The sequence below is a fragment of the Mesorhizobium sp. B2-4-14 genome (assembly GCF_006442155.1).
Lineage (GTDB): Bacteria > Pseudomonadota > Alphaproteobacteria > Rhizobiales > Rhizobiaceae > Mesorhizobium.
In genome coordinates, this window is record NZ_VFVA01000002.1 from 115,344 (window position 1) to 173,014 (window position 57,671).

A 57,671-nucleotide genomic window follows, 5' to 3' on the forward strand; every position below is an offset into this window, starting at 1 on the left:
TCCGGGCTGCCGATAGTTCTCGCCCGAAGCCTCCTTGTGGCTGAAGGGTTGGGAGGACTTGGCCATCAGGTCGGCGCCGGGCTTCTCGAAATCATAATCCGTATGAGCGTAGGCGCCCGGACGCACCGCACTGCCTGGAATCCATTCGGTGATGTATTCGACATCGCGTCGCGAGCCATGGCCCTCGAAATTGTAAAGCACCTTCTCGTAGCCTGGCGCTGGCTTCAGCTTGTTCATCGCGTCGCACAGCACGAGCGTGTGCTTGCCCTCATCATGCTCGAAGAAATAGAAAATGCCTTCGTGTTCGAACAATCGCTGCACGAAATCGAGGTCGCTCTCGTCATATTGGACACAGTATTCGCGCGACGGATAGAAACCCTGCAGTCGCTTCTCGAATTTTGCGATGCCGTATTTCGCAAAGATCTTTTCGACGATCTCGACAGCGGTCATGTTCTGGAAAATGCGGCAGTCGGTGGTGTTGCCGAGGAACCAGAGCCATGGCCTGACGCTGGCCTCGTAATAGGCCAACCGATCCTCTATGCGCGTTAGCTTGAAATCCGACACCAGCCCGCTGAACCAGCGCTTTGGATCGGATTCACCTTCGACGGAAACGACGCCGCCCAGCATCTTGAGCGGATCGACATCTCGGCTCTTGCTGACGAACCCGACGGTATAGGCGAAACATCGGCTGATCTCGTCACGACCGACGAGATGAGTAAAGGTCAGCACGTCGGCGCCAACCGGCGTCTGTACAACCGTGGCACGTTCGTTCGGCATGGGTCGTGCCCCTCCTCGACGCGGCCAGTGTGATGGATTGAAGCCCCGCCCTCACGTTCGGAAGGTTTTCGAATTCACCGCATCGGATCGCTGCAAGCGTAGCATATGTTTGATGAAGGCCAAATAAGAGCAAGGGCTAAACCATGGCGTGCGTTCATATGAAACGCACCTGTCCCACTGCGCTGGCAAGCTGCTAGAATGTCTAGGATTCAGGATTGCCAGTGGTTTCGAATGTTCATTTCGCTCCAGATCAGCAATGTTGACAGGCTGCCGCCAGGCATCGCGAAGAGCTACGGCGCCCGCGACCGCAGCTTCGAAATCGGGCGTGAAAATTGCGACTGGACGCTGTCCGACCCCGACAAGTTCATCTCGGGCCGGCATTGCGAAGTCCGCTACCAGGCGGGCTCGTTCTGGCTTTTTGACGTCTCGCGCAACGGCACTTTCGTCAACGGCTCCAGCCAGCGCATGAATGCGCCGCACCGGCTAACCCAAGGCGACCGGCTGCTGATCGGCCGTTATGTCATCGTCGTTGCCATTGACGAAGAGAGCGTTGCCACCGGTCGTCCGCAAGCCAGGACCGGTTCGACGCAGCATGAGTTGCCACCGTCGACGGGAAGGCAGCTTGAACCCGGCGGTGTGCAATTCCCCAATCCGGCGCAGCAGCGCCCCGTCGAGGCAGCGCCGCTGTCGACGTCTCCGGCACTGCAGCCCAGCCCGGCTGTCGCTGCCATGCAGCCAGTGGAAGCGGACGGGATACTTCGCGATATCGCCAAGGCAGCCGGCTTATCGCCGGAGTTATTGCAGTCGCGTAACCCGCATGACGTCGCCGCCGAGATCGGCGCGGTGTTGAGAACCACCGTCGAGCAACTGTCCTTGCTGCTCAAGGCGCGCGCGGCGGCCAAGGTGCTCGCCAAAAGCGCGAACCGCACGATGATCGGCGCCGAGGACAACAACCCGCTGAAATTCGTTCCGGGCACCGACGACATATTGGAGATCATGTTTGCCAAGCGCCGGGCTGGCTATCTCGATGCCAGGCATAGCATCGAGGACGCGTTCCGCGACCTGAAGACCCACGAAATCGCGACCTACGCCGCCATGCAGGCCGCGCTCTCGAGATTGCTCGACGACCTGTCGCCGGAGGCGACCGCCAAAAGAATCCCGCCGGCGTCCTTTTCATCCAGGAAAAGCCAAGCCTGGGATGCGCTCGTCGCAACGTGGCGGACGATGGAGGACAAGCACGAAAACGGCATGCTGGATGTCTTCCTTGCCTATTTCGCCGACGCCTACGCCAAGGCTGGCAAGCAGAAATAGCCATGCTCGGCAAAAGTCGCGAACACGGCTCTTACAGGCTGTGCGACCGGCCTCGTGGGAAATCCGCTTCTTTGGTCATCCTGCTTTCCGATTTCAATCGGCTTGCTGTGCGACTAGGATAGCACGTGGGAGCTTGCCTGGCTGGCAAAGCAGCGTGGCTTGGAGCGTGTGCAGGAATGTCATGTTTCGGCAAGATCGGTCTTTCCGTGCGGCTCGTTGTTGATACTCAGTCCGGTGCGCAGCTTTCATCGGGCCTGAAAGAAGCTCGTTGGACCTCGACGATGGTGCGCCGATGAGCTCGAAGGACGACCCCTCCGAGCCGCCGGACAAAACCGTCATCCGCGCGCCGCGGCCAAGGCAAAAGCCGCTCGTGGCTCCCGGTAGTTCCGGTCCGCGAAGTGTGCGACCTCGTCCATCGCCCGCCAGGGAATCGACCGTATTCGACCCCGGCGTCGGCCGGCAGGTGCCGCCCGGCTGGTCGTCCGGAACCGTGGTCGTCCAGGAGGCCAAGCACGGAATGATGCCCGCAGCGACACCGGCATTGCAGCAGGATGTCTTGCTCGACGCCACTGCTGGCGTGGAGTATGCCGCCGCAAATCCTCTCCTTGCCGCTGCGGGCCCTTTGCTTCTGCTGTTCGGTCAATTGCGGCTGATCCCGGTCGAACGGCAAGCGGCGGCCTTGGCGGAGCATATAGCAGACGCCATCGAGACCTTCGACCGTACCGTCGCCAAAGCCGGCATCGTGGAAGAAGATGCGCGGATCGCGAAATTCGCACTTTGCGAAACCGCCGACGATCTCGTCGGCAACCTGCCCTGGCCGAACAAGGAAACCTGGCTTCAGCACAGTCTGGTGGTGCAGTTCTTCCACATGCAACCGACAGGCGCCAGCTTCTACGAAGCGCTGAACAATATCCTCGCCAAGCATGAAGCGCATTACGACCTGCTCGAATTGATGCATGCCTGCCTGTCGCTGGGATTCCAAGGCCAGTACCGGGGATTGCCTGGCGGGCCGAACATGCTCGAACGCGTCCGGCGCGACGTCTACGACACCCTACGCTATTTCAGGCCGCGCCCCCCCGAGGACATTTCTCCGCGGTGGCAAGGCATGGCTGCGGCGATGGCCAAGCCAAGGAGGAGGCTGCCGCTCTGGGCGATTGCGGCTGCCGCGACGGCTCTGGTGACTGCCGCCTTCTTCGGTCTACGGATATTGATCACCGATGAAGGCGATGCAACCGCCGGCGAGTTGCTGGCGCTCAATCCTTCTACCCCGGTTACCATTGAACGCGCCAGTGTGGCGGCACCCGCTGAACCGGTGCAAGCCAACCCGCCGCCGCCAGTTCCTCCAAGCACCACGCAGATCGACCGCATCCGCGCTACACTCGCCAAGGAGATCGCCGCTGGCGGACTGAGCGTCGGCACGAAGGGCGACTTTATCGTTGTCGAGATCAGCAACCAGCTTTTGTTCGCATCCGGCCAGGCTGAGTTGAAGGCACAGTTCCAGCCCATCGCGGCGGATATCGCCACGGCGCTCGACGCCGAACCCGGACCGATCAGGATCGTCGGCCACACCGACAATGTAAAGCCGAAGAAGTCGAGCACGTTCAAATCGAATTTCGATCTCTCCGTCGCGCGCGCGAAAGCGGTGCAGGCCATGATGGCCAAGCAATTGAAGGATCCATCGCGTCTGAGCGTCGACGGCAAGGGCGAAGACGAGCCCATTGCCGACAATGCGACGGCGGATGGCCGCGCCAGGAACCGCCGCGTCGACGTGATGATCCCAAAGGACGAGACGTTGTGAGCGGGCGCGGCGAGGAGCGGCTGATCCGCTGGGCGCTGCGGATATTCAGTATGCTTGCCTTGGCCGGCTACTCGGCCGCCGTCTGGTATGCCGGACCGCTGATCCGCTTCGCCGATACCCACCCGCTTGGATCCATCTGGCTCAGGGCAGTGATCATCGGCGTCACCATTGCGGTGCTGGCGCTGTTCTATGGCATTCGCTTCTGGCAAAGGCGCAAGGCGCAAAAGGCGCTCGAAACGGCCATTGTGCGCGGAGACGAGCGGAACGACGATTCACAGGCGCTCGAAGCGCGCATGAGCGAAGCCATCGCGACGCTGAAGCGGACGAGCGGCAAGCGCAACTTCCTCTATGATATTCCCTGGTACATCATCATCGGCCCGCCAGGCGCCGGCAAGACAACGGCCCTGGTCAATTCCGGGCTGAAATTTCCGCTTGCGGGCTCCGGCAATGCCCAGCCGGTGGCCGGCGTCGGCGGCACGCGGTCATGCGATTGGTGGTTTACCGATGAGGCGGTGCTGATCGACACGGCCGGCCGCTACACGACGCAGGAATCGGACCGCGAGCGCGACAAGGCAAGCTGGCTTGCTTTCCTCGGATTGCTCAAGAAGAACCGCACCAGGCAACCGATCAACGGCGTGATCCTCGCCATCAGCCTCGCTGATCTCATTGGTCTCGACGACCAGCAAATCGAGGCGCATGTCGCCGAGATAAGAAACCGCCTGCGCGAATTGCACGAGGTGCTGAATATCCAGTTTCCCGTCTATCTGCTTTTCACCAAAGCCGATCTCGTCTCCGGCTTCATGGATTATTTCGGTGAATTCGACGAGGCGCGCAGGCGCAAGGTGTGGGGCGCGACGTTCCAGACCGCTGATCGCACAAGGAACATGGCCGGCGAGGCACCGGCCGAATTCGACGGGCTGGCGAAGCGCTTGGCAGAAGAAGTTGTCGATCGCCTGCAGGAAGAGGCCGACCCTGTGGCGCGCATAGCCATATTCGGCTTCCCGGCGCAGTTTGGCGCACTCAGGAACCGGATAACGCATTTCATCGGCAGTTTGTTCGATGCCTCTCGATTGCGGGTGAATGTCAGCCTGCGGGGTCTCTATTTCTCCTCCGGTACTCAGGAAGGAACACCGTTCGACCAGGTGCTGGGCACAATCGGCCGCAGCTTCGGCAGTGCCTCGCAGGCGCATCTTTCCGGCACCGGCAAGAGCTTCTTCCTGCACGATCTCCTGACCAATGTGATCTTCGCGGAATCGGGCTGGGTATCCTTCGACCGGACGGCCGAACGGCGCGCCAGGCTTGCTAGGCTTGGTGGCCTCGCCGCGATTGCGCTGGCCGCCCTGGCGGCGCTCGGCGTGCTCGGCCTCAGCTTCTTTGCCAACAAATCTCTGATCGCCTCCACCAGGCAGGCCATGGCGCACTATCGCGACAGCGCGGATTCGCTGCTCAAGAGCACGACGGTGACCGACGTCGACCTGGAAAACGTCATCGGCCCGCTCGACCAGCTGCGCAACCTGCCGGCCGGGTACGAGAATGGCGATCAGGGAAAGCCGATCGAGGAGACGTTCGGGCTTAGCCAGCGCGAGAGGCTGCTGTCGGCCTCCAGGGCTGCCTATCGGCAAGCGCTCGAGCGGACATTCCGCTCCCGGCTCCTGGTGCAGGCGGAGCGGACCATCCAAGCCAGGATGGCCGATCCTATCGCGCTCTACGAGCCGCTGAAGATCTACCTGATGCTGGGCGGCAAGGCTCCCAAGGTCGATGAAGAGCTGATCGTTTCCTGGATGAGGCAGGATTGGGAAGAGAACCGCTATCCCGGCGAGAACAACCGCCAGGGCCGCGCACAGCTCGAAAAGCATCTGCGCGCAATGCTTGCACTCGACGACGCCTATGATCCCGCCTTCGAACTCAACCAGCCGCTGATCGAAGCCGCGCAACGCTCGCTTGGGCGCATGAGCCTTGCCGACCGCGCTTCGGCGCTGATCAAGTCGGCGATCTACGCCGCAAGACTGGAGAACTTTTCCGTCGAAGCGAAAGCCGGCCCTGAGGCGCAGCTCCTGTTCGAACGCGTGGATGGCAGCGACCTCGCTGATCTCAATGTTCCCGGGCTTTACACGCGCGCCGGCTTCAACCGCTTCTTCCTGCCGCAACTCTCGCGCATCGCGCAGATGCTCGTCAACGACCAGTGGGTGCTTGGTGGCGGCGGCGAACAGGGCGGCATCGACCAGGACCTGCCCAAGCTCGGTCCCGAACTGATCGACCGCTATAGCAAGGAATTCTCCTCCGCATGGAACGGTGTACTCGACCAGCTGAAGTTCAAGGCGTTGCTCAAGGACAGGCCTCAATACCTGGCGCTTTCCGCCCTCGCCGCGCCGGACTCGCCTCTCGATCAGCTCTTCACGGCGGTCGCCGATGAGACCGCATTGACGAAGGAGGACACCATGGCCGAAGGCGAGAGCAGCGCGGCACGGGAGGACCCCGCCAGCATGGCCAAGGGTCTCGCACGCATCGGCCTGCAGATCGCCGGCGGCAAGTCACAGAGCCGTGCCGGCTCTGGGTCGGCTGTTGCGCAGAATGCCGGCGCGAGCGTCGAGGCACAGTTTCGATCCTTCCAGTCCCTAGTCAGCGGCGCCAGCGGACGGCGGCCGCTCGATGCGTTGACGCGGAATTTCCGCGACATCTTTCAAAGCCTGAAGCTGTCCGCCGATGTCCCTTCACAGACCGAACGCTTCAACGCCAACCTGCAGCTGCAGATCTCCACGCTGCGCGCCAATGTCTCGCGCCTTCCGAAGCCGCTTGCGCACATGATCAACGCGGCAGCGGACGAGTTTGAGGGCAATGTCGCCGAAGCCTCGGTGGCCAACCTCAACAAGAATCTCGACCAGACGGTCACACAAGTCTGCGAGCAGGTGGTCAACGGTCGCTATCCCTTCGCCAGCGACGGCACGGAAGAGATATCGATAGCGGATTTCGCCAAGCTTTTCGCGCCGGGCGGGCTGATGGACCGCTTCTTCGCGCAGAACCTTGCGCCGCTGATCGACATGACCGGCCAGGAATGGACCTGGAGACAGGATGCCCGCACCAGCCGCGACCTGGCGAAGTCGACCTTGAAATCATTTGAGTCGGCCGCCGAAATCCGCAGCGCCTTCTTCCCTTCCGGCGGCTCGGTGCCGTCGGTTTCGATCACCATCACGCCTTTTTCGCTGAATGGCGACGCGGACAACGCGGTTCTCGATATTGACGGCCAGACCGTCCAGAGCAGCCAGACGGGGAACGCGCCAGGCACAGTGACGTGGCCGAACAGCACGGCCTCAGCTTCCGCCAGTCTCACCCTGCTGCCGGAGATGCCAGGCCGCGACTCCGCTCTTAAATTCGAGGGACCGTGGGCCTTGAAGCGTCTGTTGGACAAGGCGACCATCACCGCCAATGGCGCCAACACCGAAGCCCGCTTCGTGATCGGCGGACGAGATGTCGCTTACACGATCCAGGCCGGACCGGGGACCAATCCCTTCCTGCTGCCGGCCCTGTCCAGCTTCAGCTGTCCGAAGGCGTTCTGACATGCCTGTGTTCCAGCGCACTGCCAGCTTCAGCCTTCATTTTGGTACTCTAATCTATGCGCTTGTGGCAAAGTAGCGTGGGCGCGCTGCCCATGCTTGGTCGCAGAGGACGCTCGCGAGCGCTTGGTGGCAAATTGAGCACTGCCGTCCTTCCCATCGAAAGCTTCGGCGTGAGCCATAAGGGCTGCGTGCGCGACCACAACGAGGACAATTACCTGATAGAGCCGCAGACCGGTCTCTGGGTGGTGGCCGATGGCATGGGCGGGCACGAGGCCGGCGAGGTCGCATCGGCCAGCATCGTCGATCATCTGGCGACGATCGGCATCGCGAGCTCGGCGCCGGACCTTCGCGCGCGCTTCGAAGACCGGATGAGCCGCGCCAATTCCGAGATCCGCAACATCTCTCGATCCCGCGGCATCACCATCGGCTCCACCTTCGCGGCCTTGCTTGCCATGGACGGACGGTTCGCCGGCCTGTGGGCCGGCGACAGCCGCATTTATCTGGTCCGCAACGGCGTGATCCTTCAGGTCTCGAAGGATCACACCGAGGTCCAGGAACTGCTGGACCGCGGCATGATCAGCGCTGAGGAAGCACTTACCTGGCCGGGCCGCCATGTCATCACCCATGCCGTCGGCGTCAGCGATGAGCTCGAGATCGATTTCCAGCAGGGCGAGCTGATGCCGGGGGATGTTTTCGTTCTGAGCACCGACGGACTGACGGCGCATGTCAGCGATGCCGAGATCGAAGCCGCGGTGAGATCCGCAACACCGCAGGCGGCGTGCCGGCATCTGCTGGAGACTGTGCTGGCGCGTGGCGGAACCGACAATGTGACCATCGTACTCGTGAAGATCGGTGGCGGGCGCAACGATGCGCCCCATTCGGATCGGCCCGGAGTGGAGAGCCTGGCGAGATGAGCGACGACGACAAGACCCGGATATTGACGGACGTCACCTATGCTGGCGTCGGCACGCAGCTCAGCGGCATTTACGAACTCGACGAGAGGATCGCATCCGGCGGCATGGGAGAAGTCTATCGCGGCCACAACATCCAAACCGGCGACCATGTGGCGATCAAGATCGTATTGCCTGAATTCGCCCGCGACCAGACGATCCTGTCGCTGTTCCGCAAGGAAGCCTCGATCCTCAACCATCTGTCGCATGACGCGGTGGTGCGCTATCACGTCTTCACCATAGATCCGAGGATTGGCCGGCCCTATCTCGCGATGGAGTTCGTGGACGGCCAATCCCTATTCGACATAATGCGTCGCGGACCGATGCCGGGGGAGGAAGTGCGTCGGCTTTGCCATCGCCTGACGTCGGGGCTTGCCGCGGTGCACCAGGCGGGCGCGGTCCACCGCGATCTCTCGCCGGACAACATCATCCTGCCTGGCGGGCGGGTGGAACGTGCCAAGATCATCGATTTCGGCATCGCCCGGTCGGCGGCCGCGGGCGGTGAAACGCTGATCGGCGGGAAGTTCGCTGGCAAATACAATTACGTTTCGCCGGAACAGCTCGGCCTCTATGGCGGTGAGGTTAGCGAGCAGTCCGATATCTATAGCCTCGGACTGGTGCTCGCCGCCGCATTGCGCGGAAAGCCGCTCGATATGAGCGGCACGCAGTACGAGGTCATCGAGAAACGCCGGGCCGTGCCGGACCTGTCCGACATCGATCCCGATTTCCACGAGCTCATCGGCGCGATGCTGCAGCCGGATCCGCGCGATCGGCCGGCCAGCATGGCCGAGATCGCCAGGGCAACGCGTAGCGAGGATGTCGACGTGACATTGCCGCCGGCATCATATGGTTCGCGTGAACGCTCGGGCTTGCCGCGCGCCGGCTGGACGGCGCTGTCCGAGTCCAGGCCCCAGCCTTCGGCGTCTCCGGGCGAACAGCGCTTCGTCGAACATGTGCGGCCGGCGCATCTGTCGCAACCAAGGCCCGCGCCAGCGCCCGCGCCGGCCAGCGCGCCCAAGCCGGCTGCGCCGCGAAGATCGTCGCGGATGCCGGCTATCGCTGGCGGCCTGCTGACGCTGGCACTCCTGTTGGGGGGCGGTTTTTACTTCAGTGGGATTCTTGCGCCCCCGCCGGCCGAAGAGAGGCCGAAGCCGGTGCCCGAACCCGCTGTGGAGGCCCCCAAGCCGGTGGCCCAAACGCCGCAGCCGGAAACATCGAAACCTCAGCCGCAATCACCGATACAGCCTCAGCCAGAGCCGTCAAAAGCTGACAACGCTGCCCCTGTCGAGACAATGAAGCCACCTGCCCTACCGGATGCACAGGTGAAGTCCCCAATACCGGCTGAGAACCAGGCGGACGCGGCGGCCGAGCAGAAACCGGAGCCAGCCAAGCCCACCGAAACCCCCGTAGCGACCCCCAGGCCGGAGGTGTCGCCGGCAACAGAACCACAGCAGCCCGCCGAGCAGGCGCCGGCCGCCCAGCCGCCGACCACCGACAAGCAGGAGCCTGTCGCGCCGCCCGTAGGGAAGCCGGCCCCGGCGGCCCAGCCCGAATTCACGGCCAACAACAATCAGGCGCAACTGCCACCGGTCGAGATCAAGCCTGCCCAGACGCCACCCGTGTCAGTGCCGAAGGCTGGGGAAAGTGCAAACCCGCCGACGATAAAACCCAGCGCAACGGATCTCGTCGACATGCTTTCCAATTTGGCCAAGCCTAAGGCTTCCTCGCCGCCGACTTCGGAGAGCCCGTTACCGGCGCAGCCGACTAGTCCGCCGGCAAAACCGGCGGCCCCGCCCCCGACCGCCAGCCAGCCGACGCCATCAACCGCGCCGCCAGACCCGGCACCGACAGCACAGCCATCCCGGCAGCCGCGGCCGCCGGTGACCACGCAGCCCGGAAATACCGAAGTCGCGATCAATATGCCCAAGCCGGCGGTTCCGCCGGCGAAAGCGGCCGACGAGACGGTGCAACGCGCTTCATGGGTGCGCGACTTCAGCGGCGGCGACTGTTTTTACGCGTCGCTGACATCGGCAACAGACAGCGCCGCCGCTATCGAAGGCTTTGCAACAGCCGTGCAGCCCTTCGAGCAGATGCTCAATGATTTTAAGACGAAGTTTCATCTCGAGCCGGACATCAGCGTCCGTCTCATCGAGCAGCCCCAGTGTGAAGTGACCAACTTTCTGCGCTTCCTCGACCGGAACCAGGTGGAAAGGCCTGAGCTCGTTCTCGACCGGACGTCGGTGGCGGATGGCGCGCCGATCACCGGCGCGCTGGTAACGCATGGCGGGCTCGTTTCCAACGTCATGCTGATCGACCACAGGGGCATCGCCTTCAACCTCGATGACCGCATGGTGGCGCAAACCGACAAGGCGACCTTCAGCATCCCGATCGGTCTAGGCGCCGCCGACAAGGCGGCCGGAAAGGCCCTGCCGCAGATCATGCTGGTGATCACCGGGCCGCGGGATATTCAGGCGGCAATGTTCTCGATACCGACACCGGCCTCCGAGCTTTTGCCAAAGATCCTCGGGGAGATCGAGGCCGACGGTTCGCAGTTTTCCGCCACCGCCAAGTATTTCCGGCTCGGCGGATAGATATGAAACGCCGATGGACCCTCGCTACCTGCATTCATTTTGCCAGGCTTTGACGCGCATAGACTGGTTTCGATTCTTGCTGGGCTTCTCCGCCCGCGTGGCATTTTCCGCGCTGTTCGGCGCGGCGCTGCTCTTTATCCTCTCGACCAACAGCGCGCACGCCGAATTCACCGTCTGCAACCAGACGCTCGATGTCGTCAATCTCGCCGTTGGACAGAAGGTCGACAATGCCGACCAGACCGACGGCTGGTGGACCATCGGCGCCAACCAGTGCGTGAACGTCATCCGCGAGGAGCTGACCAACCGGTACATCTACCTGTACGCGACCGATGTGTTCGGCCATGCGATCCTCGACGGATCGACTGAGATGTGTGTCGATCGGCGCCGCTTCTCTATCCGTGGCATCGAAGAGTGCTGGCAGCGAGGTCATATCGCGGCGCGTTTCGTCGAGGTCGATACCCTTGAGCAGGTGCGCTGGACCTATTTTCTGACCGGAAACAGCCCGTGACGCACAGCATCGACACGAGCTTCAAACAGAAGAAGCTGGCGCGCCAGAGCGAGCGCAGACGCAAATTTTGGCGCCGCTTTCTTGCCGGCATTGCTGCGCTCACCATCATCGCGATCGCGACCGGCTTCTATCTGACCAAGGATGACTGGTCGTTCGGCGACGAGGATGAAGACCTGCATCCCGTCGAAGGTATGGAAGACGTGCCGCCCGACGCCTCGGTCTATGTGCCGGCCATCATCGACCTTGCTGGCGACCCGATGTGGATCACGCTGGCGCCCGATGCCGACACCGCCTCGAAGGGCCATACGGTTGCGCGCCCGGCCGAACTCGACACTTCCGGGGCTTCGCCGCAAATCGAGATTCTGTCTGACGTGATGCTGAGCACCAGCGAGAAATTCATGACGACGATCCCCTCAACGCAGGAGGATTTTGCCTTTTTCCAGGCGCAGCGGCAGGCTGCTCCGAAGCCTTCCGCCGCAGCACCGGACGATCAGCAACCGACTTCGCCCGCACCTGCCGTGGCGCCCAACGATGAACGAAGCGATCTGGCGAACGACCTGCAGGCGCCGCCGGAAGGGGGCGAGATCCCCGCCAGTTCCGCACCCAAAGCCGACGCAGACGATCCTGAGGCCGGCTGGGGCGAGACCATCGACCAAGGCGAGGCAGCGCTCCCCGCCTTCAAGAAAACCGCGATCGAGAACAACACCACCGTCGAGACCGTCATCAGCGAATATCAGCGCTTCGAGGCCACGGAGGATACTTTCGTGAAAATCCTCAACGACCGCAGCCTGGATGGCGTGGTGCTCGACGCCCATTTCTCCGCGGACGATGCCAGGCTTGCGGGCGAGGCGCTGAAAGCGCTGTTCAACCGCGACGGACTCGAACCCGGTTTTGTGGTCGCGTTGCGCGGTTTCCGGCCGAACCGCGAGACGACGACCATGTCGCTGATGCAGGTCTCCGTCTACGCAAGGAACGTCTATGTCGGTACGCTGACGCGCAATGCGGCCGGCGCCTTCGTTTCAGGCGTCGACCCCTGGGTCCGCGAAGACCTCTTCAACTATTCCGGTGCCTCGGATCAGGGCGGGCCCAAGCGGCAGTATCGCCTGCTCGACGCAATCTACTCGACCGCGGCGCGCAACAAGGTGCCGACCAGCGTGATCGGCGAAGCGATCATATATCTGTCGAGAGGACAGGATCTGGACGCTTTCGCCAGCGAGGACCAGCGCTTGGTGCTGATCTACTCGCAGACACCGCGCGGCCAGGGCGATATCTCCGGACGGGTGCTTTACGTCGGCGTCCTGGGTAAGGACAAGAACCTCGACTGCTTCGTCTTCCAGCAAAGCGACGGTCAGTATGCCTGCGTGACCGGCGATGATCAGGTTCGTTCGCTGACCGTCATCAACGGCATGGTCACGCCGGTGAGCGGGGTGATGACGTCGACCTTCGGCCCCCGTAAGCATCCGATCCTCGGCACGGTTAGAATCCACAATGGCGTCGACTGGGCGGCTCCAATCGGCACGCCGATCCTGGCCGCCTTTGACGGCGAGATCAGTTTCCAGGGCGATGGCGGCAGCTATGGCAATCTGGTCAAGATCGCCCATTCAAACGGGCGCGAGACGCGCTACGCGCACATGCAGAAATTTGCCATAGCCAGCGGCGTCGGCACCAAAGTGAGGGCCGGCGACGTCATCGGCTATATTGGCACCACCGGGCTCTCGACCGGACCGCATCTGCATTTCGAGCTTTATCAGAACGGCGAAGCGATCGATCCCCTCGGGACGGTCACCACGGTTGCCAGCGCTGATTCCGCCAATCCCGGCGGGGCCGGCAGCTCTGGCGATTCTGCCGTCGAGACGCTAACCGACCGGATCGTGCATGTCGAAAGCGGCGGCAGCGCCCGTGCCAAGAACCCCAACTCGTCAGCAACCGGCGCCGGCCAGTTCATCACCAAGACCTGGATCCGGATGATGAACACCTATCGTCCCGATCTTGCCCGTTCGCTCTCGACCGCTGACCTGCTCGCGCTTCGCTATGACTTGACTTTGTCGCGCGAGATGGTGCGTAACCTCGCGCGCGAAGGCGAGGCCTATCTGCGCGCCCGCGGCCACCAGATAACGGCAGGACGCCTTTACCTCTGCCACTTCCTTGGCATGGAGGGAGCGCACCAGGTGCTGGCCGCGCCCGGCTCGTCGCAATTGAGCGCCGTTCTGGGCTCGGCCGTGATCGAGGCCAACCCGTTTCTCATCGGCAAGACCGCCAGCTATGTCGTTGACTGGGCCGAACGGAAGATGGGACAGAAAGCGCCGCGCGTTTTGACGGATGTAAGCCAGCCGGCGACGACCACGACCGAACTCAGGCAGACATCGCCGGAGTTCGAAAAATACAAGCAGGCAATAGCGACCCTGCTCAATTCAATCCAGGATACGCCTGGGCCAGGCTAGAGCATCGGGCGATTAACATGCAACGTAGCCTGCCTGTTTGAGATAGTTCCAGCATTCGGTTGGATCGAACATGGCGCAGATGCTTCCGACGGCGCGGACGAGATCGTCGTAGGTGCGCGCTTTGGCCTTTCGCAACAGGGTTTTGAGTTTTGCGAAGGCCATCTCGATCGGGTTGAGGTCCGGCGAATATTTGGGCAGGAAGAGGAACCTGGCGCCGCGCTGTTTGAGTGCCTCTGCGGCGCGCGGACTTTTGTGGACATTGAGATTGTCCAGAATAACGATGTCGCCGCGCCCGAGAGCCGGTGCGAGCTGGGTTTCGACATAGGCATCGAACGCCGCCCCGTCGATGGCTCCCTCGATGATCCAGGGGGCCACCAGTTCATGGCAACGCAGGCCGGCGATGAAGGTCTGGGTATGCCATTTGCCGAAGGGCGCATCGGCGAGGAGCCTCTTGCCGCGCAGGCTGCGCCCGCGCAACGGGGTCATGTTGGTCTTCACGCTCGTTTCGTCGATGAAGACGATCCGCGCCGGCACGGCGCGCATCAGAGGCTGATGATGGTCGCGCCACTCACGCCGCGCCGCTCTCACGTCGGGCCGTTCTTGCTCCGACGCCAGCAGGGCTTTTTTTATACGTAAACCCCTCCCGGCACAGCAACTTCGACAGGTTCGACGGGTCCGCCCTGACGCCGTGCTCGTCTTCAAGCCACGCGCCAAGCTCAGGCATCGTGATGTCCGGCCTGGCCATCACTTTGTCGACAATGGCCTGACGATACGGGCCGAGTTTGCCAGACCCGGCAGGACGCCCCTGACGGGCCGGTTCGACGGAACCAGTCGCCGCATAGCGTGCCTGAACGCGTACCGCCGTCGAAGGCGCCACCTCAAACTGCGCCGCAACTGCCCGCCGCGACTTGCCCTCGGCAATGCCGCGAACAAGTCGAAGCCTCAAATCCTGCGAAACCGCTTTGCCCATGGTGCACCTCCGCATCCATAGGAATCAGACTTCAGTCGAAAAGGGAATCCCAACGATTCACCCTATTCGCCCGACGCTCTAGGGTCTTCGCGACGGAGCTTCGCTCCTACTTCGCCCTAGGATGACGACGTCGGAGGCCCTGCCGTCAACGGACGAGGATCGCCCTCAAATCATTGACGTTCGTACCGGTTGGGCCAGGCGCGAAAAGATCGCCGACGGCATTGAAGGCCGTCCAGGCGTTGTTACCCGCCAGCATCGCCTTGGCGTCGACGCCGGCCGCGCGCATGCGTGACACGGTTGAGCCGTCGGCGAAAGCGCCGGCGTTGTTTTCCGAGCCATCGATGCCGTCCGTGTCGGCGGCCAGCGCATGGATGCCTTCCACGCCGCTGATGCCGAGGGCGAAGGCGAGCAGGAATTCCGAGTTGCGGCCGCCCTTGCCCTTTGCCCGCAATGTCACGGTGGTTTCGCCGCCCGACAGGATCAGCACTGGCTTCTTGAACGGCCGGTCGCGCGTCGCCACTTCGCGAGCGATGGCCGCGTGAACACCGCCGATCTCACGTGCCTCGCCCTCGATGGCATCGGAAAGGATGACGGCTTCGACGCCTTGGCGCCAGGCTTCCGCCGCAGCTGCTTCCAGTGACACGCCAGCCGAGGCGATCAGATGCACTTCATTGCGCGAAAAGCGCTGATCGTGGGGATCTGGCGCATCGGCGGCCGGCGAACTGATGTGGGCCATCACCGCCGCCGGCAGGTTCATACCATAGGCCGAGATCGACGCCAGCGCATCTTCGCGGCTGCCGGTGTCCGGCACGGTCGGGCCGGACGCGACAAGTGCCGGATTGTCACCGGGAATGTCGGAGACAACCAGCGACACCACCCTGGCCGGCCAGGCGGCTGCGGCCAGCCGGCCACCCTTGATGGTGGAGACATGCTTGCGGATGGTGTTCATCGCCGCGATCGGCGCCCCGGACGCGAGCAGCGCCTCGTTGACGGCTATCTCATCGGCCAGTGTCAAGCCCTCGGCCGGAGACGGCAGCAGTGCCGAGCCGCCGCCGGAAATCAGCGCCACGACCAGATCGTCCGCCGTGAGGCCGTGGACCTTTGCGAGCAAGCGCCGCGACGCTTCGAGGCCAGCGGCATCCGGCACAGGATGCGCCGCCTCGATGATCTCGATGCGCTCGCATTTGGCGCCATAGCCGTAGCGGGTGACGACCAGCCCTTCGATCGGCCCGTCCCACACCTTTTCGAAGGCCGCCGCCATCTGCGCCGAGCCTTTCCCCGCGCCGATGACGATGGTTCGGCCCTTGGGTCTAGCCGGCAAATGATGCCTGATGGTCTTCTCCGGGTCGGCGGCGGCGACGGCCGCCTTGAAGATCGAGGTGAGGAAGGTTTTCGGATCGAGCACGGTCATATCTGGCCGCCATGTGCGGTTGGCGAACTTCTGAAAAGTTGGCGCCGCCCCTCACCCTTACCCTCTCCACGTGAAGAACGGGGAGTGGGGGTTGCCGGCGTTGCGGCAAAGTCCCTTCTCCCCGTCCCTAAACGGGAAGAAGATGCCGGCAGGCGGATGAGGGGCGGCGTCAACGTCACGAATTTGTTTCCGGCGACAGAGCAAGCTCGCTTGTTTCGATGCCCAGGTGATTGCACAGCGCGTCGACCACCACGCCATGATCCTCGCGCTCCGGCAGTCCGGAGACGGCGATCACGCCAATGACGCCGGCGCCCTTGACCGTGACGGGAAAGCCGCCGCCGGCCAAGACGTAGTCCGAGATAGCCAGCCCCTCACCGACCTTGAAGGTGCGGTCCGGGCGCTGCTGTTCCAGCACCATGCGGTAGGTGCTTCGCAGGAACCGTTTGACGACATTGATCTTGCGCCGCGCCCAGTCGGGATTGGAGGCGTTGGAACCGGGCATTGCCGCATAGAACAGCGGCCGGCCCCACAGCCTGATATCCACGATGATGGGCAGGTTTTCGGCGAGAGCCCGGTCCCGGATGGCCGAGCCGATCTTGAAGGCAACGGCTTCATCGAAGGCGGCAAAGACAAGGGTCTCTTCCTGTCTCTTGATCAGAGCGATGTCGTCAGCAACGGCCATGTCGTTCCCCTGTCAACTTCGCCGCACGCTTTGACCGATGGCTGCCGCCGGGTCAAGCAAGGAACGCACCGTAGGCCTCTAATTCGCCAGGTCACTCTTGGCGGGCCGCCCCGCGACATAGACCTCGCGCACCGCACGGTCGTCACCCAGCGTCTGCAGCAGAAACAGTTCCTGCGCCAGTGTCTCCACCGTTTCCATCCTGAGCCGCATCGCGGGTGTTGCCCTGGCGTCGAGCACGACGATATCGGCGTCGGTGCTTTCATCCAGCGTGCCGATCTTTTCCGCCATCGACAGCGCCTCGGCATTGCCGCGCGTTATCTGCCAGAAGGACTGGAACGGGTTCAGCTTCTCGCCGTTCAGCGCGATCACCTTGTAGCCTTCGTCCATGGTTCGCAGCATGGAATAGTTGGTACCGCCGCCGACATCGGTGGCCGCCGCGATCCGCAACGGTTTCTCGCGACGGCGGTAGCGCTGATAGTCGAACAGGCCGGAACCGAGGAACAGGTTCGAGGTCGGGCAGAACACCGCCACCGAACCGCTATCCGAAAGCGCATCGGCCTCACGTTCCCCCAGATGGATGCAGTGACCGAACAGGCTCTTTTTGCCCAGCAGCCCATAATGTTCGTAGACGTCGGTGTAGTCGCGCGACCAGGGGTAGAGCTGTTGGGTGAAGGCGATCTCGGCATGATTTTCCGACAGATGCGTCTGCATGTGCAGGCCGGGATATTCCCGGCACAAGGCTCCAGCCATCTCCATCTGCTCCGGCGAGGAGGTGATGGCGAAGCGGGGCGTGATGGCATAGTGCTGACGCCCCTTGCCGTGCCACTCCGCGATCAACGCCTTGCTGTCGTCATAGCCTGATTGCGCCGTATCGAGCACGCCCTCGGGCGCGTTGCGGTCCATCATCACCTTGCCAGCGATGTTGAGCATGTCGCGCGCATGCGACTCGGCGAAGAAGGCTTCGGCGGAGGCCTTGTGCACCGAGCAGTAGGCGACCACCGTTGTCGTGCCGTGGCGGACCGTCTCGTCAAGGAACAGCCGCGCGATGCGGCGGCCATGCTGCGCATTGGCGAATTTCGTCTCTTCCGGGAAGGTGTAGGTGTTCAGCCAGTCGAGCAGTTCGGCGCCGTAGGAAGCGATGATCTGCATCTGCGGGAAATGCACGTGCGTATCGATGAAGCCCGGCAGCAGCAGATGCGGCCGGTGATCGATCTTTGTTGTCCCCTCACCGGCATGCTTCTCGACATCGGCATAGGCGCCGGCAGCGACGATCATGCCGTCGCTTATCAGCAGGCCGCCATCCTCCTCGTAGCGCCAGGCGGAATGATCGTCGATGGTTTCGGGCCAGCGCACGAAGGACAGCGTGCGGCCGCGCAGAAGTGTCGAGGTCATGCTTATTTCCCTGCGCCTTCGAACCAGGCCACCAGCAACGCCCGTTCCTTGTCCGATATCTGGCTGACATTGGCGGGCGGCATGGCGTGGCTGCGGCCGGCCTGCAGATAGATCTCGCGGGCGTGATTGGCGATGTTGGCATCGGTGTCCAGCATTACGCCCTTGGGGGCATGGTAGATACCTTCGTAGACGGGCTCGGCCGCATGGCACATCGAGCAACGGCCGAGCACAGTGTCGCGCACGGCCGGGAAGTGCGCGGAGGCGATATAGACTTCGGCCGAGGCGGAAGCCTTCGGCTCGCCGGTCAGCACCTTCGGCACGGTCGACAGCCAGATGATGACCATGAACAGGACGAGGGCGCCGAGCCAGGTCCAGTGCGGGTTGCCGGCACGCTTGTGAACGGTGTTGAAATAGTGCCGGATCAAGACGCCGATGATGAACACCAGCGAGGCGATGACCCAGTTGAACTGCGTGCCGAACGCCAGGGGATAGTGGTTCGACAGCATCAGGAACAGCACCGGCAGCGTCAGGTAGTTGTTGTGAAGCGAGCGCTGCTTGGCGATCTTGCCATATTTGGGGTCTGGCTTGCGGCCGGCGATGAGGTCGGCGACGACGATCTTCTGGTTGGGGATAATGACCATGAAGACGTTGGCCGACATGATCGTCGCGGTGATGGCGCCCAGATGCAGGAAAGCGGCGCGTCCGGTGAACAGGTGCGTCAGCCCCCAGGCGATGAACACCAGCACGCAGTAGAGAACCAGCATCAGGCCGGTGTCGCTTTTGCCGAGCGGCGAGCGGCACAGGAGATCATAGACCACCCAGCCGACGCCGATCGTTGCCATCGACAGCAGGATGCCTGTAGGCACCGACATGGGCAGCACATTGGGATCGATCAGGAACAGGTCGGCGCCGGCGTAATAGACCACACACAGCATGGCAAAACCTGAGAGCCAGGTGGCGTAGGATTCCCATTTGAACCAGGTCAGGTGCTCCGGCATCTCGGCCGGCGCCACCAGATATTTCTGGATGTGGTAGAAGCCGCCGCCATGCACCTGCCATTCCTCGCCGAAGGCGCCGACGGGCATGCCCGGACGCTGGCGCAGCCCGAGATCGAGCGCGACGAAATAGAATGACGAGCCAATCCAGGCGATGGCGGTGATGACATGCAGCCAGCGCACGGCGAAGCTCAGCCAGTCCCAGAAAATCGCGAAATCCATCATTGAAGTCGTCCCTGCCGATCGGGTGACTTTACGGTGTGGCGCGCAAACGAAAAGAGGCGAGGTGTGCGATGACTTTCAAAAAAAAATGGAAAATACTAGGGTTGGCTATACGCAGCCCATGAAAGCCACGGAACCGCATGGCCTATCTCGACAACATCGCCGTCTTCGTTCGCGTCGTCGAACTCGGCAACCTGTCGGCGGCGGGCCGCGACATGCGCATTTCGCCGGCGGTCGCCTCCAACCGCATCAAGGAACTGGAGAAGCATCTTGGCGTGCGGCTGTTCAACCGCACCACACGGCAATTGATGCCGACCGAGCATGGCACGGTGTTTTATGCCGGGGCCAAGCAGGTGCTGGAGGCGATCACCGAGGCGGAGGCCGCCGTCTCGGCGCTGTCCGGCCAGCCACGCGGCACCATCAAGGTGACGGCGCCGCTCGGCCTCGGGCGCAGGCTGGTGGCTTCGGGGATTCCCGATTTCCACGACAAATATCCTGATATCGAGGTGCGGCTCAGGCTCTCCGACCACAATGTCGACATCATGAAGGAAGGCATCGACGTCGCCTTCCGGCTTGGCATCATCGAGGATTCCAGCCTGCGGATGCGCGGCATCATGGACTGCGAACGCGTGCTGGTGGCCGCGCCCAAATATCTGGAGGCGCGCGGTGAGCCGGCGGAGCCGCAGGAACTGATCGGCCGCAAGCACGACTGCCTGATGCTGCGTTATTCCGGCGCGCGCGAATATGTCTGGACCTTACAGACCCCGACCGGGCCGCAGAAATTCGAGGTGCACGGGCCCTACGACACCGATGATGGCGACGTGCTGACCGGCTGGGCACTGTCCGGGCGCGGCATCATCAACAAGCCGCGCTTCGAGGTCGAGCCGTTCATCCGCGACCGGCGGCTGAAGGTGATCCTCGCCAACACGCCACCGACGCCGGTGCAATTCGCCGCCGTCTATCCGCACAAGAAGCTGCAAGACCCGAAGGTGCGGCTGTTGCTCGACTTCATGGCGGAGCGCTGCCAGCGGCTGATCAAGGATATCCTCGCCGGGAAGTAGAGCTGGCCGGCGAGTGACCGCCCACTGGCCCACCCGAAGGGCTTGCCTTGCCAGAGGACAAACTTAGTTTCGTCCTCTGCGCGGTTTGACCCGGGCAATCCGCACCTTGGATGAGATACGAGCAGCCGATGGGCAACACCACGACGATGCATCTCGCCGTTTCACTCGATCTCACATCCATGTCAACGCCGGACTTCGGCCTTGTTGCCGGCCTTGCCCGCAAGGCGGAAGAGGCGGGCCTGGACATGGCCATTATCGTCGATTCCGCCCCTGGCAGTGCCCATTCTAGCAGTTCGTTCGAGGCGACGACACTCTTGGCGGCACTGGCAACTGTAACCAGTAGGATCGGCCTGGTCGCCAGGGCCTCGACAATTGCCCACCAGCCTTACAATCTGGCGCGCCGTTTTGCGTCGCTCGACATCATCAGCCACGGCCGCACTGGCTGGAACGCGACCGTGGCGCAGTCACCACGCGAGGCCGCCAACTTCAGCAGGCCCGAAGGATTTTCGGACGAGGATTTTCGACGCCGTGCGGAGGAATTCATCGGCATCGTGCAGGGCCTGTGGCAGGGCTGGGATCCGGACGCGCTGCTGTTCGACAAGAGCGGCGGCCGCTTCCACGATCCGGACAAGATGCACCTGCTCGACCACAAAGGTGAGTTCTTCTCGGTGCGCGGTCCGTTGAATGTCGCGCGCTCGCCGCAGGACATGCCGGTGCTGGTGCTGTCCGACCTTTCGGAGCCCGACATGGATGTCGCTGCCCGCACCGCCGATGTCATCCTGCTGGACGACGGGCCGGCAGGAGGCGCGAAAGCACGCCTTGACGATCTGAAGCGCCGCGTCATGGCCGCCGGGCGCGATCCGGACGCCGTGCGGGTGCTGATGAATGTCTCGCTCGCCGCCGGTGGTGGACCTGACGCCATCGCCGACAGGCTGGAGGAACGGTTCCAGTCAAGGAGTTGCGACGGGTTCAACATCCTGATGCCGGCGCGGGGTCCGGCGCTCGACGATTTCGTCGATCGTGTCGTGCCGGAGTTGCGGCGGTGCGGCCTCGTTCGAGGGGGCTATCGTGGAACAACCTTGCGCTCGCATCTTGGGCTTGCCGGCGGAGGTGAGCAATGACCGCGTCCCGCCAGATGAAGCTCGGCGCCTTCCTCTGGGCGACGGGCCATTACATCGCCGCCTGGCGCCACCCCAAGGCGCATGTGACGGCCGGCATCGACATCGACCATTATATCCGATTGGCGCGCACGGCCGAGGCGGCCAAGTTCGACATGATCTTCTGCGAGGATGCCGCCGGCCTGCGCGAGGCCAATGTCAACATCGCCAGCCAGACGTCGCGGTCGATCGGCTTCGAGCCGATCAGCCTGCTCTCGGCGCTCGCCGTCCAGACCAGCCGCATCGGCCTCGTTTCGACGGCCTCAACAAGTTACAACGAGCCCTACGGCCTGGCACGGACCTTCCTGTCGCTCGACCATCTGAGCGGCGGCCGGGCCGGCTGGAACCTGGTCACCTCGGCCAGCCCGATCGAAGCCGCCAATTTCGGCTCGACGGGCCTCAGGCCCCATGCAGACCGCTATGAGCGGGCGCGCGAGTTCGCAGACGTGGTTACCGGTCTTTGGAGCGGCAAGGCTTCCGCTCACGACGGCCAGAGCTTTTCGGTGCGCGATCCGCTCGACCTGCCGCGCTCGCCGCAAGGTGCGCCGGTCATGGTCCAGGCTGGCGCCTCGGATGTCGGCCGCGACCTTGCCGCCCGCACCGCCGACGTCGTGTTCACCGCGGCACAGACCTTCGAGGAAGCCAAGGCCTTTTATGACGACCTCAAGGGGCGCGTGGCGGCCTATGGGCGTGAGCCGGACGACATCAAGATCATGCCCGGCGTGGCGCCGGTGGTGGCGGAAACCGAGGCCGAAGCCCGGGAGAAACATGAGGAATTGCAGGAACTGATCCCCGACGATGTCGGCGTGGCGCTGCTGTCCAGCTATCTCAGCATCTCCGATCTATGGCGCTATCCGATCGACGGGCCGCTGCCCCAGCTGCCGGAGAGCGAGGGCATGAAAAGCCGGCAGGCGCTGGTCGTCGAGCAGTCGCGCCGCGACGGGCTCTCCATCCGCCAGCTTGCCCGCCACTTCGCCGGCGCACGCGGCCATTGGCGCGTCGTCGGCACGGCGGCGCAGGTCGCCAACGAGTTGCAGGCGCGGTTCGAAGGCGGTGCCGCCGACGGCTTCAACGTGATGCCGTCCTACTTCCCCGGCGAACTCGACGCCTTTGCCACGCTGGTCGTACCGGAGCTGCAGCGGCGCGGCCTGTTTCGCCGGGACTATGAGGGCCGCACGCTGCGTGAACATCTCGGCTTGAAACGGCCGGCTTAGCGCGCAAGCTTAGCTCGCCATCACCCTGTCATGGGGATGGTTGGCACTTGAGGCCGCCCCGTGCACGACCAGCGCCGTCATGATCTCGGCGGCCGCAAGTGCGGCGATGACGGCCGGGCGCTTGTCCTTGACGGCATCGCCGCCGATCGGCGAGACGAGGCGGGCAAATTCCGCTTCGCTGCCGTCGGCCGACTTCAGGAACCAGTTCCTGAACGTCGCCTTCTTGGTCTTCGAGCCGATCATGCCAACATAGGCCGCGTCGTCACGTTTCAACGCTTCGGCGACGATCAGGAAATCGAGCGCATGGTCATGGGTGAGGATGGCGAAGGCGGTGCCGGCTGGGGCGTTGCGCACCTCGGCCTCGGGCATTGGGGTCAGCCGCGTCTCGACGGTTTCCGGCATGCCTTCCAGCGCCTCGGCGCGTGTCTCGATGACGACGCCGTGGACGGGAAGAAGCGCTACCGTCGACGCCAGCGCCTGGCCGACATGGCCGCCACCGAAGATATAGACATGCGGCAGATGCGCCTCCTCGGCTTCGGCGGCCGCCACCAATTCGGCGGCGAGTGCGGCATCGACCAGCCGGATCAGCACCTCCACGCGCCCGCCGCAGCATTGGCCGATTTCTGGCCCCAGCGGCACATCCAGCGTGGCGCAGACTTCGTCGACTTCGATGCGGGTTCCTTTACCCTCCCCCTTGTGGGGAGGGTCGGACGACGCAGTCGTCCGGGGCGGGGGTTCTCCGGACGCTGCGCCCCCACCCCCGCCGGCCTTGCCGGCCGACCCTCCCCACAAGGGGGAGGGTGAAGACCCAACCATCTGCCGTGCCCTGTCGATCGCCATATATTCAAGCTGGCCGCCGCCGATCGTGCCAAAGATCGCCGACGCCGAGACGAGCATGAAGGCGCCCTTCTCACGCGGCGTCGAGCCTCTTGTCCCGGCCACCTCGACCAGGGCAAGCCGGCCGGTGCTGCCGAGAAAGGCTTTCAGGCTTTGCACTTTCGAGTTCATGGTTCACGTTCCCGAACAGGGAATATAGGGTTTTTCGGCTGGGATTGCACGTTTGCCGGCCTTCAGTCGCCGGCCTTGACCTCGTTCTTCAGCCGCTCGATCGCCATCAGCACGCGTTCCGGCGTTGCCGGCGCATCGAGACGCGGGCAGATCTTGTGGTCGGCGACGCTGGCAACCGCATCGGACAGCGCGTGCAGGACCGCCATGCCATGCGGCAGCGGCGGCTCGCCCACCGCCTTGGAGCGATGGATGGTCGGCTCATAGGCTTGCGACCAGTCGGTCAGCGCCACGTTGAAAATCTTCGGGCGATCCGACGCCAGCGGGATCTTGTAGGTCGAGGGCGCATGCGTGCGCAGCCGGCCCTTGTCGTCCCACCACAGCTCTTCCGTCGTCAACCAACCCATGCCCTGGATGAAGCCGCCCTCGACCTGGCCGATATCGATCGCCTGGTTCAGCGACCGGCCGCAATCGTGCAGGATATCGGCGCGCTCGACGACATATTCGCCGGTCAGCGTGTCGACCGACACCTCCGCGCAGGCCGCGCCATAGGCGTAGTAATAGAAGGCATGGCCCTGGCCCTTGCTGCGGTCCCAATGGATTTTCGGGGTCTTGTAGAAGCCGGCGGCCGAAAGCTGGACGCGCGCAATATAGGCCTGCTTGACCAGATCGTTGAAGCTGACCTCCTGGTTGCCGACCCGCACCCGGTTGGGCAGGAACACCACCTGATCGATCGGCACCTGGTACTTTTCAGCGGCGAAATCGGTCAACCGCTGGCGAATCTGGCGCGCTGCATTCTGCGCCGCCATGCCGTTGAGGTCGGCGCCCGATGACGCCGCCGTCGGCGCGGTGTTCGGCACCTTGGCGGTGGTGGTGGCCGTGATCTTCACCCGGTCGAGGTCGATCTGGAATTCTTCCGCAACGACCTGCGCCACCTTGAGGTGCAGGCCCTGGCCCATTTCGGTGCCGCCATGGTTCATGTGCACCGAACCATCGGCATAGACGTGCACCAGCGCGCCGGCCTGGTTGGACTCGGTCTTGGTAAAGGAAATGCCGAACTTCACCGGCGTCAGCGCCAGGCCGCGCTTGATGAAACGGCTGTTGGCGTTGAGGGCTGAAATTTCGCGCCTGCGCCGCGCGTAACTGGCACTTTCCTCGAGTTCGGCGACGATGCGCTGGATGATGCAGTCCTCGACCTTCTGGTGATAGGGCGTGACATTGCGGCTGCCGATCGCTTCCATCGGGTCATAGAAATTCAGCTTGCGTATCTCGAGCGGATCCTTGCCGACCGCGAAGGCCACCTCGTCGATGACCCGCTCGGCGCCGACCATGCCTTGCGGGCCGCCGAAACCGCGAAAGGCGGTGTTGGAGACGGTATTGGTGTAAAGCGGCGCCGATTTGGCCAGCACGTTCGGGTAGAAATAGGCGTTATCGCAGTGGAACAACGCGCGATCGCCGACCGGCCCGGACAGATCGGCCGAGAAGCCGCAGCGCAAGGCGTAGGTGAAGTCGACGCCGAGAATATTGCCCTCGTCGTCGAAGCCCACTTCATAGTCGATGGCAAAATCATGCCGCTTGCCGGTGGCGGTCATGTCCTCGTCGCGGTCGAGGCGGATCTTGACCGCGCGCTTCAGCTTCTTGGCCGCGATGGCGGCGATCGCGGCACACTGGTTTGCCTGCGTTTCCTTGCCGCCGAAGCCGCCGCCCATGCGGCGCACTTCCACCGTCACCGCGTGGCTCGGCACGCCGAGCGTGTGGGCGACCAGATGCTGCGTCTCGCTCGGCCCCTGGGTCGAGCAGTAGACGGTCACTTCATCGTCCTCGCCGGGGATTGCCAGCGACACCTGGCCTTCGAGGTAGAAATGATCCTGGCCGCCGACCCACATGCGGTTCTTGATGCGGCGTGGCGCTGCCGCGATGGCCGCGGCCGCATCGCCGCGGCGCAAGATCAGCGGCGTGGTCACCTGCTTGTCGTTGACCGGATCGAGATCCCAGATTCCGATCACGGCAGGCAGTTCTTCATACTCGATTCTGGCCAGGCGCGCCGCGCGGCGCGCGGCCTCGCGCGTCTCGCCGATCACGGCGAAGATCGGCTGGCCAAAGAACTGCACCTTGCCTTCGGCCAGCACCGGATCGTCATGCATGTTGCTGGGCGAAACATCGTTCTCGCCGGGCACGTCGGCATAGGTCAGGACATCGACGACCCCAGCGGCGGTCCGCACCGCCGACAGGTCGATGCTCCCGAGCATGCCGTGCGCCACCGTGGACAGGCCGAGGCCGACATGCAGCGTGCCGGCCGGTTCCGGCATGTCGTCGATATAGACGGCTGTGCCGCTGACATGTTTGTGCGCGGAATCATGGCGCTGGTCGGTGGCGACGCCGCCGGTGATTTTTTCGGCCTTGAGGTTGGGGGCAGCGTGCTTGTTCATCGAGCGCCTCTTTTCCCTTCTCCCCGTTCACGGGGAGAAGGTGGCCCGGAGGGCCGGATGAGGGGCCGCGCCAAGGCTGATAAGTTTCCGGGAGCTGGCACAGCACGGCGCCGCCCCTCATCTGCCTGCCGGCATCTTCTCCCCGTGAACGGAGAGAAGGACGCTATTCGCGACCGTCCGGTCCCTTGGCCGAATGAGTTGATCTGCAAGCCCATCACGCCGCCTCGTACCTTGAAACCTGGATCGGCTCGCTTGTGCCGCTGGTCTCGGCAAAGAACCGCAAGAGAAGATTCCGCGCCGCCAGGGCGCGATATTCGGCGCTTGCGCGCATATCGGTCAGCGGTGTGAAATCCCTGGCGTATTCGGCCATTGCAGCCTCGACCGTCTGTTCGGTCCACGGCTTGCTCAGCAAGGCCTGTTCGACGGCCGACGCTCGCTTCGGCGTCGCCGCCATGCCGCCATAGGCAATGCGCACATCCGCGACCGTGCCGTCCTTGGCGACCGTCAGGAAAAAGGCGCCGAGGGCCGCCGTGATGTCTTCGTCGCGGCGCTTCGTGAGCTTATAGACAGCGAACTTTGTGCCCTTGGCCGGCACCGGAACGTCGACGGCCTCGACGAACTCACCGGGCTGCCTGTCCTGTTTGCCGTAGGCGATGAAGAAGGTTTCCAGCGGGATCGTGCGCCGCTTGTCGCCCTTGCGCAGTGTCAGCCGCGCGCCAAGCGCGATCAGCGGCGGTGGCGTATCGCCGATCGGCGAGCCGTTGGCGATGTTGCCGCCGATAGTGCCCATGTTGCGCACCTGTTCGCCGCCGATGCGGTCGAACAGCGGCCCGAGCGCCGGGATGCGTTTCGACAGCGTCGAGAAGGCTTCGGTGTAGGTGACGCCGGCGCCAATCGTTATGACGCCGTCATCTTCCGAAATGGTGCAAAGCCCGTCGAGATCGCCGATGAAAATCGCCGGCGAGATGTCGCGCATGTGCTTGGTCACCCACAGGCCGACATCGGTCGAACCGGCGACGATGGTGGCGCCGGGTTCCTTATCCAACACCGTGGCGAGATCGTCGACATCGGCCGGCACGATTAGCCGCGCCTTGCCCGACCCGATTTCGATCCGGGCTCGGTCATCAAGCGCCTGCAGTCGTGCGGTAATGTCCTGACGCTCCGTGGCGAGCGGGTCGTTCGCCGCCTTGCCGTAGCTGGAGATGGCGTGCGCGGCACGCATGATCGCCTCGTAGCCGGTGCAGCGGCAGAGATTGCCTTGCAAAGCCTTTTCGATCGCCGCATCCGATGGGTCCGGCGACTTCATCCACAGCCCATAGAGCGACATGACGAAGCCCGGGGTGCAGAAGCCGCATTGCGAGCCATGGAAATCGACCATCGCCTGCTGGACGGGATGCAACTGGCCAGGTTCCCCGCGCAGATGCTCGACGGTGACGACATGGGTGCCGTCGAGCGAGCCAAGGAAGCGGATGCAGGCATTGACGCTTTCATAGACCAGGCCATCGGCCGAAAGCTTGCCGACCAGCACGGTACAGGCACCGCAATCGCCCTCGGCGCAGCCTTCCTTGGTGCCGCGCAGCGAACGGTCGAGCCGCAGCCAGTCGAGCAAGGTCGCGTCGGGCGACACGGACGACAGCACGACATCGCTGCCATTGAGGATGAAGCGGATCTCGTTGCGGATATTGACCTTGGCCATGCCTCAACTCCCCCTGTAGGTGGAATAGCCGTAGGGCGAGATCAGCAACGGTACATGATAATGCACCGACTCCGCCATGCCGAAGCGGATCGGCACGCTATCGAGGAAGGCCGGCTTCGGCAGTTTCGTGCCCTGGCCGCGCAGGTAGTCGCCTGCCGCGAACACCAGCTCGTATTCACCGGCGCGGAATTCACTGCCTGCGAGCAGCGGCGCGTCGCAGCGGCCATCGGCATTGGTGGTAACTGTCTTCAGATGTGCCCGCGCGTCGCCGTCGAGACGGTAGAGCGCGATCGACAATCCCGCCGCCGGCCTGCCGGTGGCCGTGTCCAGGACGTGCGTCGTCAGACGACCGCCATCGGCTTTCGACGTTTCTGCCACTGGCCGCCTCCCATGCTGGTACAACAGAACAATATTGATGAATTGTGCGCCAATTAAAGGCGATGCATAAGTCCCGGTCGAGCGGAGTGCGACAAAAACACTTTCAAAAATTTTCGGGGGAATGCGAGAAGCACCCTTTCGATATCCTGATCATACTTCGGGCCATGCCGGCGGGAGGGACGATGCGTTACACCAGGGACATGCGCGGCTATGGAGCCAATCCGCCGGATCCGAAATGGCCTGGCGGTGCCCATGTCGCCGTGCAGTTCGTCGTCAACTACGAAGAGGGCGGCGAGAACTGCGTTCTGCATGGGGATAAGGCCTCGGAAGCCTTCCTATCGGAGATCGTCGGCGCCGCGCCGTGGCTCGGCCAGCGCCACTGGAACATGGAATCGATCTACGAATATGGCGCCCGCGCCGGCTTCTGGCGGCTGCTTCGGCTGTTTAGCGAGGCCGAGGTCCCCGTGACCTGCTATGGCGTAGCCACAGCGCTCGCCCGCTCGCCGGACCAGGTTACGGCCATGCAGGAAGCCGGCTGGGAAGTCGCCTCGCATGGGCTGAGATGGATCGACTACCGCGACCACAGCGCCGAAGACGAGCGCCGCGACCTCGAAGCGGCGATCAAACTGCATTATGAGGTGACCGGCCAGCGCCCGACCGGCTGGTATACGGGCCGCACATCCGTCAACACGGTGCGCCTGGTGGCTGAAGAAGGCGGCTTCGACTATGTGTCGGACACCTATGACGACGAGCTGCCCTACTGGTTCGAGCACGAGGGCGGCACGCAGCTCATCATCCCCTATACGCTCGACGCCAACGACATGCGCTTCGCCACGCCGCAGGGCTTCAATTCAGGCGACCAGTTCTATGCCTATCTGAAGGACAGTTTCGACACGCTCTATGCCGAGGGCAAGGCCGGGCGGCCGCGCATGATGAATATCGGCCTGCACTGCCGCCTCGTCGGGCGGCCGGGCCGGGTAGCGGCGCTGAAGCGTTTCGTCGACTATGTGAAATCGCACGACAAGGTCTGGCTGGCGCGGCGCGTCGACATCGCCCGCCATTGGCAAGAGAACCATCCCTACAGGCCGGCGGCACTCAGACCATCGAAGATGGAGTTTGAAACATTCGTGCACGCCTTTGGCGGCGTGTTCGAGCATTCGCCCTGGATCGCGGAGCGGGCCTATGAGCTGGAGCTCGGTCCGGCGCACGATACATCAGGCGGCCTGCACAATGCGCTCTGCCGCATCTTCCGTGCCGCCAGCGAGACCGAGCGGCTCGGCGTGCTCAACGCCCATCCCCACCTTGCCGGCAAATTGGCCAAGGCCAAGCGGCTGACGGCGGAATCGACCCGGGAGCAGGCGTCGGCCGGCCTCGACGCGCTGACCGACAAGGAACGCGAGCTGTTCTCCAAGCTCAACGCCGCTTATGTCACCACCTTCGGCTTCCCCTTCATTATCGCGGTGAAGGGCAAGACCAAGGAGGAAATCCTGGCGGAGTTCGAGGCACGCATCGGCAACAGCCGCAGCGTGGAATTCGAGACCGCCTGCAAACAGGTCGAGCGCATCGCACTGCTCCGCCTCAGGGATATGCTGCCGCAATAGGTTTGAACCCATGGATACGATCAGGATGCCCGAGCGCACCTACTACGCACCGCATGGCGGCCATTCCGGCCAGACCGAGCTTTTGACCGGCCGCGCCGTCTTCACCGAGGCCTATGCCGTCATCCCCAAGGGCGTGATGCAGGACATCGTCACCAGCGCCTTGCCATTCTGGGACAAGACCCGCGTCTGGATATTATCGCGGCCGCTGTCCGGTTTTGCCGAGACGTTTTCGCAATACATTGTCGAGGTCGCGCCCGGCGGCGGCAGCGACAGGCCCGAGCCCGATGCCGGCGCCGAGGGCGCCCTGTTCGTGGTCGAGGGCGAACTGACGGTTCTGCTCGCCGGCAAGAAGCATAGCTTAAGGCCCGGCGGCTTTGCCTTCCTGCCGCCAGCCAGCGGCTGGACCGTTCGCAACGAGGCCAAGGCTGCCGCTCGTTTCCACTGGATTCGCAAGGCTTACGAGGCGGTCGACGGTCTCGACACGCCGGAAGCTTTCTTCACCAACGAGCAGGAGATCGCGCCGACGCCGATGCCCGGTACCGAAGGCCGCTGGGCAACGACGCGCTTCGTCGACCCCGCCGATTTGCGCCACGACATGCACATGACGATCGTGACGCTCGAGCCCGGCGCCGTCATTCCGTTCGCCGAGACGCATGTGATGGAGCACGGCCTCTACGTACTCGAAGGCAAGGCCGTCTATCGCCTCAACCAGAACTGGGTCGAGGTCGAGGCCGGCGACTATATGTGGCTGCGCGCTTTCTGTCCGCAGGCCTGTTATGCCGGTGGCCCCGGCAAATTCCGCTATCTGCTCTACAAGGACGTCAACCGGCACGCCAAGCTCGGCGGGGCGGGTATCGGCGGGCGCGCGCGGTGACCCGCATCACGGCTCGACCGTTGACCCGCGAGGCCTTTGCCGAGTTCGGCGACGTCATCGATATGGGCGGCGACAACCACTATCCGATCAATGGCGGCAAGGCCGAGCGCTACCATGATCTGGCGACCGCCGAGGCGACAGGGCCGAATGCCCGCGTGCTGATCTCGATGGTGCGCGGCACGCCTTACGAGATGCCGCTGAAACTGAGCATGGTGGAGCGCCATCCCTTCGGCAGCCAGGCCTTCATTCCGCTGTCGCCACGCCCATTCCTCGTCGTCGTCTGTCATGACGGCAAGGAAGGGCCGGGCGAGCCGCACGCCTTCCTCACCGCGCCAGGACAAGGCATCAACTATTCCCGCAATCTCTGGCATGGCGTGCTGACGCCGATCGGCGAGCCTCAGGATTTCCTGATCGTCGACCGTGGCGGCGACGGCTCCAACCTCGAGGAATTCCATTTCTCGCACGCCTATGAGATCCATCTCCCCGACGAGACCCAGTCATGACCGAGATTTCGCTGATCGACCGCCTGCTCGACGTCATCGAGCACGACATCGTGCCGAAGACGGCGGATGGCGTCGCCCATGGCAACAAGCTGTTCGGCGCGGCGATCCTGCGGAAAGCCGACCACTCGCTGGTGCTGGCCGAAACCAACAATGAGATGGAAAACCCGCTTTGGCACGGCGAGGTGCATTGCCTGAAGCGCTTTTATGAGATGCCCAAGGCCGAGCGCGTCGACACCAAGGACGCCATTTTCCTCGCCACGCACGAGCCCTGCTCGCTCTGCCTGTCGGCGATCACCTGGACCGGCTTCGACAATTTCTACTACCTGTTCAGCCACGAGGATTCGCGCGACAGTTTCGCCATCCCGCACGATCTCAAGATTCTGAAAGAGGTCTTCACCCTCGATCCGGGCGGCTACAATGCCGAGAACGCCTACTGGAAGAGCTTTTCCATACGCAGGCTGGTGCGGGCGTTGCCCGAGGCCGAACGCCAACGGCTGGAGACGCGCATCGGGAAAATCTCGGCGCGCTACGACGAGCTGTCGGATGCCTACCAGGCAAGCAAGGCCGAGAACGACATTCCGCTGAATTGAAGGTTGCGGAATTTCGCTGATTATCATCTCTTGAATTGCCCCCTTTATGGGGGCATATTGCGCCATGGAAAAGCGCAGGCCTACTTATGATCTTGATGCGATCAAGACGACATTTGGGTCTGTCGATACGCTGGCAATTACAACATGGCGCTGCGCGACGCTATTGGCCTCGGTTTCGATCGCGCGGGCGTGGTCGAGGTGATCGGCAGCATGACGCGAAAGATGTTCGTAAAGTCGATGACTACCTTCGCGGATCATCGGGTCTGGCAGGATGTCTATCATGTCCCGTCACGCGACCTGATCCTCTACGTGAAATTCCAGGCAGATGTCGTGACCGAATTCATGATCATGTCGTTCAAGGAGAAATGACCATGGCGACGAGAGAAAGCAGTGAAACGAATACGATGATCTCTCCCGAAACCGGAGAAACGTTGATGCGCGGAGTGCGTCCATTCACCGTGACCTATAAGGGCGAAAGCATGATCGTCGACCTGCCAGGTTACTATCCGGCATCGGGCGGCGAAGGCGTGCATGTCGGAGACGACATGATCCCTGTCGACGCGGCTCTGCGCGTCCTCAAGGAAAAGATCGACGGTGTCCCCGCCCCTGCAACCATCCGTCGTGTCCGCACGAAACTCAAACTGTCGCAGCGCGAGGCGGGATCTCTGTTCAAGGTTGGCGAAAACGCCTTCGACAAATATGAACGCGGTTTGATCGAGCCGAGTGGCCCGACCATTCAACTAATGACCCTGCTTGAAAGGCACCCCGAACTGCTGGACGAATTGCGGTAACGGCACAGGTCGCATAATTCGCTGCTCCAGTCGCGAATCGCGATTGAAAGTTGCGGCGCAACGGGGCGTTATGCGCGCCATGAAAATCGTCACCGAATTTCCCCGCAAGGTCGTCGAATTTCCCGACATGGGCATCGTCATGCCGGATGGCTGCCGGCTGTCGGCGCGTGTGTGGATGCCGGAAGATGCCGGCGACGATCCGGTGCCGGCAATCCTCGAACATCTGCCCTACCGCAAGCGCGACGGCACGATCTTTCGCGATCAGCTGACGCATCCCTATTTTGCCGGCCACGGCTATGCCTCGATCCGCGTCGACATGCGCGGCAATGGCGATTCCGAAGGGCTGATGGATGACGAATACTCCGAGCAGGAATTGCAGGACGCCTGCGATGTCATCGCCTGGGCGGCGGCACAGCCCTGGTGCAACGGCAATGTCGGCATGATGGGCATCTCCTGGGGTGGCTTCAACTGCCTGCAGGTGGCCGCCAAGCAGCCTCCGGCGCTGAAGGCGGTGATCAGCCTGTGCTCGACCGTCGACCGTTATGCCGACGACATCCATTACAAGGGCGGCTGCCTGCTGATCGAGAATTTCGGCTGGGCCTCGACGATGCTTTCCTATTCGTCGCGGCCGCCGGATCCGCTGATTGCCGGTGGCAACCGCTGGCGCGACCTGTGGCTCAGCCGGCTGGAGAACCAGCCTTTCCTGCTGCCCCTGTGGCTCAGCCACCAGCACCGCGACGCCTACTGGAAACGCGGTTCGATCTGCGAGGATTTCTCGGCGGTCAAGGCGGCCGTGCTGTCGATCGGCGGCTGGCATGACGGCTATCGCAACACGATCTCGCATCTCGTCACCAACATCGAAGCTCCGGTCAAGGGCATCGTCGGCCCCTGGATCCACAAATACCCGCATTATGCCGGGCCGAAGCCGGCCATCGGCTTCCTGCAGGAAGCGCTGCGCTGGTGGGACCATTGGCTGAAGGGTTCAGAGACCGGCGTCGAGGCCGATCCGGCCTACCGTGCCTATGTGATGGACAGCGTGCGCCCGGCACGCTGGCATCCCGAGAGGCCAGGCCGCTGGGTGGCGGAGAAGCAATGGCCGTCGCCAGCCATCAAGGCGCATTCGATCGAGCTGATCCCCGTTGGCGGCAGGCCGGCCATAGTCGCCTCGCCGCAAAGCTGCGGGCTCGCCGGCGGCGAGTATTTTCCGTTCACCTTCGGCCCGGAACTGCCGGGCGACCAGCGCCTCGACGATGCGCTGTCGGTGTGTTTCGACCAGCCGGAACTTACCGAGGCCATCGACATTGTCGGCGCGCCTGAAGTTCGGGTCACGCTCGCTTCCGACCGCCCGCAGGCCAATATTGCGATCCGGCTGTGCGACGTGCATCCCGACGGCGCTTCGGAATTGATCTCCTATGGCGTGCTCAATCTGACGCACCGCAACTCGCACGAATTCCCCGAAGCGTTGGTGCCGGGCGAAACCGCGTCGGCGCGCGTGGTGCTCGACCAGTGCGCCTACCGGGTGCCGGCCGGCCACCGCCTGCGCATCGCGGTGTCGAACGCCTATTGGCCCGCCATCTGGCCCTCGCCGGAGCCGGTCCAGCTAACCTTGTCGGCCGCCGCGCTATCCCTGCCGCTGCGCCCGCTGGCGGCGGGCGACGAAGCAACGTTCGCCGAGCCTGAAGGCGCTACACCCTGGGCGACCGAGACGGTTCGGCCCGCCAATTCCGAGCGCCATGTCGATCGCGACGAAAAGACCGGAATTGTCACGCTTTCGATAATGGACGACTTCGGCGAAGTCCGTGATCTCGACCATGGCCTGGCCAATGGCAGCATTGTGCGCGAGACCTGGGCGATCCATCCTGACAATCCTTTGTCAGCCTCGGGCAAGACGCATTGGACGCAGACCCTGTCGCGAAATGGATGGTCGGTGCGCACCGAGACATGGGCGGAGATGCGATCGGACGCTGAAAATTTCATCGTCAGCGCCAGAATCGAAGCCTACGAGGGTGAAAGACTCGTCTTCGAGCGCAATTTCGAGGAAAAGGTCCCGCGCGCACTGGTTTGAACGCCGAACCTGTTGGTCCAAAAGCGACGTGCGATTTACGCCACGGCATGTCGCATTCGGTCTTGCTTACCGCTTTCTCTTGCGGTCATTATTCCCTTTAACAAGAAGCAAGAAAATCGACCGCAGAGTCGAACCAACAGAGTGAGGAACTCAAATGTCAAACGAACTGGAATTCCTTAGCCGGCGCGTCGCGTCCGGCAAACTGAGCCGTCGTGATTTTCTCGGGCGGGCAGCCGCGCTCGGCATCGCCGCCCCCTTCGCCAACGCACTGCTTTCCAGCGCCGCGCGCGCGGCAGGTCCGGTCAAGGGCGGCACGCTGAAGGCCGGCCTGGTCGGCGGTGAATCCACCAACAGTCTCGATCCGGCGCTGATGATGACGCAGGTGCCGTTCGCGTTCGGCAAGTGCTGGGGCGAAATGATCGTCGAGCTGTCGCCTGAGGGTAAGCTCGAGAACCGCATCGCCGAGGAGATCGGCTCGTCCAAGGACGCCAAGGTGTGGACGCTGAAGATCCGCGACGGCGTCGAGTTTCACAACGGCAAGACCGTGACCGCCGAGGACGTCGCCGCCACGCTCGAGCGCCATTCGGACGAAAAGTCGAAATCCGGCGCGCTCGGCTACATGAAGGGCATCCAGACCATCAAAGCCAATGGCAAGGAAGTGGTGCTGACGCTCAAGGAAGCCAACGCCGACCTTCCTTACCTGCTCAGCGACTATCACCTGATCGTCCAGCCCAATGGCGGCAAGGACAAGCCCGATGCCGGCATCTCGGCCGGCCCTTATGTGGTCAAGACCAACGAGCCCGGTGTGCGCCATGGCGGCGAGCGCTTCGCCAACTACTGGCAGGGCGACAAGATGGGCCACGCAGACCAGATCGAGGTCATCGTCATCAACGACGCGACGGCGCGCACGGCGGCCCTGCAAGGCGGCCAGGTCAACATGATCAACCGCGTCGAGCCGAAGATCGTCGACCTGATCAAGCGCGTGCCGGGCGTGACCATCCGCAACCATGCCGGTCCGGGCCACTACGTGTTCATCATGCATTGCAACACGGCGCCGTTCGACAACAATGACCTGCGCATGGCGCTGAAGCTCGCCATCGACCGCGAAGAAATGCTGACCAAGGTGCTGCGCGGCTATGGCTCGCTCGGCAACGACTTCCCGATCAACGCGTCCTATCCGCTGTTCACCGAAATCGAGCAGCGCAAGTACGATCCCGACAAGGCCAAGTTCCACTACAAGAAGTCCGGTCATGACGGCACGGTGTTGCTGAGGACCTCGGACGTCGCCTTCCCCGGCGCCGTCGATGCGTCCCAGCTTTTCCAGCAGAGCGCGGCCAAGGCCGGCATCAAGATCGAGCTCAAGCGCGAGCCCGGGGATGGTTACTGGAACGAAGTCTGGAACAAGCAGCCGTTCTGCGCCTCCTATTGGGGCGGCCGCTCGACCCAGGACCAGATGTACTCGACCGCCTATCTGTCGACCGCCGACTGGAACGACACGCGTTTCATGCGCCCGGACTTCGACAAGATGGTTCTCGCCGCACGCGCCGAGCTGGACGAGGCCAAGCGCAAGCAGATGTACCACGATATGGCTGTCATGGTGCGCGACGAAGGCGGCCTCATCCTGCCGATGTTCAACCAGTTCATCGACGCCACCGGTGCCAAGGTCGATGGCTGGGTGGACGATCCGCACCAGGAACTGATGAACGGCTACGCCTTGGCGAAGTGCTGGCTGCAGGCCTGAGCCCGGCTTTGCAGAGATGTCGTCGCCCGTTGTGAAACTAATTGCCCAGCGCATCGCGCTGGGCATCCTCCTTCTGTTGGCCATATCGGTCCTGATTTTCGCCGGCACGCAGATCCTGCCCGGCGACGTCGCGCAAGCCATACTCGGACAGTCGGCGACGCCGGAGTCGCTCGCCAATCTACGCGAGCAGCTCGGGCTCAACGACCCGGCCTATATCAGGTATTTCCGCTGGCTTGGCGGCGTGCTCACAGGCGACCTCGGCACGGCCATGTCGAGCGGGCAAGATATTGCCACCTCGATCAAGGACCGGCTGTGGAACACGCTGTTCCTGGCCTTCTGGGCGGCGATCGTGGCTGTGCCGCTGGCGATCATCCTGGGTCTGATCGCGGTGCGCTACCGCAATGGCTGGGTCGACAAGTTGATCTCCGGGCTGGCGCTCGCCTCGACCTCCTTCCCGGAATTCTTCGTCGGTTATCTCCTGGTCTATTTCTTCGCCGTGAAATGGCAGGTCTTCCCCGCCATCTCGACCGTCTATGACGGCATGCCCCTTGGCGAGCGGATGCAGGCGATCGCGCTGCCTGCGACAGCACTGACGCTGGTGGTGCTTGCCCACATGATGCGCATGACCCGCGCGGCGATCCTCAACGTCATGCAGTCGGCCTATGTCGAAACGGCGGAGCTCAAGGGGCTTTCGGCCTTCGCCGTCATCCGCAAGCACGCTTTCCCGAACGCGATCGCGCCGATCATCAATGTCGTCATGCTCAACCTCGCCTATCTCATCGTCGGCGTCGTCGTGGTCGAGGTGATCTTCGTCTATCCCGGCATGGGGCAGTATCTGGTCGATCACGTCACCAAGCGCGACGTGCCCGTGGTGCAGGCGGTCGGCCTGATCTTCGCCGCCGTCTACATCAGCCTCAACATCATCGCGGACATTGCGGCGATCGTCGCCAATCCGCGTCTTAGACATCCAAAGTGAGGGGCGGGCATGCTTGACATAAAACGCATCCCCATCCCCGCCCTGATCGGCCTGGTGCTGACCGCCCTGTTCGTGCTGGCGGCGATCTTGGCACCGTGGATTTCGCCGCACGACAATGCCGAGATCGTCGGTGACGTCTGGGAACCGATGTCGGCTGTGCATTGGCTGGGTACCGACAATCTCGGTCGCGACCTGTTGTCCCGCATGATCTACGGCGCCCGCATCACCTTGTTCATCGCCGTTCTCGCCACCGCGCTGTCGTTCTCGCTCGGTGCCATACTGGGCTTCTCGGCGGCGGTGTTCGGCGGCTGGTTCGATACCATCCTGTCGCGCCTCGTCGACCTCTTGATGTCGATCCCGACGCTGATCATGGGCTTGGTCGTGCTCTCTGTTCTGCCAACGAACCTGGTGACGCTGATCCTGGTCATGGGCATTCTCGACTCGACCCGCGTCTATCGCCTGTCGCGCGCGGTTGCCGTCGACATCAACGTCATGGATTACGTCGAGGCAGCGAAGCTGCGCGGCGAAGGCAGCACCTGGATCATCTTCCGCGAAATCCTGCCAAACGCGCTGTCGCCGCTGGTCTCCGAACTCGGCCTGCGCTTCATCTACGCGGTGCTGTTCCTGTCGACGCTGTCCTTCCTCGGCCTTGGCGTGCAACCGCCTGACGCCGACTGGGGCGGCATGGTCAAGGAGAACAAGGACGGCATCGTCTTCGGCATAGCCGCGGCGCTCATTCCGGCGGCTGCCATTGCAGCCCTTGCCATCTCGGTCAACCTTGTCGCCGACTGGATTCTCAACCGCACGACAAGCCTGAAGGGAGGACGCGGGTGATGGCAGACAGCAAAGCGAAACCCGGCGTGCTGCTCGATATCCGTAACCTGCGCATCGAGGCGATGGTATACCCGCCCGGCGAGGCGCCAAGGAACATCGTGCTGGTGCATGATGTCTCGCTGACGCTCGAGAAGGGCAAGGTGCTCGGCCTGATCGGCGAGTCCGGTGCTGGCAAATCGACCATCGGCCTGTCGTCGATGGGTTATGGCCGTGGCGGCGTGCGCATCACCGGCGGCGAAGTCATTCTCAATGGCCGCGACATCCTGAAAGGCGGCAAGGAAGGTTTCCGCAAGCTGCGCGGCCGCGAGGTCTGCTATGTCGCGCAATCGGCGGCGGCGGCTTTCAATCCGGCGCACAGGCTGATGGATCAGGTGGTGGAAGCAACGCTGCTGCACGGCACGGCGACACGGGCCGAGGCCGAGAAGCGGGCCATCGCGCTGTTCAAGAAGCTCAGTCTGCCCAATCCCGAAACCATCGGCGAACGCTTTCCGCACCAGGTCTCGGGCGGCCAGTTGCAGCGTGTGATGACGGCGATGGCGCTGTGCTCGGAGCCGGACCTGATCGTCTTCGACGAACCGACGACGGCGCTCGACGTGACGACGCAGATCGACGTGTTGTCGGCGATCAAGGATGCCATCCGCGACACCCATGTGGCGGCGCTCTACATCACCCACGACCTTGCCGTGGTCGCCCAGGTCTCCGACGAGATCATGGTGCTGCGCCATGGCCGGCTCGTCGAATGGGGCGGCACCCGCCAGATCATCAAGGAACCGCGCCAGGAATACACCAACGCCCTGGTCTCGGTGCATGAGATCGAACATGCCGAGCAGAACCCTGGCGCCACGCCGTTCCTGTCGGTCAAGAACGTCACCGCCGCCTATGGCGGCGGCCACGTCAAGGTATTGAAGAACGTCTCGGTGGATATCTATCCCGGCCAGACGCTGGCCGTGGTTGGCGAATCCGGCTCCGGCAAGTCAACGCTGGCGCGCGCCATCACCGGGCTTTTGCCCCCTGAGCAAGGCACGGTCACCTTCGATGGACGCCCGCTGGCCAACCGGCTTGCCGACCGCCCGAAGGAGGATTTGCGCCAGCTGCAGATGATCTACCAGATGGCCGACGTGGCGATGAACCCGCGCCAGACCGTCGGCACCATCATCGGCCGGCCGCTCGAATTCTATTTCGGCATGCGCGGCAGGGAGCGCGACAGGCGTGTAGCCGAGCTGCTCGACGAAATCGAGATGGGCAAGGGCTTTGTCGACCGCTATCCGGCCGAGCTTTCCGGCGGCCAGAAGCAGCGCGTCTGCATCGCCCGCTCGCTGGCCGCCAAGCCCAAGCTGATCATCTGCGACGAGGTAACGTCCGCACTCGACCCGCTGGTGGCACACGGCATCCTCAAACTGCTCTTGAACCTGCAGCAGCACGAAAAGGTCGCCTATCTGTTCATCACCCACGATCTGGCGACGGTGAAGTCGATCGCCGATTCGATCGCGGTCATGTATCGCGGCGAGGTGGTGCGCTACGGCTCGAAGAGCAAGGTGCTGACACCGCCTTTCGACGCCTATACCGACCTTTTGCTGTCGTCGGTTCCGGAAATGGAGATCGGCTGGCTGGAGAAGGCGATCAAGGGGCGGCGCATGGAAAGTGCGGGGAATTAGCGATCGGCCGAATCAGGGACGGCAGCCGTCATCCAGATGCAACACAAGAACGCCACCGTCCTTCGGACGGGCGTCGCCTGTGTGACGTTGTTTTTTTCAAGAAGGGGTACGACATGAAGACTGAACTCGACCATCTCGCTGAACTCGCCGGCCGGGGCCGGATATCGCGTCGCGACTTTCTTGGCCGCACCGCGGCACTGGGCGTATCGGCGGCGCTGGCAACGACGCTGGCCGGGAAAGCCTTCGCACAGACGCCGGTCAAGGGCGGCATCCTCAAGGCCGGCCTGCAGGGCGGCGAATCGACCAACAGCCTCGATCCGGCGCTGAACCTCAGCCAGGTCACCTACAGCTTTGGCAAGCAGTGGGGCGAATATCTTGTCAGGCTGATGCCGGACAATAGCCTGACGCACCTGATCGCCGAGGAGATCGGCGCGTCCAAGGACGCCAAGACCTGGACGATCAAGGTGCGCGACGGCATCGAATTCCACAATGGCAAGACCGTTGCCGCCGAAGACGTCGCCGCCACGCTCGAGCGCCACGCCGACGAGAAATCGAAGTCGGGCGCGCTCGGCGTCCTCAAGAACATCAAGGGCATCAAGGCCAGCGGCAAGGAAGTCATCGTCACGCTCGGCGACGCCGACGCCGATTTCCCCTATCTGATGGCCGACTACCACCTCGTCATCCAGCCGAATGGCGGCAAAGACAACCCCAACGCGGGCATCGGCGCCGGTCCCTACAAGGTCACGGTCAACCAGCCCGGCGTGCGGCATGGCGGCGAGCGCTTCGCCAATTACTGGCGTGGCGACAAAGCGGGTCATGCCGACCAGATCGAGATCGTCGTCATCAACGACGCCACGGCCAGGCTGGCGGCGCTGCAGGGCGGCCAGGTCCACATGATCAACCGTATCGAGCCGAAGGTCGTCGACCTGGTCAAGCGCATTCCCGGCGTCAGCATCGAGAACGTGTCGGGCCGGGGCTATTACCCGTTCAACATGTTTTGCGACACGGCACCCTTCGACAACAATGATCTGAGGATGGCGCTGAAGCTCGCCATCGACCGCGACGAAATGCTTGAGAAGATCCTGCGCGGCTACGGCTCAGTCGGCAACGACTTCCCGATCAACGAGGCCTATCCCCTGTTTACCGCCATCGAACAGCGCAAGTTCGACCCGGAGAAGGCCGCGGCAGCCTACAAGAAGTCGGGTCACAGCGGCTCCATCCTGCTGCGCACCTCCGACGTCGCCTTCCCCGGCGCCGTCGACGCGGCCCAACTCTACCAGCAGTCCTGCGCCAAGGCGGGCATCAAGATCGAGATCAAGCGCGAGCCGGGAGACGGCTATTGGTCGGAAGTCTGGAACAAGCAGCCCTTCTCGCTCTCCTACTGGGGCGGGCGGCCGACGCAGGACCAGATGTATTCCACCGGCTATGTCTCGACCGCCGACTGGAACGACACACGCTTCAAGCGGCCGGAATTCGACAAGATGCTGTTTGCGGCGCGCGGCGAACTCGACCAGGACAAGCGCAAGGCGATCTACCACGACATGGCCGTCCTGATGCGCGACGAAGGCGGGCTGATCGTGCCATTCTTCAACCAGTTCATCGACGCGGCCGCGACCAGCAAGATCAGCGGCTGGGTGAAGAACCCGATCGGTGAAATGATGGACGGCTATGCGCTTGGCGAGTGCTGGCTGAACGCCTGATATCTCCCTGGGACTGAATAGCGCCGCGTGTTCAAACGACACGCGGCGCACGCTTTTTCGCCGAATTGCATGGAGGAGTTGATGGCACTCAAGTCCAAACTCTTGCTGATCATCCTCGACGGCGTGCCCTACCGGAACTGGCGCCGGCTGATGGGCAATCTCGAAGGTTGGGTGCAGTCCGGCGAGGCGCAAGTGTGGAAAATGCGTTCCGTGCTGCCGTCGACCTCCGCCTGTTGCTACGCTTCGATCCACACCGGGGTGTCGCCACAGGTGCACGGTATCCTGTCCAACGAGAACCGGTTCCGGGTCGAGCAGCCCGACATCTTCTGCGAAGTCAGCAAGGCCGGAGGCAAGACCGGCGCGGTCACCCACTCCTACTGGTCGGAATTCTTCCGTTCCTATCCATTCGATCTCGTCGAGGACATGGAATATGACGAGCCCGGCGGGCCGATCACGCATGGCCGCTTCCACACAATGACCGGCTACAACGCCCGCAACCAGATGACGCCGAGCGACGTCGACCTGTTCGCGACGCTGACCATGCTGACCAAACGCCACGGCATCGACTATGGCATCCTGCACACCTGCACGCTGGATTCTATGGGCCACCGTTTCGGCCATGACTGCCACGAGATGGACCATGCCTGCTACGCCATGGACGGCATGCTGGCGGCCTTCCTGCCGGGCTGGATCGCGGCCGGCTACGAGGTCATGGTTACCGCCGATCACGGTCAAACGGATCGCGGCCATCATGGCGGCCGTGATGATGAGATGCAGGATTTCGCGCTGTATTATTTCGGCGCCGGCAAGGGACCGGAGGCAGATGTACTGCTCGACCAGTTGCAGTTGGCGCCGACGGTGTTGAGCCGGCTCGGGGTGCCGGTGCCGGCGACGATGAAGGCGAAACCGTTTTTGGTGTGAGTGGGCAGCCGTGACGTTGGAGCCCCCTCCCCCCATTCCGGGTAGGGGTGAGGGGCAGCGTAAACGTCGAATATGATCACTCCAACGCTCGTGCTGCCCCTCATCCGCCTGCCGGCACCTTCTCCCCGTGGAACGGGGAGAAGGGATACTCTGGCAACCTTCCCGCTCTTCGGTTAGCCTCCGCGAATTCCTTGGCGGAGGATGAACCTTTTTGGGCTGTTCAGCGACAGAGCAGGCAGGAGCCAGGCGGCTCGACCGGCCATGACGGCGGCGACGGAGACCGATCGCGCGCTTGTCGACCGGGTCGCGAAGGGCGACCGGGCCGCCGTGCGGCTCCTGTTCATGCGTCACCACGCGCGGATCTACCGCTTCGTGGCGCGCCAGACGGGATCGGAGATGATGGCTGACGATATCGCGAACGAAGTGTTCCTTGAATTGTGGCGCCAGGCGCCGGGTTTCGAAGGACGCTCCGAAGTCTCGACGTGGCTGCTCGGCATCGCCCGGTTCAAGGCGCTGTCGCTGCTGCGCAAGAAGAAGGAAGACTGGATCGACGATGAGGCCGCAGCCGCGGTGCCCGACAGTGCCGACACGCCGGAAGTCGTCACCATGAAGGAAGACAAGGCCGCCGCCTTGCGGCGTTTCATCGACGCCTTGCCCGAAGAACACCGCACGGTGATCGACCTCGCCTATTTTCATGGACAGTCGGTGACCGAGATCGGCGAGGTGCTCGGCATCCCGGGGGCGACCGTCAAGACCCGGATGTTCTACGCCCGCAAGAAACTCGGCGAGGCCCTCAAGGCCGCCGGTTACGACAGGGGGTGGCCATGAGCGCCGCTGAAAAGATGTCGCGCCGCGACGAAATGGAAACGCTGCTGCCGTTCTATCTGAACGGCTCGCTGGAAGGGGCGGAACTGGAGGCCGTCGAGGAATGGCTGGCCAGCGATCCGGCCGCTCTTGCCGCCCTTGGCGAGGCCGAGGCCGAATTCTCGGGCACATCAGCCGCCAATGAAGCGATCCGCCCGCCCGCCGACGCGCTCAGCCGCTTCGCCAAGACGCTCGAGGCAGAGGCAGGACCGGCGCGGATGCCGGCCGGCTCGTCCTGGCTGGCGCAGGCCTGGGGCCGCTTCATGGCGGTGCCCGCCGGTGTCGCCTGGGCGGCGGCGGCGGTCCTGCTGGCGCTGATCGTGGTGCAGTCGCTGGTGCAGCCCGGCGGCAAAGGCAAGGATTTCGAGATTGCCGGCGCCGAGGACGATCTGGCGAAGATGCCGTTCGCGCTGGTCAAGTTCAAGCCGGATGCGAAGATGTCCGACGTTTCCAGCTTCCTCGGCGGCAAAGGGCTGAAGATCATCGGCGGACCGACCGCCGACGGCGTGTTCCGGCTCGCCATTCCCGCAGCCAACACGGCCGACTACACCAAGGAGCTCGGCCTTATTGCCGCCCAGCCTTTCACCGAGACTGTGATCGAGGGAAGGAAACCGGCTGATGGCGGCTGAGGCGGTCATTCGATTTGCGGCGATCCTGGAGCGGTTCACCGTTTCACCGAAACGTCGATCCGCTCCATCCGCTTTCCTTTTCGCAATTCCGGACGGAAAACCACTACGCACTTTTGCTGGAATTGCTTTGGCGGCGGCGGCGACAATCGCGGCCGTGCCTGCCTCGGCGCAGACCAGCGGGACCAATCCGGACGGCACGAAAATCGACTGTCGCAACGGGGCCAACGCGGCCGGTGCCGATTGCGCCAAGGACGGCAATGGCGCCAAGAACAGGGCCGGCGACGCGGGTCCTGGTCAGGCGGTCTTTCTTCCCGCCCTGATCGTCGATCTTTTTCCCAACCCTGCGCCGGTGCCGGCCCCACGGCCGCAGCCGGCGACGCCGCCGGCCAACAACCAGGCCGGTCCGCCGCCGAGCGGGCCGATCGTGTCGCCGACCGATCTCATCGCCGTTCAGCCGCCGCGCGCCGTCGCCGGTGACTTCGTGCCCGACGAGGTGCTGGTGACGGTCGATGGCGATGCCGGCGCCGTGCAGCAGATCGCCGCCTCCTTTGGCCTCGAAGTGCGCTCGCAGCGCCAGTCCCGGCTGCTCGGCACCACTCTGGTCCGCTTCGGCATTCCTGACGGCCGCCCCGTCGGCGTGGTATTGGCACAGCTTGCCGCCGACGGCCGCACGCAGCGGCGCGAACCCAACCACATCTACTCGCTGCAGCAGGCGGCCGGCATCGTAAACTATGCCTTTGACCGCATCGCGCTCGATTCCAGACAGGCCAGCGGCGAGAACGTCCGTGTCGCGGTGATCGATACCGGCATCGACGACAGCAATCCTGCGCTGGCCGGCGTCATCGCCGCGCAATTCGATGCCATGCCCGATGTGCCGATCGAAAAGCGCGACCATGGCACCTCGGTCGACGGGCTGATCGCCGGTGTCGGCGCGCTGGAGGGCATGGCACCGGGCGCCCGCATCTATCACGCCCGCGCCTTCGAAGGCGGCAAGTCGACGATGGACGTCATCCTGTCAGCGCTCGACTGGGCTGCCGAGCAGAACGTCAGCATCATCAACATGAGCTTCGTCGGCCCGAAGAACGACCTGCTCGGCACCGCCTGCCGCAATGCGTGGGCGCTCGGCATGGTGCTGGTCGCCGCCGCCGGCAACAACGGGCCGAAAGCGCCCTATGGCTATCCGGCCGCCTTCGACGGCGTCATCGCGGTGACCGCTACCGACGCCAAGGACGCGCTGATGCCGCAGGCCAATCGCGGCGCCTACGTCTTCATCTCGGCGCCGGGCGTCGAGATGGTGGCGCCGAGCGGCGCCGGTTCGGACGTGGTTACCGGCACGTCATTTGCCGCCGCGATCGTCTCCGGCGCAATCGCCAACCTGATCCATGCCGCGCCCGACCGCTCGGCCGACAACATCGAGAAGGCGCTCGCCACGACTGCCAGGGATCTCGGCCCCAAGGGGCGCGACAACGACTTCGGCTATGGGCTGCTGGATATCAAGGGAGCTGAGGCGGCTAAGGAGTAGTGTGCTGCTTTTAGGAATCCCGGCTAAATCCTTGCCAGCATTGCGAACTGGAATCGGTCGGCAATTAGTATGAGTAGCGAAGACGTGAAATTGATGTGAGCCTCCACATCCATAGTTGTGAGGTCGGGAGAGTCTCCATGAGCGACCGCATGCCGCCAACCGACCAGTTCCTTGTCTAGTCGATTTCGGACCTTTTGCATTGTGGATAGATCGAAGAAGGCCGTAGTTTTCAGACAGCCTCGCGAAGTCCAAATTGGAACGAGCTTCGACGATTTTGCCATCAACCGAGTCGAACCCACAGTCGATGCGGGCTTGCAGATTCTTGACGAAAGCCTGGCGCGAATCGAGCGAATGGTTTCTGTCTCGCATGCTTTCAAAATCCGCATGAAACGCGCTGACCAAAAGCATCCAGTCCTGGTCCCGAACCCTACCGCCTTTCTCAACTAAAAATTTCAGGTAAGCGCGCACACATTCATTGTAGACACCCTCCCAATTGGCATAGGCGAGCACGACAACCGCCTTGGACGCAACGCCGTAGACATCATTGCCCGCGAGTCGGCCGAATGATCTCTTGACCTCGGAGAGTTCCTTCGCTCGTCGCACCCTTGCAGCGTCGATCTCATCAAAGAAGTCGTCCAGTTTAGGCATTCGGGCTGAACCATTGCTCCCCAAATGGAATGGTTCGTTGTAATCTTACGGTCCCGCGTAGCCCGGATGCGCTCATGTCAGCGACCTCCGGCCGTTGCCAGAAGCGCTGGATTCTTTCGGCAACAAACTGGTCTGGATGTCCATGATTCATAATTGCAACCTTGTTCCGACCGATCCCCACCGCAATGGCTTCAAGCGCCCGCAAAGAGAACCGATTGGCGATGCCTTCACCGGCATCTTGCGGCGGGATCAACGCTCCGTTGCCAAGCACTCTATGGAGGGTCTCCACTGTCCAAGTGATCGTTTGCATAACTTCTACGCGATCCTTCCCGGCCAATATGTCAACAATCGTAGCATCAAGGAATTCTTGCACGTCTAAGCTGCGGTCGTAGTCAGCAAACGTATGCACGATTAGCCGCACTATGTATTCCACATCACGTTGCGTGCCCTTTTGTTCATTGGTAATTTGGAAAATGCCCTTAACATCATCCCGCTGCGCGAATGTGCGTATCGCCTGAGTGAACTCGGCATTGGCCAAGACCATGGAACAAGTCCTAACCTCTTGCTCGTTGGCATAAGCACCGCCTCGGTTGAGGCGCTGAAAGAGATCGAACTTGGTCTTTGGATCGCTGGGATGCTTGAGAATCTGGAAATCCACTCGAGCTCTTCGGAAGAACAATTGCAATGCCTTATCGAGCGGCACCTCGTTATCTTCCTTATGCTCCCAAACCATCCCTTCAAGCGATGGCAAATACTTGGTCTTTTGAAGTTTGGATCGACGACTTTCACCGGAGTCGACATCCTTCAACACGCCCATGAACTCGAGGAGAGTGGAAATTCGCTGAAGGCCATCAATCAATTCCCACGTACCATCCTCATTTTCATACACAAACACCGGCGGCACCGGGATCCCGATTAATATTGACTCGACAAAATTAGATTTTCTCTCGTTAGTCCATCGAAACAATCTCTGCAAATCTGGTAGAATATTTAATTCTTTTGAAGTGTACATATTACCCACTTCTCCGATTGTAATCTGAACAGTGTCTGTATTCACTGCACGCTTTGCGTCGTCAATTTCTTCTTTAAGCATTCGAGTCCCCACTATTCTTAGTCCAAGGGTCTTAGGCGAAAATTCCGAGAAAGGCGATAGTTGGCTGCAGGCTCAGAACGAGGGCGTTCAGGGCGATTTGCGGATCTGCAATAGGTTGCCCTCACTCATTCAAATGATTGACCTTTTGGCACCTAGACCGGCGCCCCGGCGACCGATCCCCTGACCACCAGGTCGACCGGCCAGATCTCGCCACGCGCGCCCTCTTCCAGCCCCGAGATCCGCGCCGCCAGCCGCTCGGCGACACGGGCGCCGGCGAGACGGATGGAGGAGCGCGTCGTCGACAGCGGAACGGAGAAATTTTCGGGTCTCAGCCAGGGAAAGACGTCGTCATGAGCGATCAGCGAGACGTCACCGGGAATGCTGAGGCCAAGGTCGCGCACCGCGCGCACGACGCCCAGCGCCATGATCAGGCTGGAGCAGGCGATCGCGGTGGGCGCGCCATCCTGTTCGAGCAGGCGCCTGGTGGCGCGATAGCCGTTCTCCTCGGTCATGGCGACGGAGCAGACATGGCGGTCGCCCAGGGTCAACCCGCTCGCGGCGAGCGCGCGGCGCACGCCGCGCTCGCGGTGGATGGCGAAGGTCTCGCGGTCGTCGCCATTGATCAGCGCCAGCCGCCGGTGACCGAGTTGAACGAGCAGCCGCGCCGCCTCGTGGAAGGCGCCCTCATTGTCGATGTCGAGATAGGGATAGTCGAAACCGAAGCCTTCGCTGCGGCCATGGACGATGAACGGAATGCCGAGTGTGTTGACCAGCGCCACGCGCCGGTCGGCCGGCCGTGGCGAGGAAATGTAGACGGCGTCGACCTGCCGGTTGGCGACGATACGCCGGTAGGTCGTCTCCTGGTCGTCGGCGTCGGCCGGCGACAGTACGAGGTCGAGTTCGTGCGCGCGGGCATAGTCGCCGAGGCCGGAGAGAAATTCGACGAAATGCGGATCGATGTCGACGGCCGCACCCGTCGGCAGGACGTAGCCGATCATCCCCGACTTGCCGGTCGCCAGCCGGCGCGCGCTCGGGTTGGGGCGATAGCCATGCCGCTTGGCTGCGTCCATGACGCGCCTGCGCGTCTCCTCGTTGACCTCTGGATAGCCGTTCAGCGCACGGCTTACCGTGGTCTGCGAGAGCGCCAGCATATGCGCGAGTTGCTTGAGATTCACGAGAGGCCTCCTCGCCTCAAAGCGCTTTTAAATTGAATCGACCCAAGCACTGCAAGTGCGCGGCCGTGAGATGATAACCATAAGCGCGCGAGGCGTGAGTTTGAAACAAAAATTGCTGCTGCAGCGCCAGAAACTATGCTGCGGCGCACTTTTGGACTCCAAGCGGCCGAGATTAAATCGACTAGGCTGCCGCCCTCTTGACTTCCGGTCGATTCAATGGCGAGATCGAAGTAGCCAAAGCGCTTTGGAAGACTCTTCGAAAGGTTGCGGTTCCCTTGCGACTGAGTCACAGTCCTGCGGCGTCGGCGGGCGGAATGGAGGTTCCGTCCGGTGCATGTGACCCACTGGGAGGGAATACCGATGAAGAAAATGCTTTTGCTGGGTGTAGCGTTTGCCACGCTTGCCCTGAGCGCGCCCGCGCAGGCCGAACTGAAGTTCAAACCAGGCGAGGATCCGCGTTTTCACTGGGCGAATTACGAAGACCTCAAGAAAGTCGATCTCAAGGGTGAGACCCTGTCGATCTTCGGGCCATGGCGTGGCGAGGACGAGACGCTTGTCCGTTCGGTACTCGATTATTTCTCCGAGGCCACCGGCGCGGAGGTCAAATATTCCTCGTCCGAGAACTACGAGCAGCAGATCGTCATCGACACCCAGGCCGGCAGCCCGCCCAACATCGCCGTCCTGCCGCAGCCGGGCCTCATCCAGGACCTTGCTTCCAAGGGCGTGCTCACCCCGCTGGGCGACGACGTGGCCGCCTGGATCAAGGAGAACTACGCCGCAGGTGACTCCTGGGCCAAGCTCGGCACCTACACAGGCAAGGACGGCAAGTCCGGCTTCTACGCCTTTCCCTACAAGATCGACGTGAAGGGGCTGGTCTGGTACTCCCCCGACAATTTCCAGGAAGCCGGCTACAAGGTGCCTAAGACGCAGGAGGAACTCGCCGACCTCGAAAAGAAGATCATCGCCGATGGTGGCAAACCGTGGTGCATCGGGCTTGGCTCCGGCGGCGCCACCGGCTGGCCGGCGACCGATTGGGTCGAGGACATCATGCTGCGCACGCAGCCGCCGGAAGTCTACGACAAATGGGTGAAGAACGAGATCCCGTTCAACGATCCGGCTGTGGTCAACGCCATCGACATTTTCGGCAAGATCGCCACCGACGACAAGATGGTGGATGGCGGTGCCAAGGCCGTGGCCGCGACCGACTTCCGTGACAGCCCGAAGGGCCTCTTTACCGTACCGCCGAAGTGCTACATGCACCATCAGGCGTCGTTCATCCCTTCCTTCTTCCCGGAGGGCGTGAAGCTCGGCCAGGACGCGGACTTCTTCTACTATCCGCCTTTCGCCTCAAAGCCGGAACTGGGCACGCCGCTGGAAGTGGCCGGAACGCTGGTGATGATCACCAAGGATTCCAAGGCATCGCGCGAATTCATCAAGTTCCTGCAGATGCCGCTCGCGCATGAATTGTGGATGGCGCAGAAGAGCTTCGTCACCCCGTTCAAGGCGGCCAACAAGGACGCCTATGGCAGCGAGGCGCTTAAGAAGCAGGGCGAGATCCTGATCGGAGCGACGACGGTGCGGTTCGACGGCTCCGACCTCATGCCCGGCAAGATCGGTGCGGGCTCCTTCTGGACCGGCATGATCGACCTGGTCGGGGGCAAGTCCGCGCAGGACGTCGCCACCGATGTCCAGAAGAGCTGGGACGCAATCAAGTAGGCCGCTGCGACGCGACCTGAACCTTCCAGATCCTTCTGCTGGATCCGGGCTACGGCCCGGGTCCGACCGGCGCCGCACACCGGATGCCTTAGCGTTTCGATTGTTCCGAACAACTGAAAGTCGGTGCATCCGGTCGCCAGCACTGCCTGGCCGATCATGCGCAGGGAGAGGGACCCATGGCGACTCAGATCTTCTCGGCCATATTTGTCATCATCATCGGCGTCGGCGGCTGTGTCGCCTATTTCTGGGGCGCCAACAAACTGCTCGACCTGATATTCCCCTCGCGCGGGGTCTCCGGCACGGCTGCCGTCAACAATCTGCGCCGGCAGGGATTGGTGCGGCCCTGGCTGTTCGTCGGCCCGGCTCTGATCATCCTGACCATCTACCTGATTTATCCGGTGATCGCGACGCTGTGGCTCTCCGTCTTCGACCGTGGCGGCACCAGTTTCGTAGGGCTTGCCAACTATGAATGGGCGTTGCGCGATCAGGATCTGCGAAACTCGATCCTGAACAACATCCTGTGGCTGGCGGTGGTGCCGGCGGCCTGCACCTTCCTTGGCCTGATCATCGCCGTGCTCACCGACAAGATCTGGTGGGGCACGATTGCCAAGAGCCTGATCTTCCTGCCGCTGGCCATCTCCTTCGTCGGCGCCAGCGTGATCTGGAAATTCATCTACGAATATCGTGGTGAAGGCCAGATCCAGATCGGCCTGCTTAACGCCGTCATCCAGCATTTCGGCGGCCAGCCGCAGGTGTGGATATCGCTGCCGTTCTGGAACAATTTCTTCCTGATGATCATCCTGATCTGGATCCAGACCGGCTTTGCCATGGTTATCCTGTCCTCGGCGCTGCGCGGCATTCCGGAAGAAACGCTGGAGGCCGCGGTCATCGACGGCGCCAACCCGTTCCAGATCTTCTGGAAGATCATGGTGCCGCAGATCTGGGGCACCATCGCGGTGGTGTGGACCACAATCACCATCCTGGTGCTGAAAGTGTTCGACATCGTGCTGACCATGACCAACGGCCAATGGAATAGCCAGGTGCTGGCCAATCTGATGTTCGACTGGATGTTCCGCGGCGGCGGCGATTTCGGCCGCGGTGCCACGATCGCCATCATCATCATGATCGCGGTCATTCCGATCATGATCTGGAACATCCGTCAGGCCAACAAAGAGACGGGAGGGCACTGAGATGGCCGTCACCACCGGAAAGTCCTTTGTCGGCCGTTTCGGCGTCCACATCGCGGTGCTCGTCTTCGTCGTGATCTGGACCATCCCCACGCTCGGTATCCTCGTCTCGTCGCTGCGCGACAAGGATCAGATCGTCGCCTCGGGCTGGTGGAATTCCTTTGCCAGTTCGAGCCAGACTGAGGCCGGACGATTGCCGGCCGCCTCGACGCAGACCCAGAAGGACGGCAAATACGTCATCGAAGGCAACATTTTCGGCGATGGCGCCAAGCGCGCGATCAGCGCCTTCGGTGTCAAGGCCGCCGCGCCGACACAGTATCCGGCCGGCACGCCAGCGGATCTCGGTGACGGCGTGACCCTGCAGGTCAACGCCGACGGCAGTTTCGTGCTTGCCTCGCCCAAGCCGTTCGAAGGCGATCGCGGCCAGCGTGTCTATTTCGCCTCCTCGGCTCCGCCGAAATTCACCACCGACAACTATCAGACCGTGCTGTTCTCGGAAGGCATCGGCCGCTCCTTCGTGAACTCGCTGACGGTCACCATCCCGGCGACGGTTATCCCGATCCTGATCGCGGCTTTCGCGGCCTATGCGCTGGCGTGGATGCGCTTTCCCGGCCGCGCGCTTTTGATCGCGGTCATCATCGGCCTGCTAGTAGTCCCCCTGCAGATGTCGCTCATTCCACTGCTCAGGCTCTATAATGGCGTCGGCACTTTCTTCGGCGTGCCGTCAAAGACCTATCTCGGCATCTGGCTGGCGCACACCGGATTCGGCCTGCCCTTCGCCATCTATTTGTTGCGCAGCTACATTGCCGGCCTGCCGCGCGAGATCATGGAATCGGCGCGCATCGACGGCGCCAGCGACTTCGAGATCTTCGTCAAGATCGTGCTGCCACTGTCTTTCCCAGTGCTTGCCTCCTTCGCCATCTTCCAATTCCTGTGGGTATGGAACGATCTCCTGGTGGCGATGGTTTTCCTCGGTACGGCGCCCGACCAGATCGTGCTGACGGCCAAGCTCAATGCGCTGCTCGGCTCACGCGGCGGCAATTGGGAGATCCTGACGACATCAGCCTTCATCACCATCATCGTGCCGCTGATCGTCTTCTTCTCCCTGCAGCGCTATTTCGTCCGCGGGCTGCTGGCCGGCTCGGTGAAAGGAGGTTGAGACAATGCAATCGGCTTTGAAGGCGACTTCGAGACCGGATCCCGCCATCGACCGTGACTGGTGGCGTGGCGCGGTCATCTATCAAATCTATCCGCGCTCCTACCAGGACTCCGACGGCGACGGCATCGGCGACCTGAAAGGCATAGTACGGCGCCTGCCCTACATCGCCGCGCTTGGCGCGGACGCCATCTGGATCTCGCCCTTCTTCAAATCGCCGATGAAGGATTTCGGCTACGACGTGTCGGACTATTGCGACGTCGACCCGATGTTCGGCACGCTTGCCGATTTCGATGCGCTGGTTGCGGAATCGCACCGGCTGGGCCTCAAGGTGATGATCGACGAAGTGCTGTCGCACACCGCCGACATCCATCCGTGGTTCAAGGAGAGCCGGTCGAGCCGCACCAATCCCAAGGCGGACTGGTATGTCTGGGCGGATGCCAGACCCGACGGCACGCCACCCAACAACTGGCTGTCGATCTTCGGCGGATCGGCCTGGCAGTGGGACACCAGCCGCCAGCAATATTACATGCACAATTTTCTCGCCGAGCAGCCGGACCTCAACTTCCACAACCATGAGGTCCAGGACGCGCTGCTCGACGTCACCCGTTTCTGGCTGGGGCGCGGCGTCGACGGCTTCCGGCTCGACACCATCAATTTCTATTTCCACAGCCAGGGGCTGGAAAACAATCCGCCGCTGCCGCCCGAGGAGCGAAACGACCAGACCGCGCCGGCGGTCAATCCCTACAATTACCAGGACCATATCTACGACAAGAGCCGCCCGGAGAACCTTGGTTTCCTCGAGCGTTTCCGCGCGCTGCTCGACGAATATCCGGCAACCGCCGCGGTCGGCGAGGTCGGCGATTCGCAGCGCGGGCTGGACGTGGTCGCGGCCTACACCGCCGGCGGCAAGCGCGTGCACATGTGCTATTCCTTCGACTTCCTGGCGCCGGAGAAGATCAGCGCCGCCAAGGTCCGCTCGGTATTGGAAGCCTTCGGCAAGGTCGCCAGCGACGGCTGGTCGTGCTGGGCGTTTTCCAACCATGACGTGATGCGCCCGGCCTCGCGCTGGGCCGCCAACGAGGCCGACCCGGTCGCCTATCTCAAGGTCATTTCGGCATTGCTGATGTCGCTGCGCGGCTCGGTCTGCATCTATCAGGGCGAAGAACTCGGGCTCGGCGAGGCCGACCTGCGCTTCGAGGACCTGCAGGATCCCTATGGCATCCGCTTCTGGCCGGAATTCAAGGGCCGGGATGGCTGCCGCACGCCCATGGTGTGGGACGGCAGCGCCAAGAATGGCGGCTTCTCCCAGGCAAAGCCATGGTTGCCGGTGCCGGCCAAGCATCTGTCGCAGGCGGTCAATGTACAGCAGGGTGACGAGACGTCACTGCTCGAGCACTACCGGCGCTTTCTCGCCTTCCGCCGCGCCCATCCGGCGCTGGCCAAGGGCGATATCAATTTCATCGAAAGCCAGGGCGACACCGTCGCCTTCACGCGCCGGGCAGGCAATGAGCAGATCGTCTGTGTCTTCAATCTGGGCGCCAAGCCGGCCGAGGTTGACCTTGGCGACCGATCGCTGCAACCTTTGCCGGGACACGGATTTTCGGAGAAGGCAGACACAGGCACCGTCCGCCTCGGCGGCTACGGCGCCTGGTTCGGGCGCATAGACTGAATTTCAAATCACCGGGAGAAAATCATGGCCGATGTCACGCTGCGACAAGTGAAGAAGTCCTACGGCAATCTCAACATTCTCCACGGCATCGACCTCGACATCAAATCGGGCGAGTTCATCGTCTTCGTCGGCCCGTCGGGCTGCGGCAAGTCGACCTTGCTGCGGTCCATCGCCGGGCTCGAGGAGATCACCTCAGGCGAACTCAGGATCGACGGCGAGGTTGTCAACGACGTGCCGCCGTCGAAGCGGGGCATCGCCATGGTGTTCCAGTCCTACGCCCTCTATCCGCACATGACCGTCTACGACAACATGGCCTTCTCGATGAAGATCGGCAAGGAAAGCAAGGCCGAGATCGACAAGCGCGTGCGCCAGGCGGCGGAAATCCTGCAGCTGACCAAGTATCTCGACCGTCTGCCCAAGGCGATGTCGGGCGGTCAGCGTCAGCGCGTCGCCATCGGCCGCGCCATCGTGCGCAATCCGAAAGTGTTCCTGTTCGATGAGCCGCTGTCGAACCTTGACGCCGCGCTGCGTGTCGCCACGCGTATCGAGATCGCCAAGCTCAAGGAATCGATGCCCAACACGACCATGATCTACGTCACCCACGACCAGGTCGAGGCGATGACGCTGGCCGACCGTATCGTGGTGCTGAAGGAGGGCCATATCGAGCAGGTCGGAACACCGATGGAACTCTACAAGAGGCCCGGCAATCTGTTCGTCGCCCAGTTCATCGGCTCGCCGGCCATGAACATCCTGCCGGCGACCGTCGACAGGACCGGCAGCCCGACCGTGATCAGTCATGTCGGCGGACGCAAGGCGACGGTGCCGATCGCGACACCGGCTTCGGCGAAGGGCGCGGCGGTAAGCTTCGGCGTGCGCCCGGAAGATCTCGCGATCGCCAGCGGCACGGACTATCTGTTCGAAGGGACGGTCGACTATATCGAACAACTCGGCGAGGTCCAGCTGGTCTATGTCGACATCGGCAGGACCGACCTGCCCCTGGTGACCAAGCTGCCTGGCAATGTCGAGGTCAAGCGCGGCTCGACGCTGCGGCTGACCGCCGATGCCGGCGACCTTCATATCTTCGACGCGGACGGCCGCTCCTTCGCGCTTCACGAGGTAGAGGCAAAGGCGGCCTGAAACAGGGTTCTGGTGATAAAAAAGAGCCGCAGGCATCGGCCCGCGGCTCTTTTTGTATTCCACATCGGCTATTAACGGCCGAAGAGATTCCGGTCGCTGCCCTGTGGGGCGGACTTCTGTGCGTCACCCGAGGAATTGAGCAGCTTGTAGACAGGCGATCCTTCATTGCGGATCGAGCCGGTATGCGAAGTGTCGACATTGGCGGTCGTCGCCTGCTTGTTGATGTCGGTGCCGCCAACATTGTCGTTGGCCGCATAGGCGCTGCCGGCGGCAATCAGAAGAGCGGCGGCGGTAAGAACAATCTTTTTCATTTCGGGTACTCCGGTATTCGCGAATCCAAGCGGCGGGCAAGCCCGCCGGTTGTCGTTGATATTAGTTGTTGCCGAACAGGTTGCGGTCGGCACCGTGCGTAGGCGTCTGAGCCGCCGGTTCGGACTTCTTGATCGAAGCGGTGTATGAGTTGTCGGTCGACGTGGCGGCCGGCTGGCTAGCGCCATTCGAACCATAATTGTCACTGCCGGCGAAAGCGCTGCCGGAAATGGCCAGAACGGCGACGGCAGCAAGAGCGATCTTCTTCATTTCAAGTCTCCTGAATTCTTCGAATGTCGCCAGGACGGCAGGCCAAACCCGCCGCCTGCTGGAGATCGGCTGTTAGTTGTTGCCGAAGAGGTTGCGGTCAGCACCGTGGGTGGGCGTCTGAGCAGCCGGTTCCGACTTCTTGATCGAAGCGGTGTAAGAGCTGTCGGCAGCAGTGGCCGCGGGGCCATTCGCACCATAGTGATCGCTACCAGCGAAGGCGCTGCCGGAAATGGCCAGAAGGGCGGCGGCAGTGAGAACAATCTTTTTCATTTTGGGTACTCCAGTATTTTTCCGTCCGTCTAGCGGCGTGTCTTGGGATTGAAATCGCGTCGTTCGGACGACCCCGATGTGGGAGAGCCAGCTAGCCGTTTCCAATCACGAAGATGTTCAACGTGGACCATGAATCCACTACTTGAAATTGTACCAAGATCTTCCACGTGCGATTTTTCCGTTGCAATATCAACGCGTTAATTAAAGTCGGTGTCGTCATCACCGACTCTATCGGAGGCTCGGCGTTCACACCGTCCTGCACGCACCGTCAACAGAAACGAACCGTTCGGTTCGATTTTAGAATCTGCTAATAGTCACTTTTCGAAACCGTTAACCCTTTTTGCTTCCACTCCGGGCCGATTCCGACGCCCGGCGCGGCCGTCACCGCGATGATTTTCGCTGTCGCTGCTCGTGACCAGATCGTTGCGCATGGGTGTCGCGCCACATGGATGCAATGTCGCTTTCATGCCGATGTCGCAAGCGCTGTCGTGATTAGATCATGTCATCTCAGGTGCCGCTTCGTGACGACGGGGCGGAGAATTGGGAAGCCGGTCAAAGTCCGGCGCTGCCCCCGCGACGGTGGTGGAGTTCAAGTCGCAACGGGAGACCACTGGGCGCAAGCCTGGGAAGGTGTCGCGACCGTCCGCAAGGACACTCCAGAGCCCGGAAACCAGCCAGAGATCGTAGAACTCGACTGATCGCGGTGGGCGGTCAAGAGGCGGATGCCGCATGCCCGGCGCTTGCCGGCATGCAGCCTTGTCCTTCCTCTCATCCCCTCCGGTTCAGTCATTAGAGCGACGCGCGTCCGTTTGGACGGGCCGATGCGATGAATGCGAGGACAGGACATGGATGCGCGCAACGATATGCTGAGGCTCTTGAACAGCCGCAGAGAGGGCTTTTCGCTGGAACAGCCCTTCTACACCGACCCGGACTACTTCAAGCTCGACATGGAGCTGATCTGGTATCGCGACTGGCTGTTCATCGGCCATGATTGCGAATTGCCGAAGCCGGGAAGCTTCATCACCGTGCAGATCGGCGACTATCCGGTCGTGCTGGTGCGCGACCAGCAGGGCAAGATCAATGCCTTCCACAACTCCTGCCGCCATCGCGGCAGCCGCGTCTGCAACACCGACAAGGGCTTGGCGGCCAAACTGGTCTGCCCGTATCACCAGTGGACCTACGAGCTCGACGGCCGCCTGCTGTTCGCCCGCCAGATGGCCGACGGTTTCG

General features: G+C 62.7%; 47 protein-coding genes and 1 riboswitch (2 of these 48 cut by a window edge). Of the genes, 32 read left to right on the plus strand and 15 right to left on the minus strand.

Going from position 1 to position 57,671, the window contains the following annotated elements; translation table 11 throughout:
- A protein-coding gene (gene tssI, locus FJ938_RS02270) for a type VI secretion system tip protein TssI/VgrG (RefSeq protein WP_140690767.1) crosses the window boundary here: on the minus strand, window positions 1–777 show its 5' end (the start). Its footprint begins 1,551 nt before the window's first position; 777 of the gene's 2,328 nt are visible here — the first part of the coding sequence; it begins with the start codon at window positions 775–777; its stop codon lies off the left edge, out of view.
- A 231-nt stretch (window positions 778–1,008) separates the two neighbouring features.
- On the opposite strand from tssI, the gene tagH reads away from it, so the two are divergent.
- The 7 genes from tagH (at window position 1,009) to FJ938_RS02305 (ending at window position 13,930) form a co-directional block, all read left to right on the plus strand.
- Window positions 1,009–2,088 (plus strand): type VI secretion system-associated FHA domain protein TagH, encoded by a 1,080-nt coding sequence (gene tagH, locus FJ938_RS02275; RefSeq protein WP_140690769.1) that lies wholly within the window; start codon window positions 1,009–1,011, stop codon window positions 2,086–2,088.
- A 292-nt stretch (window positions 2,089–2,380) separates the two neighbouring features.
- Window positions 2,381–3,886, plus strand: a complete 1,506-nt coding sequence (tssL, locus tag FJ938_RS02280) for a type VI secretion system protein TssL, long form (protein ID WP_140691025.1) — start codon at window positions 2,381–2,383, stop codon at window positions 3,884–3,886.
- Window positions 3,887–3,936: 50 nt separating this feature from the next.
- Entirely contained in the window at window positions 3,937–7,440 is a 3,504-nt protein-coding gene (tssM, locus tag FJ938_RS02285) for a type VI secretion system membrane subunit TssM (RefSeq protein WP_246673155.1), read from the plus strand.
- 134 nt (window positions 7,441–7,574) lie between these two features.
- Entirely contained in the window at window positions 7,575–8,354 is a 780-nt protein-coding gene (locus FJ938_RS02290; RefSeq protein ID WP_140690772.1) for a PP2C family serine/threonine-protein phosphatase, read from the plus strand.
- On the plus strand, window positions 8,351–10,981 hold the full coding sequence (locus FJ938_RS02295) for a serine/threonine-protein kinase (RefSeq protein ID WP_140690774.1): 2,631 nt from the start codon (window positions 8,351–8,353) through the stop codon (window positions 10,979–10,981). Before FJ938_RS02290 ends, FJ938_RS02295 begins: the two co-directional genes overlap by 4 nt.
- Window positions 10,982–10,994: 13 nt before the next feature.
- A complete protein-coding gene (locus FJ938_RS02300; RefSeq protein WP_181165553.1) occupies window positions 10,995–11,489 on the plus strand; it encodes a DUF1036 domain-containing protein in 495 nt (164 codons plus the stop codon).
- Window positions 11,486–13,930 (plus strand): M23 family metallopeptidase, encoded by a 2,445-nt coding sequence (locus FJ938_RS02305; RefSeq protein ID WP_140608433.1) that lies wholly within the window; start codon window positions 11,486–11,488, stop codon window positions 13,928–13,930. Before FJ938_RS02300 ends, FJ938_RS02305 begins: the two co-directional genes overlap by 4 nt.
- Before the next feature lie 12 nt (window positions 13,931–13,942).
- On the opposite strand, the gene FJ938_RS02310 is transcribed toward FJ938_RS02305, so the two are convergent.
- The 5 genes from FJ938_RS02310 to FJ938_RS02330 all read right to left on the minus strand — a co-directional run bounded on the left by FJ938_RS02310 (window position 13,943) and on the right by FJ938_RS02330 (window position 19,605).
- Window positions 13,943–14,900 (minus strand): IS630 family transposase gene (locus tag FJ938_RS02310; protein WP_140690776.1). Its coding sequence is split into 2 segments (ribosomal slippage): window positions 13,943–14,548 and window positions 14,550–14,900, totalling 957 coding nucleotides; the frame shifts between segments, so codons are not numbered across the junction.
- A gap of 145 nt (window positions 14,901–15,045) precedes the next feature.
- Window positions 15,046–16,311 carry a glycerate kinase gene (locus FJ938_RS02315; protein WP_140690778.1) on the minus strand — a complete coding sequence of 422 codons (1,266 nt, stop codon included), beginning with the start codon at window positions 16,309–16,311 and terminating at the stop codon, window positions 15,046–15,048.
- Between the two features lie 175 nt (window positions 16,312–16,486).
- Entirely contained in the window at window positions 16,487–16,993 is a 507-nt protein-coding gene (locus FJ938_RS02320; RefSeq protein WP_140690780.1) for a heme-degrading domain-containing protein, read from the minus strand.
- Window positions 16,994–17,071: 78 nt separating this feature from the next.
- On the minus strand, window positions 17,072–18,385 hold the full coding sequence (gene guaD / locus FJ938_RS02325; RefSeq protein WP_140690782.1) for a guanine deaminase: 1,314 nt from the start codon (window positions 18,383–18,385) through the stop codon (window positions 17,072–17,074).
- 2 nt (window positions 18,386–18,387) lie between these two features.
- Window positions 18,388–19,605: a urate hydroxylase PuuD gene (locus tag FJ938_RS02330; protein ID WP_140690784.1), complete on the minus strand. Its 1,218-nt coding sequence runs from the start codon at window positions 19,603–19,605 to the stop codon at window positions 18,388–18,390.
- Window positions 19,606–19,742: 137 nt separating this feature from the next.
- Here FJ938_RS02330 and FJ938_RS02335 point away from each other — a divergent pair, with 137 nt between their 5' ends.
- The 3 genes from FJ938_RS02335 (at window position 19,743) to FJ938_RS02345 (ending at window position 23,034) form a co-directional block, all read left to right on the plus strand.
- Window positions 19,743–20,663, plus strand: a complete 921-nt coding sequence (locus FJ938_RS02335; RefSeq protein WP_140606729.1) for a LysR family transcriptional regulator — start codon at window positions 19,743–19,745, stop codon at window positions 20,661–20,663.
- A 128-nt stretch (window positions 20,664–20,791) separates the two neighbouring features.
- Window positions 20,792–21,784, plus strand: coding sequence for an LLM class flavin-dependent oxidoreductase (locus FJ938_RS02340; protein WP_140690786.1), 993 nt, complete (start codon window positions 20,792–20,794; stop codon window positions 21,782–21,784).
- A complete protein-coding gene (locus FJ938_RS02345; RefSeq protein ID WP_140690789.1) occupies window positions 21,781–23,034 on the plus strand; it encodes an LLM class flavin-dependent oxidoreductase in 1,254 nt (417 codons plus the stop codon). The genes FJ938_RS02340 and FJ938_RS02345 overlap by 4 nt, the downstream gene beginning before the upstream one ends.
- Window positions 23,035–23,043: 9 nt before the next feature.
- Here FJ938_RS02345 and xdhC read toward each other — a convergent pair whose 3' ends face one another.
- The 4 genes from xdhC to uraH form a co-directional block, all read right to left on the minus strand.
- Window positions 23,044–24,042: a xanthine dehydrogenase accessory protein XdhC gene (xdhC, locus tag FJ938_RS02350; RefSeq protein ID WP_140690791.1), complete on the minus strand. Its 999-nt coding sequence runs from the start codon at window positions 24,040–24,042 to the stop codon at window positions 23,044–23,046.
- A gap of 62 nt (window positions 24,043–24,104) precedes the next feature.
- On the minus strand, window positions 24,105–26,468 hold the full coding sequence (gene xdhB, locus FJ938_RS02355) for a xanthine dehydrogenase molybdopterin binding subunit (RefSeq protein ID WP_140690793.1): 2,364 nt from the start codon (window positions 26,466–26,468) through the stop codon (window positions 24,105–24,107).
- Between the two features lie 214 nt (window positions 26,469–26,682).
- Complete coding sequence (gene xdhA / locus FJ938_RS02360; RefSeq protein WP_140690795.1) at window positions 26,683–28,164, minus strand: xanthine dehydrogenase small subunit; 1,482 nt, start codon at window positions 28,162–28,164, stop codon at window positions 26,683–26,685.
- Between the two features lie 3 nt (window positions 28,165–28,167).
- Window positions 28,168–28,542 carry a hydroxyisourate hydrolase gene (gene uraH / locus FJ938_RS02365; RefSeq protein WP_140690797.1) on the minus strand — a complete coding sequence of 125 codons (375 nt, stop codon included), beginning with the start codon at window positions 28,540–28,542 and terminating at the stop codon, window positions 28,168–28,170.
- A gap of 182 nt (window positions 28,543–28,724) precedes the next feature.
- On the opposite strand from uraH, the gene puuE reads away from it, so the two are divergent.
- The 16 genes from puuE to FJ938_RS02445 all read left to right on the plus strand — a co-directional run bounded on the left by puuE (window position 28,725) and on the right by FJ938_RS02445 (window position 45,808).
- The gene (gene puuE / locus FJ938_RS02370) at window positions 28,725–30,143 is read left to right on the plus strand and encodes an allantoinase PuuE (RefSeq protein ID WP_140690799.1); all 1,419 of its coding nucleotides are present in this window, start codon (window positions 28,725–28,727) and stop codon (window positions 30,141–30,143) included.
- A gap of 10 nt (window positions 30,144–30,153) precedes the next feature.
- Window positions 30,154–31,017, plus strand: coding sequence for a bifunctional allantoicase/(S)-ureidoglycine aminohydrolase (locus FJ938_RS02375; RefSeq protein ID WP_140690801.1), 864 nt, complete (start codon window positions 30,154–30,156; stop codon window positions 31,015–31,017).
- Window positions 31,014–31,520 carry an ureidoglycolate lyase gene (locus FJ938_RS02380; protein ID WP_140690804.1) on the plus strand — a complete coding sequence of 169 codons (507 nt, stop codon included), beginning with the start codon at window positions 31,014–31,016 and terminating at the stop codon, window positions 31,518–31,520. Before FJ938_RS02375 ends, FJ938_RS02380 begins: the two co-directional genes overlap by 4 nt.
- Window positions 31,517–32,110, plus strand: coding sequence for a nucleoside deaminase (locus FJ938_RS02385; protein WP_140690806.1), 594 nt, complete (start codon window positions 31,517–31,519; stop codon window positions 32,108–32,110). The genes FJ938_RS02380 and FJ938_RS02385 overlap by 4 nt, the downstream gene beginning before the upstream one ends.
- Before the next feature lie 144 nt (window positions 32,111–32,254).
- The gene (locus tag FJ938_RS02390) at window positions 32,255–32,479 is read left to right on the plus strand and encodes a type II toxin-antitoxin system MqsR family toxin (protein ID WP_246673142.1); all 225 of its coding nucleotides are present in this window, start codon (window positions 32,255–32,257) and stop codon (window positions 32,477–32,479) included.
- Window positions 32,476–32,901, plus strand: coding sequence for a type II toxin-antitoxin system MqsA family antitoxin (locus tag FJ938_RS02395; protein WP_246673143.1), 426 nt, complete (start codon window positions 32,476–32,478; stop codon window positions 32,899–32,901). Before FJ938_RS02390 ends, FJ938_RS02395 begins: the two co-directional genes overlap by 4 nt.
- A gap of 79 nt (window positions 32,902–32,980) precedes the next feature.
- On the plus strand, window positions 32,981–34,966 hold the full coding sequence (locus tag FJ938_RS02400) for a CocE/NonD family hydrolase (RefSeq protein ID WP_140690808.1): 1,986 nt from the start codon (window positions 32,981–32,983) through the stop codon (window positions 34,964–34,966).
- Window positions 34,967–35,120: 154 nt separating this feature from the next.
- A complete protein-coding gene (locus FJ938_RS02405) occupies window positions 35,121–36,707 on the plus strand; it encodes an ABC transporter substrate-binding protein (protein ID WP_140606716.1) in 1,587 nt (528 codons plus the stop codon).
- Window positions 36,708–36,723: 16 nt separating this feature from the next.
- Window positions 36,724–37,683 (plus strand): ABC transporter permease, encoded by a 960-nt coding sequence (locus tag FJ938_RS02410; protein WP_140606715.1) that lies wholly within the window; start codon window positions 36,724–36,726, stop codon window positions 37,681–37,683.
- Window positions 37,684–37,692: 9 nt separating this feature from the next.
- Window positions 37,693–38,517 (plus strand): ABC transporter permease, encoded by an 825-nt coding sequence (locus tag FJ938_RS02415; RefSeq protein ID WP_140606714.1) that lies wholly within the window; start codon window positions 37,693–37,695, stop codon window positions 38,515–38,517.
- Entirely contained in the window at window positions 38,517–40,172 is a 1,656-nt protein-coding gene (locus FJ938_RS02420; RefSeq protein ID WP_140606713.1) for an ABC transporter ATP-binding protein, read from the plus strand. Before FJ938_RS02415 ends, FJ938_RS02420 begins: the two co-directional genes overlap by 1 nt.
- A 113-nt stretch (window positions 40,173–40,285) precedes the next feature.
- Window positions 40,286–41,872, plus strand: coding sequence for an ABC transporter substrate-binding protein (locus FJ938_RS02425; protein WP_140606712.1), 1,587 nt, complete (start codon window positions 40,286–40,288; stop codon window positions 41,870–41,872).
- An 81-nt stretch (window positions 41,873–41,953) separates the two neighbouring features.
- Window positions 41,954–42,793, plus strand: coding sequence for an alkaline phosphatase family protein (locus FJ938_RS02430; protein ID WP_140690810.1), 840 nt, complete (start codon window positions 41,954–41,956; stop codon window positions 42,791–42,793).
- Window positions 42,794–43,054: 261 nt separating this feature from the next.
- On the plus strand, window positions 43,055–43,621 hold the full coding sequence (locus FJ938_RS02435) for a sigma-70 family RNA polymerase sigma factor (protein ID WP_140690811.1): 567 nt from the start codon (window positions 43,055–43,057) through the stop codon (window positions 43,619–43,621).
- The gene (locus tag FJ938_RS02440) at window positions 43,618–44,286 is read left to right on the plus strand and encodes an anti-sigma factor (RefSeq protein WP_140606709.1); all 669 of its coding nucleotides are present in this window, start codon (window positions 43,618–43,620) and stop codon (window positions 44,284–44,286) included. The genes FJ938_RS02435 and FJ938_RS02440 overlap by 4 nt, the downstream gene beginning before the upstream one ends.
- A 127-nt stretch (window positions 44,287–44,413) precedes the next feature.
- Window positions 44,414–45,808, plus strand: coding sequence for a S8 family serine peptidase (locus tag FJ938_RS02445; protein ID WP_246673144.1), 1,395 nt, complete (start codon window positions 44,414–44,416; stop codon window positions 45,806–45,808).
- Between the two features lie 640 nt (window positions 45,809–46,448).
- Here the strand turns inward: FJ938_RS02445 and FJ938_RS02450 are convergent.
- Window positions 46,449–47,549 (minus strand): DUF262 domain-containing protein, encoded by a 1,101-nt coding sequence (locus FJ938_RS02450; protein ID WP_140690813.1) that lies wholly within the window; start codon window positions 47,547–47,549, stop codon window positions 46,449–46,451.
- Between the two features lie 152 nt (window positions 47,550–47,701).
- On the minus strand, window positions 47,702–48,724 hold the full coding sequence (locus FJ938_RS02455; protein WP_140606706.1) for a substrate-binding domain-containing protein: 1,023 nt from the start codon (window positions 48,722–48,724) through the stop codon (window positions 47,702–47,704).
- A gap of 360 nt (window positions 48,725–49,084) precedes the next feature.
- Here FJ938_RS02455 and FJ938_RS02460 point away from each other — a divergent pair, with 360 nt between their 5' ends.
- The 5 genes from FJ938_RS02460 to ugpC all read left to right on the plus strand — a co-directional run bounded on the left by FJ938_RS02460 (window position 49,085) and on the right by ugpC (window position 55,592).
- A complete protein-coding gene (locus tag FJ938_RS02460; RefSeq protein WP_140606705.1) occupies window positions 49,085–50,440 on the plus strand; it encodes an ABC transporter substrate-binding protein in 1,356 nt (451 codons plus the stop codon).
- A gap of 176 nt (window positions 50,441–50,616) precedes the next feature.
- Window positions 50,617–51,630, plus strand: coding sequence for a sugar ABC transporter permease (locus FJ938_RS02465; protein ID WP_140606704.1), 1,014 nt, complete (start codon window positions 50,617–50,619; stop codon window positions 51,628–51,630).
- A gap of 1 nt (window position 51,631) precedes the next feature.
- Complete coding sequence (locus FJ938_RS02470; RefSeq protein ID WP_140606703.1) at window positions 51,632–52,786, plus strand: carbohydrate ABC transporter permease; 1,155 nt, start codon at window positions 51,632–51,634, stop codon at window positions 52,784–52,786.
- 4 nt (window positions 52,787–52,790) lie between these two features.
- The gene (locus FJ938_RS02475) at window positions 52,791–54,455 is read left to right on the plus strand and encodes an alpha-glucosidase family protein (protein WP_140606702.1); all 1,665 of its coding nucleotides are present in this window, start codon (window positions 52,791–52,793) and stop codon (window positions 54,453–54,455) included.
- Window positions 54,456–54,479: 24 nt separating this feature from the next.
- The gene (gene ugpC, locus FJ938_RS02480; RefSeq protein ID WP_140606701.1) at window positions 54,480–55,592 is read left to right on the plus strand and encodes a sn-glycerol-3-phosphate ABC transporter ATP-binding protein UgpC; all 1,113 of its coding nucleotides are present in this window, start codon (window positions 54,480–54,482) and stop codon (window positions 55,590–55,592) included.
- Window positions 55,593–55,663: 71 nt separating this feature from the next.
- On the opposite strand, the gene FJ938_RS02485 is transcribed toward ugpC, so the two are convergent.
- From FJ938_RS02485 to FJ938_RS02495, 3 genes are all read right to left on the minus strand, one after another.
- Window positions 55,664–55,903, minus strand: a complete 240-nt coding sequence (locus tag FJ938_RS02485) for a DUF680 domain-containing protein (protein WP_140606700.1) — start codon at window positions 55,901–55,903, stop codon at window positions 55,664–55,666.
- 61 nt (window positions 55,904–55,964) lie between these two features.
- Window positions 55,965–56,171, minus strand: a complete 207-nt coding sequence (locus FJ938_RS02490) for a DUF680 domain-containing protein (RefSeq protein WP_140606699.1) — start codon at window positions 56,169–56,171, stop codon at window positions 55,965–55,967.
- A 72-nt stretch (window positions 56,172–56,243) separates the two neighbouring features.
- The gene (locus tag FJ938_RS02495) at window positions 56,244–56,441 is read right to left on the minus strand and encodes a DUF680 domain-containing protein (RefSeq protein ID WP_140606698.1); all 198 of its coding nucleotides are present in this window, start codon (window positions 56,439–56,441) and stop codon (window positions 56,244–56,246) included.
- A gap of 492 nt (window positions 56,442–56,933) precedes the next feature.
- Window positions 56,934–57,135: riboswitch (cobalamin riboswitch) on the plus strand.
- 151 nt (window positions 57,136–57,286) lie between these two features.
- Here FJ938_RS02495 and FJ938_RS02500 point away from each other — a divergent pair.
- Window positions 57,287–57,671, plus strand: the beginning of a protein-coding gene (locus FJ938_RS02500) for an aromatic ring-hydroxylating dioxygenase subunit alpha (RefSeq protein ID WP_140606697.1). 863 nt of this gene lie beyond the right edge of the window; only the first 385 of its 1,248 coding nucleotides appear in the window; its start codon is at window positions 57,287–57,289; its stop codon lies beyond the right edge, outside the window.

Coding starts and splice junctions, on each gene's coding strand:
- xdhA (WP_140690795.1), bottom strand. CDS start 28,164: ATGGCCAAGGTCAATATCCGCAACGAGATCCGCTTCATCCTCAATGGC.
- FJ938_RS02375 (WP_140690801.1), top strand. CDS start 30,154: ATGGATACGATCAGGATGCCCGAGCGCACCTACTACGCACCGCATGGC.
- FJ938_RS02450 (WP_140690813.1), bottom strand. CDS start 47,549: ATGCTTAAAGAAGAAATTGACGACGCAAAGCGTGCAGTGAATACAGAC.
- FJ938_RS02405 (WP_140606716.1), top strand. CDS start 35,121: ATGTCAAACGAACTGGAATTCCTTAGCCGGCGCGTCGCGTCCGGCAAA.
- FJ938_RS02385 (WP_140690806.1), top strand. CDS start 31,517: ATGACCGAGATTTCGCTGATCGACCGCCTGCTCGACGTCATCGAGCAC.
- FJ938_RS02430 (WP_140690810.1), top strand. CDS start 41,954: ATGGCACTCAAGTCCAAACTCTTGCTGATCATCCTCGACGGCGTGCCC.
- FJ938_RS02485 (WP_140606700.1), bottom strand. CDS start 55,903: ATGAAAAAGATTGTTCTTACCGCCGCCGCTCTTCTGATTGCCGCCGGC.
- FJ938_RS02345 (WP_140690789.1), top strand. CDS start 21,781: ATGACCGCGTCCCGCCAGATGAAGCTCGGCGCCTTCCTCTGGGCGACG.
- tssL (WP_140691025.1), top strand. CDS start 2,381: ATGAGCTCGAAGGACGACCCCTCCGAGCCGCCGGACAAAACCGTCATC.
- FJ938_RS02490 (WP_140606699.1), bottom strand. CDS start 56,171: ATGAAGAAGATCGCTCTTGCTGCCGTCGCCGTTCTGGCCATTTCCGGC.
- FJ938_RS02465 (WP_140606704.1), top strand. CDS start 50,617: ATGGCGACTCAGATCTTCTCGGCCATATTTGTCATCATCATCGGCGTC.
- tagH (WP_140690769.1), top strand. CDS start 1,009: ATGTTCATTTCGCTCCAGATCAGCAATGTTGACAGGCTGCCGCCAGGC.
- FJ938_RS02420 (WP_140606713.1), top strand. CDS start 38,517: ATGGCAGACAGCAAAGCGAAACCCGGCGTGCTGCTCGATATCCGTAAC.
- FJ938_RS02415 (WP_140606714.1), top strand. CDS start 37,693: ATGCTTGACATAAAACGCATCCCCATCCCCGCCCTGATCGGCCTGGTG.
- FJ938_RS02390 (WP_246673142.1), top strand. CDS start 32,255: ATGGCGCTGCGCGACGCTATTGGCCTCGGTTTCGATCGCGCGGGCGTG.
- FJ938_RS02400 (WP_140690808.1), top strand. CDS start 32,981: ATGAAAATCGTCACCGAATTTCCCCGCAAGGTCGTCGAATTTCCCGAC.
- FJ938_RS02495 (WP_140606698.1), bottom strand. CDS start 56,441: ATGAAAAAGATTGTTCTCACTGCCGCCGCCCTTCTGGCCATTTCCGGC.
- FJ938_RS02340 (WP_140690786.1), top strand. CDS start 20,792: ATGGGCAACACCACGACGATGCATCTCGCCGTTTCACTCGATCTCACA.
- FJ938_RS02435 (WP_140690811.1), top strand. CDS start 43,055: ATGACGGCGGCGACGGAGACCGATCGCGCGCTTGTCGACCGGGTCGCG.
- FJ938_RS02395 (WP_246673143.1), top strand. CDS start 32,476: ATGACCATGGCGACGAGAGAAAGCAGTGAAACGAATACGATGATCTCT.
- FJ938_RS02295 (WP_140690774.1), top strand. CDS start 8,351: ATGAGCGACGACGACAAGACCCGGATATTGACGGACGTCACCTATGCT.
- FJ938_RS02470 (WP_140606703.1), top strand. CDS start 51,632: ATGGCCGTCACCACCGGAAAGTCCTTTGTCGGCCGTTTCGGCGTCCAC.
- puuE (WP_140690799.1), top strand. CDS start 28,725: ATGCGTTACACCAGGGACATGCGCGGCTATGGAGCCAATCCGCCGGAT.
- guaD (WP_140690782.1), bottom strand. CDS start 18,385: ATGACCTCGACACTTCTGCGCGGCCGCACGCTGTCCTTCGTGCGCTGG.
- FJ938_RS02410 (WP_140606715.1), top strand. CDS start 36,724: ATGTCGTCGCCCGTTGTGAAACTAATTGCCCAGCGCATCGCGCTGGGC.
- FJ938_RS02475 (WP_140606702.1), top strand. CDS start 52,791: ATGCAATCGGCTTTGAAGGCGACTTCGAGACCGGATCCCGCCATCGAC.
- FJ938_RS02460 (WP_140606705.1), top strand. CDS start 49,085: ATGAAGAAAATGCTTTTGCTGGGTGTAGCGTTTGCCACGCTTGCCCTG.
- ugpC (WP_140606701.1), top strand. CDS start 54,480: ATGGCCGATGTCACGCTGCGACAAGTGAAGAAGTCCTACGGCAATCTC.
- xdhC (WP_140690791.1), bottom strand. CDS start 24,042: ATGAACTCGAAAGTGCAAAGCCTGAAAGCCTTTCTCGGCAGCACCGGC.
- xdhB (WP_140690793.1), bottom strand. CDS start 26,468: ATGAACAAGCACGCTGCCCCCAACCTCAAGGCCGAAAAAATCACCGGC.
- FJ938_RS02425 (WP_140606712.1), top strand. CDS start 40,286: ATGAAGACTGAACTCGACCATCTCGCTGAACTCGCCGGCCGGGGCCGG.
- FJ938_RS02300 (WP_181165553.1), top strand. CDS start 10,995: ATGGACCCTCGCTACCTGCATTCATTTTGCCAGGCTTTGACGCGCATA.
- FJ938_RS02440 (WP_140606709.1), top strand. CDS start 43,618: ATGAGCGCCGCTGAAAAGATGTCGCGCCGCGACGAAATGGAAACGCTG.
- FJ938_RS02330 (WP_140690784.1), bottom strand. CDS start 19,605: ATGATGGATTTCGCGATTTTCTGGGACTGGCTGAGCTTCGCCGTGCGC.
- FJ938_RS02320 (WP_140690780.1), bottom strand. CDS start 16,993: ATGGCCGTTGCTGACGACATCGCTCTGATCAAGAGACAGGAAGAGACC.
- tssM (WP_246673155.1), top strand. CDS start 3,937: ATGCTTGCCTTGGCCGGCTACTCGGCCGCCGTCTGGTATGCCGGACCG.
- FJ938_RS02335 (WP_140606729.1), top strand. CDS start 19,743: ATGGCCTATCTCGACAACATCGCCGTCTTCGTTCGCGTCGTCGAACTC.
- FJ938_RS02315 (WP_140690778.1), bottom strand. CDS start 16,311: ATGACCGTGCTCGATCCGAAAACCTTCCTCACCTCGATCTTCAAGGCG.